60 protein-coding genes and 2 tRNA genes are annotated in these 57,108 nt (G+C 46.3%); 58 read left to right on the forward strand and 4 right to left on the reverse strand.

All coding sequences use genetic code 11. The features are described from left to right. Window positions 1-326: 326 nt before the first annotated feature. The 15 genes from E2491_RS02940 (at window position 327) to rsmI (ending at window position 9,847) form a co-directional block, all read left to right on the forward strand. On the forward strand, window positions 327-566 hold the full coding sequence (locus E2491_RS02940; RefSeq protein WP_134372427.1) for a hypothetical protein: 240 nt from the start codon (window positions 327-329) through the stop codon (window positions 564-566). A 304-nt stretch (window positions 567-870) separates the two neighbouring features. Further along, window positions 871-1,629 (forward strand): DUF2087 domain-containing protein, encoded by a 759-nt coding sequence (locus E2491_RS02945; RefSeq protein WP_371414448.1) that lies wholly within the window; start codon window positions 871-873, stop codon window positions 1,627-1,629. Next, window positions 1,626-1,970, forward strand: a complete 345-nt coding sequence (locus E2491_RS02950; protein WP_134372576.1) for a DUF6176 family protein — start codon at window positions 1,626-1,628, stop codon at window positions 1,968-1,970. Before E2491_RS02945 ends, E2491_RS02950 begins: the two co-directional genes overlap by 4 nt. A gap of 69 nt (window positions 1,971-2,039) precedes the next feature. Next, on the forward strand, window positions 2,040-2,219 hold the full coding sequence (locus E2491_RS02955; RefSeq protein WP_134372431.1) for a hypothetical protein: 180 nt from the start codon (window positions 2,040-2,042) through the stop codon (window positions 2,217-2,219). A gap of 123 nt (window positions 2,220-2,342) precedes the next feature. Further along, window positions 2,343-2,510 carry a sigma factor G inhibitor Gin gene (locus tag E2491_RS02960; RefSeq protein WP_166805773.1) on the forward strand — a complete coding sequence of 56 codons (168 nt, stop codon included), beginning with the start codon at window positions 2,343-2,345 and terminating at the stop codon, window positions 2,508-2,510. 135 nt (window positions 2,511-2,645) lie between these two features. After that, on the forward strand, window positions 2,646-4,067 hold the full coding sequence (locus tag E2491_RS02965) for an aminotransferase class I/II-fold pyridoxal phosphate-dependent enzyme (RefSeq protein WP_134372437.1): 1,422 nt from the start codon (window positions 2,646-2,648) through the stop codon (window positions 4,065-4,067). Beyond that, entirely contained in the window at window positions 4,060-4,692 is a 633-nt protein-coding gene (gene tmk, locus E2491_RS02970; RefSeq protein ID WP_134372440.1) for a dTMP kinase, read from the forward strand. Before E2491_RS02965 ends, tmk begins: the two co-directional genes overlap by 8 nt. Window positions 4,693-4,850: 158 nt before the next feature. Next, a complete protein-coding gene (locus E2491_RS02975) occupies window positions 4,851-5,180 on the forward strand; it encodes a cyclic-di-AMP receptor (protein WP_134372443.1) in 330 nt (109 codons plus the stop codon). Window positions 5,181-5,202: 22 nt separating this feature from the next. Next, a complete protein-coding gene (locus E2491_RS02980; protein ID WP_134372446.1) occupies window positions 5,203-5,643 on the forward strand; it encodes a YaaR family protein in 441 nt (146 codons plus the stop codon). A 15-nt stretch (window positions 5,644-5,658) separates the two neighbouring features. After that, window positions 5,659-6,663, forward strand: a complete 1,005-nt coding sequence (gene holB / locus E2491_RS02985; protein WP_134372449.1) for a DNA polymerase III subunit delta' — start codon at window positions 5,659-5,661, stop codon at window positions 6,661-6,663. Next, a complete protein-coding gene (locus tag E2491_RS02990; RefSeq protein WP_134372452.1) occupies window positions 6,656-7,483 on the forward strand; it encodes a PSP1 domain-containing protein in 828 nt (275 codons plus the stop codon). The genes holB and E2491_RS02990 overlap by 8 nt, the downstream gene beginning before the upstream one ends. A gap of 13 nt (window positions 7,484-7,496) precedes the next feature. Further along, on the forward strand, window positions 7,497-7,871 hold the full coding sequence (gene yabA, locus E2491_RS02995; RefSeq protein ID WP_134372455.1) for a DNA replication initiation control protein YabA: 375 nt from the start codon (window positions 7,497-7,499) through the stop codon (window positions 7,869-7,871). A gap of 99 nt (window positions 7,872-7,970) precedes the next feature. Next, the gene (locus E2491_RS03000; RefSeq protein ID WP_134372458.1) at window positions 7,971-8,714 is read left to right on the forward strand and encodes a tRNA1(Val) (adenine(37)-N6)-methyltransferase; all 744 of its coding nucleotides are present in this window, start codon (window positions 7,971-7,973) and stop codon (window positions 8,712-8,714) included. After that, window positions 8,698-8,997: a GIY-YIG nuclease family protein gene (locus E2491_RS03005; protein ID WP_134372461.1), complete on the forward strand. Its 300-nt coding sequence runs from the start codon at window positions 8,698-8,700 to the stop codon at window positions 8,995-8,997. The genes E2491_RS03000 and E2491_RS03005 overlap by 17 nt, the downstream gene beginning before the upstream one ends. Continuing rightward, the gene (gene rsmI / locus E2491_RS03010) at window positions 8,963-9,847 is read left to right on the forward strand and encodes a 16S rRNA (cytidine(1402)-2'-O)-methyltransferase (RefSeq protein WP_134372464.1); all 885 of its coding nucleotides are present in this window, start codon (window positions 8,963-8,965) and stop codon (window positions 9,845-9,847) included. The genes E2491_RS03005 and rsmI overlap by 35 nt, the downstream gene beginning before the upstream one ends. Window positions 9,848-10,200: 353 nt before the next feature. On the opposite strand, the gene E2491_RS03015 is transcribed toward rsmI, so the two are convergent. Beyond that, a complete protein-coding gene (locus E2491_RS03015; protein WP_134372467.1) occupies window positions 10,201-10,482 on the reverse strand; it encodes a transition state genes transcriptional regulator AbrB in 282 nt (93 codons plus the stop codon). A 458-nt stretch (window positions 10,483-10,940) separates the two neighbouring features. Here E2491_RS03015 and metG point away from each other — a divergent pair, with 458 nt between their 5' ends. The 28 genes from metG to E2491_RS03155 all read left to right on the forward strand — a co-directional run bounded on the left by metG (window position 10,941) and on the right by E2491_RS03155 (window position 38,229). After that, entirely contained in the window at window positions 10,941-12,929 is a 1,989-nt protein-coding gene (gene metG, locus E2491_RS03020) for a methionine--tRNA ligase (RefSeq protein ID WP_244093862.1), read from the forward strand. A gap of 426 nt (window positions 12,930-13,355) precedes the next feature. Beyond that, window positions 13,356-14,120 (forward strand): TatD family hydrolase, encoded by a 765-nt coding sequence (locus tag E2491_RS03025; protein ID WP_134372473.1) that lies wholly within the window; start codon window positions 13,356-13,358, stop codon window positions 14,118-14,120. Window positions 14,121-14,363: 243 nt separating this feature from the next. Next, entirely contained in the window at window positions 14,364-15,629 is a 1,266-nt protein-coding gene (locus tag E2491_RS03030) for a resuscitation-promoting factor (protein ID WP_244093863.1), read from the forward strand. Between the two features lie 510 nt (window positions 15,630-16,139). Next, a complete protein-coding gene (gene rnmV, locus E2491_RS03035) occupies window positions 16,140-16,700 on the forward strand; it encodes a ribonuclease M5 (RefSeq protein ID WP_134372476.1) in 561 nt (186 codons plus the stop codon). Next, entirely contained in the window at window positions 16,693-17,571 is an 879-nt protein-coding gene (gene rsmA / locus E2491_RS03040; protein ID WP_134372479.1) for a 16S rRNA (adenine(1518)-N(6)/adenine(1519)-N(6))-dimethyltransferase RsmA, read from the forward strand. The genes rnmV and rsmA overlap by 8 nt, the downstream gene beginning before the upstream one ends. A 134-nt stretch (window positions 17,572-17,705) precedes the next feature. Then, window positions 17,706-18,560: a sporulation peptidase YabG gene (yabG, locus tag E2491_RS03045; RefSeq protein ID WP_134372582.1), complete on the forward strand. Its 855-nt coding sequence runs from the start codon at window positions 17,706-17,708 to the stop codon at window positions 18,558-18,560. 119 nt (window positions 18,561-18,679) lie between these two features. Continuing rightward, window positions 18,680-18,943 carry a biofilm formation stimulator Veg gene (gene veg, locus E2491_RS03050; RefSeq protein WP_134372482.1) on the forward strand — a complete coding sequence of 88 codons (264 nt, stop codon included), beginning with the start codon at window positions 18,680-18,682 and terminating at the stop codon, window positions 18,941-18,943. Window positions 18,944-19,111: 168 nt separating this feature from the next. Beyond that, complete coding sequence (locus tag E2491_RS03055; RefSeq protein ID WP_134372485.1) at window positions 19,112-19,300, forward strand: small, acid-soluble spore protein, alpha/beta type; 189 nt, start codon at window positions 19,112-19,114, stop codon at window positions 19,298-19,300. A gap of 685 nt (window positions 19,301-19,985) precedes the next feature. After that, window positions 19,986-20,852 (forward strand): 4-(cytidine 5'-diphospho)-2-C-methyl-D-erythritol kinase, encoded by an 867-nt coding sequence (gene ispE, locus E2491_RS03060; protein ID WP_244093864.1) that lies wholly within the window; start codon window positions 19,986-19,988, stop codon window positions 20,850-20,852. A gap of 61 nt (window positions 20,853-20,913) precedes the next feature. Continuing rightward, the gene (gene purR, locus E2491_RS03065) at window positions 20,914-21,750 is read left to right on the forward strand and encodes a pur operon repressor (protein ID WP_134372488.1); all 837 of its coding nucleotides are present in this window, start codon (window positions 20,914-20,916) and stop codon (window positions 21,748-21,750) included. A gap of 19 nt (window positions 21,751-21,769) precedes the next feature. Continuing rightward, complete coding sequence (locus E2491_RS03070) at window positions 21,770-22,144, forward strand: RidA family protein (RefSeq protein WP_134372491.1); 375 nt, start codon at window positions 21,770-21,772, stop codon at window positions 22,142-22,144. A gap of 195 nt (window positions 22,145-22,339) precedes the next feature. Beyond that, window positions 22,340-22,633 carry a septation regulator SpoVG gene (gene spoVG, locus E2491_RS03075; RefSeq protein WP_134372494.1) on the forward strand — a complete coding sequence of 98 codons (294 nt, stop codon included), beginning with the start codon at window positions 22,340-22,342 and terminating at the stop codon, window positions 22,631-22,633. A gap of 547 nt (window positions 22,634-23,180) precedes the next feature. Beyond that, on the forward strand, window positions 23,181-24,554 hold the full coding sequence (gene glmU / locus E2491_RS03080; protein WP_134372497.1) for a bifunctional UDP-N-acetylglucosamine diphosphorylase/glucosamine-1-phosphate N-acetyltransferase GlmU: 1,374 nt from the start codon (window positions 23,181-23,183) through the stop codon (window positions 24,552-24,554). 12 nt (window positions 24,555-24,566) lie between these two features. Beyond that, the gene (locus E2491_RS03085; RefSeq protein WP_134372500.1) at window positions 24,567-25,526 is read left to right on the forward strand and encodes a ribose-phosphate diphosphokinase; all 960 of its coding nucleotides are present in this window, start codon (window positions 24,567-24,569) and stop codon (window positions 25,524-25,526) included. 206 nt (window positions 25,527-25,732) lie between these two features. After that, window positions 25,733-26,410, forward strand: a complete 678-nt coding sequence (locus tag E2491_RS03090) for a 50S ribosomal protein L25/general stress protein Ctc (protein ID WP_134372503.1) — start codon at window positions 25,733-25,735, stop codon at window positions 26,408-26,410. Window positions 26,411-26,501: 91 nt separating this feature from the next. Then, on the forward strand, window positions 26,502-27,065 hold the full coding sequence (pth, locus tag E2491_RS03095; protein ID WP_134372506.1) for an aminoacyl-tRNA hydrolase: 564 nt from the start codon (window positions 26,502-26,504) through the stop codon (window positions 27,063-27,065). A 61-nt stretch (window positions 27,066-27,126) separates the two neighbouring features. Further along, a complete protein-coding gene (gene fin, locus E2491_RS03100) occupies window positions 27,127-27,357 on the forward strand; it encodes an anti-sigma-F factor Fin (protein ID WP_134372509.1) in 231 nt (76 codons plus the stop codon). Between the two features lie 55 nt (window positions 27,358-27,412). Beyond that, window positions 27,413-30,961, forward strand: coding sequence for a transcription-repair coupling factor (gene mfd, locus E2491_RS03105; RefSeq protein ID WP_371414449.1), 3,549 nt, complete (start codon window positions 27,413-27,415; stop codon window positions 30,959-30,961). 107 nt (window positions 30,962-31,068) lie between these two features. After that, window positions 31,069-31,605 carry a stage V sporulation protein T gene (spoVT, locus tag E2491_RS03110; RefSeq protein WP_134372590.1) on the forward strand — a complete coding sequence of 179 codons (537 nt, stop codon included), beginning with the start codon at window positions 31,069-31,071 and terminating at the stop codon, window positions 31,603-31,605. A gap of 437 nt (window positions 31,606-32,042) precedes the next feature. Further along, the gene (locus E2491_RS03115) at window positions 32,043-33,602 is read left to right on the forward strand and encodes a putative polysaccharide biosynthesis protein (RefSeq protein WP_134372512.1); all 1,560 of its coding nucleotides are present in this window, start codon (window positions 32,043-32,045) and stop codon (window positions 33,600-33,602) included. 12 nt (window positions 33,603-33,614) lie between these two features. Beyond that, window positions 33,615-35,075, forward strand: coding sequence for a bifunctional methyltransferase/pyrophosphohydrolase YabN (yabN, locus tag E2491_RS03120; protein ID WP_134372593.1), 1,461 nt, complete (start codon window positions 33,615-33,617; stop codon window positions 35,073-35,075). Between the two features lie 17 nt (window positions 35,076-35,092). After that, on the forward strand, window positions 35,093-35,356 hold the full coding sequence (locus E2491_RS03125) for an RNA-binding S4 domain-containing protein (protein WP_134372515.1): 264 nt from the start codon (window positions 35,093-35,095) through the stop codon (window positions 35,354-35,356). Between the two features lie 73 nt (window positions 35,357-35,429). After that, window positions 35,430-35,726, forward strand: coding sequence for a sporulation protein YabP (gene yabP / locus E2491_RS03130; RefSeq protein WP_134372518.1), 297 nt, complete (start codon window positions 35,430-35,432; stop codon window positions 35,724-35,726). Continuing rightward, window positions 35,723-36,223, forward strand: a complete 501-nt coding sequence (gene yabQ / locus E2491_RS17815; RefSeq protein WP_134372521.1) for a spore cortex biosynthesis protein YabQ — start codon at window positions 35,723-35,725, stop codon at window positions 36,221-36,223. Before yabP ends, yabQ begins: the two co-directional genes overlap by 4 nt. A gap of 17 nt (window positions 36,224-36,240) precedes the next feature. After that, a complete protein-coding gene (locus E2491_RS03140) occupies window positions 36,241-36,690 on the forward strand; it encodes an FtsB family cell division protein (RefSeq protein ID WP_244093865.1) in 450 nt (149 codons plus the stop codon). A 177-nt stretch (window positions 36,691-36,867) separates the two neighbouring features. Next, window positions 36,868-37,320: a S1 domain-containing RNA-binding protein gene (locus tag E2491_RS03145; protein WP_134372523.1), complete on the forward strand. Its 453-nt coding sequence runs from the start codon at window positions 36,868-36,870 to the stop codon at window positions 37,318-37,320. Between the two features lie 174 nt (window positions 37,321-37,494). Next, window positions 37,495-37,956: a DinB family protein gene (locus E2491_RS03150; RefSeq protein WP_134372526.1), complete on the forward strand. Its 462-nt coding sequence runs from the start codon at window positions 37,495-37,497 to the stop codon at window positions 37,954-37,956. A gap of 45 nt (window positions 37,957-38,001) precedes the next feature. Further along, window positions 38,002-38,229 (forward strand): hypothetical protein, encoded by a 228-nt coding sequence (locus tag E2491_RS03155; protein WP_134372529.1) that lies wholly within the window; start codon window positions 38,002-38,004, stop codon window positions 38,227-38,229. Between the two features lie 449 nt (window positions 38,230-38,678). Here the strand turns inward: E2491_RS03155 and E2491_RS03160 are convergent. After that, window positions 38,679-38,750 (reverse strand) — tRNA-Glu (locus E2491_RS03160). 5 nt (window positions 38,751-38,755) lie between these two features. Continuing rightward, window positions 38,756-38,832 (reverse strand) — tRNA-Met (locus tag E2491_RS03165). A gap of 240 nt (window positions 38,833-39,072) precedes the next feature. Here E2491_RS03165 and spoIIE point away from each other — a divergent pair. From spoIIE to cysK, 8 genes are all read left to right on the forward strand, one after another. Further along, window positions 39,073-41,499, forward strand: coding sequence for a stage II sporulation protein E (gene spoIIE / locus E2491_RS03170; protein ID WP_134372532.1), 2,427 nt, complete (start codon window positions 39,073-39,075; stop codon window positions 41,497-41,499). Window positions 41,500-41,572: 73 nt separating this feature from the next. Next, entirely contained in the window at window positions 41,573-42,952 is a 1,380-nt protein-coding gene (gene tilS, locus E2491_RS03175) for a tRNA lysidine(34) synthetase TilS (RefSeq protein ID WP_134372535.1), read from the forward strand. 23 nt (window positions 42,953-42,975) lie between these two features. Beyond that, complete coding sequence (hpt, locus tag E2491_RS03180; protein WP_134372538.1) at window positions 42,976-43,527, forward strand: hypoxanthine phosphoribosyltransferase; 552 nt, start codon at window positions 42,976-42,978, stop codon at window positions 43,525-43,527. Between the two features lie 108 nt (window positions 43,528-43,635). After that, a complete protein-coding gene (gene ftsH, locus E2491_RS03185; protein WP_134372541.1) occupies window positions 43,636-45,660 on the forward strand; it encodes an ATP-dependent zinc metalloprotease FtsH in 2,025 nt (674 codons plus the stop codon). 219 nt (window positions 45,661-45,879) lie between these two features. Next, window positions 45,880-46,650, forward strand: coding sequence for a type III pantothenate kinase (locus E2491_RS03190; protein WP_134372544.1), 771 nt, complete (start codon window positions 45,880-45,882; stop codon window positions 46,648-46,650). Window positions 46,651-46,665: 15 nt separating this feature from the next. After that, window positions 46,666-47,544 carry an Hsp33 family molecular chaperone HslO gene (gene hslO / locus E2491_RS03195; protein ID WP_134372547.1) on the forward strand — a complete coding sequence of 293 codons (879 nt, stop codon included), beginning with the start codon at window positions 46,666-46,668 and terminating at the stop codon, window positions 47,542-47,544. 5 nt (window positions 47,545-47,549) lie between these two features. Continuing rightward, complete coding sequence (locus tag E2491_RS03200; protein WP_134372550.1) at window positions 47,550-48,458, forward strand: peptidyl-prolyl cis-trans isomerase; 909 nt, start codon at window positions 47,550-47,552, stop codon at window positions 48,456-48,458. An 85-nt stretch (window positions 48,459-48,543) separates the two neighbouring features. Then, window positions 48,544-49,467, forward strand: coding sequence for a cysteine synthase A (gene cysK, locus E2491_RS03205; protein WP_134372553.1), 924 nt, complete (start codon window positions 48,544-48,546; stop codon window positions 49,465-49,467). A gap of 95 nt (window positions 49,468-49,562) precedes the next feature. On the opposite strand, the gene murB is transcribed toward cysK, so the two are convergent. After that, on the reverse strand, window positions 49,563-50,423 hold the full coding sequence (gene murB, locus E2491_RS03210) for a UDP-N-acetylmuramate dehydrogenase (RefSeq protein ID WP_244093866.1): 861 nt from the start codon (window positions 50,421-50,423) through the stop codon (window positions 49,563-49,565). 253 nt (window positions 50,424-50,676) lie between these two features. Between murB and E2491_RS03215 the strand changes: the two genes are divergently transcribed. The 7 genes from E2491_RS03215 to lysS all read left to right on the forward strand — a co-directional run bounded on the left by E2491_RS03215 (window position 50,677) and on the right by lysS (window position 56,879). After that, on the forward strand, window positions 50,677-52,086 hold the full coding sequence (locus E2491_RS03215) for an anthranilate synthase component I family protein (RefSeq protein ID WP_134372559.1): 1,410 nt from the start codon (window positions 50,677-50,679) through the stop codon (window positions 52,084-52,086). Next, window positions 52,083-52,673, forward strand: a complete 591-nt coding sequence (pabA, locus tag E2491_RS03220; RefSeq protein WP_134372561.1) for an aminodeoxychorismate/anthranilate synthase component II — start codon at window positions 52,083-52,085, stop codon at window positions 52,671-52,673. The genes E2491_RS03215 and pabA overlap by 4 nt, the downstream gene beginning before the upstream one ends. Next, on the forward strand, window positions 52,670-53,524 hold the full coding sequence (gene pabC, locus E2491_RS03225) for an aminodeoxychorismate lyase (protein WP_134372564.1): 855 nt from the start codon (window positions 52,670-52,672) through the stop codon (window positions 53,522-53,524). The genes pabA and pabC overlap by 4 nt, the downstream gene beginning before the upstream one ends. 2 nt (window positions 53,525-53,526) lie before the next feature. After that, window positions 53,527-54,348, forward strand: a complete 822-nt coding sequence (gene folP / locus E2491_RS03230) for a dihydropteroate synthase (protein ID WP_134372599.1) — start codon at window positions 53,527-53,529, stop codon at window positions 54,346-54,348. Beyond that, complete coding sequence (gene folB / locus E2491_RS03235; protein ID WP_134372567.1) at window positions 54,341-54,703, forward strand: dihydroneopterin aldolase; 363 nt, start codon at window positions 54,341-54,343, stop codon at window positions 54,701-54,703. The genes folP and folB overlap by 8 nt, the downstream gene beginning before the upstream one ends. Window position 54,704: 1 nt before the next feature. Beyond that, window positions 54,705-55,223, forward strand: a complete 519-nt coding sequence (gene folK, locus E2491_RS03240; protein WP_134372570.1) for a 2-amino-4-hydroxy-6-hydroxymethyldihydropteridine diphosphokinase — start codon at window positions 54,705-54,707, stop codon at window positions 55,221-55,223. Between the two features lie 168 nt (window positions 55,224-55,391). Next, window positions 55,392-56,879, forward strand: coding sequence for a lysine--tRNA ligase (gene lysS, locus E2491_RS03245; protein WP_134372573.1), 1,488 nt, complete (start codon window positions 55,392-55,394; stop codon window positions 56,877-56,879). The last annotated feature ends 229 nt before the right edge of the window (window positions 56,880-57,108 follow it).

Below are 57,108 nucleotides of genomic sequence, written 5' to 3' on the forward strand. Positions count from 1 at the left end.
GATAAGACCTGTCGCTCAGGAGAGACGGCAGGTTTTTTTGTGCGTTTTTTTAGGTGGAAACCGGGTTTGAAAGTGCATGAAGAGCGCCAGGTCGTGGCCGGGATGTTTCTTGAGGTGTGCAGAATGAAGAGTAAAGTGTATCGAATAAACAGGAAAGTATACTGAATAAGAGCAAAAGTATGATGAATGAAGAGGAATGACTTCCAGTTACCCAACTGCATTCAGTGCCCCCGAGCTTTGCCGTTACTGAAGTAAATCCTGTTGAATGTTAAAAACACCATAAACTAAGTTAAATCTGGTATTTTAATAGCAGGGGGTGTTTTTAAGTGAAATCTAAAGGTTTTATAGTGGGTGTTGCATCGTTTGCAGTGATCACTTTGCTGCTTTATTTAGCAGGAGACGTTTTTCAAGTGCCGTTATTAATGTTCCATAACGAATATATGAACAGTACAAATGGACAGATTGTTTCATCAGGGTCATTGATTCCTGTTGTGATCGGCTTATCTTTAAGTGTTCTTATCCAAAGAATTTACATAAACAGATATGCACAAAACCTGGCTGAGTGATAGCCGGGTTTTTCTTTTTGTATTTAAAGATTTTATGTTGTTGCCTAAAGGCATGCAGTGCGCCTTGGAGGTTTGCTGAATGAGGTATAAGTGCACTAAATAATTGGAGATGTATACCGAATGAGAACAAAAGTGTGCTAAATGAACTAGAAAGTGTATCTAATAAGAGCCAGGAGTTGTTAAATACGACAGGATAGTGTTCAAAAATCAACTTAATTTAATTTTAAATAAACGAAATGAAAATTTGTTTGCTTTTATATAAACTATAATATAATATGTTTATTAAATAACAGACAAAAGAAGGATGTGTTTGGTTTTGAGTGAGGAGTTGTTTTGGGCGTCTTCTGTGGAGGAGCTTTCTCTTGGTATGAAGGAATTGGAGGATCGCCATGTTTGTTTAGTATGCGGGGCGTCTTTTGAAAAGGGTGAAGTGTTTCAGATTGAGGGGCGTTTTTATGAGGCGTATCGGGCGGCTGAGAGGCATGTGGAGGATGAGCATGGTTCGATGTTTGATTATTTGATTCAGATGAATAAGAAATTTACCGGGTTGTCTGATCATCAGCGGGAGCTTTTGATGTTTTTCAGGCAGGGACTGAGTGATAAGGAGGCTGCGAAGAGGATTGATGGAAGTCCTTCGACGATTCGGAATCACCGGTTTAAGTTTAAGGAGAAGGAGAAGCAGGCGAAGGTGTTTTTGGCGCTGATGGACTTGTTGAAAAAGGATGATGGGCCTGAGGGGCTTGTGCAGGTACATAGGGGGGCGACGATGGTGGATGAGCGTTATGCGACGACGGAGATTGAGCAGGAGAAAGTGTTGAAGACTTATTTTAAGGATGGGCTTGAGGGTCCGCTTCATCTGTTTCCGAGTAAAGAGAAGAAGAAAATTGTGGTGCTGAAGCATTTGCTGAAAAGATTTGAGGCTGGAAGGTCTTATACGGAGCGTGAGGTGAATGAAGTGTTGAAGGAGGCTTATGCTGACTTTGTAACGCTTCGCCGTTATTTTATTGAGTATGGTTTTATGGACCGGAATCAGGATGGATCGGCTTATTGGGTGAAGCAATGAAGGTAGAGTTGACGAGGTTTCGGGTGAAAAAAGGAAAAACGGCTTTGGTGGATGAGTGGCTTGCGTTTTTAAATGAACAGATGGACGCAGTGCTTGAGACATTGGAGCCGGAGAAGATGTATGTAGAGACGATTTTCCGGGAGACACTGGACGGGGTCGAGTATTTGTACTGGTATTCTGTTCAGGGTGAAGGGGGTCAGGATGTGTCTTCATCAGAGCACTGGCTGGACCGCAAACATCTTGATTATTGGAAGCAGTGTATTGATCCTTTATATAAGCCTGTGGACTTGCAAACCGGGGTGGTAATGATTCCTGAACGTATCCGTCAAAAAATGGTTTAATCCATCCACCTATGGTTCTAAATGGAAAAGGTTGATATAATGGTCAGAACAACAGGAGGAGGGATATCAATGTGGATTTATATTGTGGCCGTACTCGCTGGGCTGGTCGGATTTGGACTTGTGGTAGATAAGAAAAGGGGAACGAAAAAGCGTAAGGACCTGGAGCAGTTTGGGGAGAGTCACCATACTGACGAAAAGGCCGCGCCGTATACGATGGAGAATGATCAGAAGACGTCAGGCTGGGGGTAAGAAGTTTGTAGAAGACTTTCCTTCACGATTCCGAAATGGGCGAATAGGATAAAAAGAATGTGATTATTTTTTATCCGGGGTGTCGATACTGTTCGTATGATACCGCGAAGTGGAGGAAAGCGAATGAGAGTATGTCGTGCTTGTGGCAGAAAGTATAAACGGGGTATACGTCTGTCGTCAAAGTTTGTCTGTGTCTGGTGTGAGCAGTCGCTGATTCAATTAAAGGCGGACGATCAGGATTATGACCGCTGGATGTATTTACTGAAGCCGGAAAGCGGTTCTTATAAGTAGATGACAGGGAACTGATCCTTAAATGGGTCAGTTCTTTTTTTGTGTGAAAAAACAAGTACTTTTCTCAGGGAGGCATCACGCATTTAACGGAACAGGTGATACAATGGAGAAATGAACATGAAAAGGTGAACAGAGATGAATCATTCTAATCAGCCGCTTGTAGAAGCTCTGGCGGCTCATCAAAATAGACATCCGGTGTCGTTTCACGTGCCGGGTCATAAAAATGGATCTGTCGCCGACCAAGCGTTTGGCCAGCTGCTTGGTTGGGATCAGACGGAGCTGACCGGACTGGATGATTTGCATGCACCGGAAGAAGTTATTCGTGATGCGCAGGCACTGTTGTGCGATTATTATCAGTCGAAGCAGAGTTATTTTCTTGTAAATGGCTCGACGGTGGGGAATCTCGCGATGATTCTGGCTTCCTGTCGTGCGGGTGATCGGGTGTTTGTAGCGCGCAATGCTCATAAATCGGTGATGAATGCGTGCAGTCTGGCTCAGGTAAAGCCTGTTTATCTGATGCCTGATGTACATGCTGAGTCTCAGACACCGTCAGGCATTTCGCCGGACCGGTTAAGGCAGGCTGTACAAACGTATCCTGATGTGAAGGTGATCGTGCTGACGTATCCATCTTATTACGGGCATACCGGGCAGATGGCAGAGCTGGTCAAGGTGGCAAAAGAAGCCGGGCTTACCGTACTGGTTGATGAGGCGCACGGTGCTCATTTTTCTCTGCCAGGTTTCCCAGAATCGTCCCTGGCGTTTGGAGCGGATGTGGTTGTGCAGTCGGCTCATAAAACACTGCCTGCAATGACGATGGGTTCGTTTCTTCATGTGAATTCAGAAGTCGTTTCTGTGGCGAAGGTGGAGCGTTATCTCGGGATGCTGCAGTCGAGCAGCCCGTCTTATCCAATTATGGCATCACTGGATATGGCGAGAAGCTATGTAGCAACTTATTCAGAGAAGGATGCGGCGCATTTTCACGAGGTGAGGTCTGCTTTTATTGAAAGGCTGAGGCAAATCACGGATGTGAGTGTGATTGAAGCGGAGGATCCGTTAAAGCTGATGATCCGGGTGGCGGGTCTGGATGGTTATAGGCTTCAGAAAAGATATGAGGCACACGGCATTTTTTCAGAGCTGGCGGATCCGCTGCAGGTGTTATGGATGCTGCCTTTATTAAAGGAAGGACAGCTTTATGAGGCGGAGCTTGATCGAGCTGTTGAAGCGCTGAAAAATATCACGGCTGAAAAAATGGATGGGCCTGCGGTTAAGCAGCTGGTTCTGGAGGAAGAGCCTTTTTTCGAGCCGGCGTTTACGATAGATGAAGCGGTGGATCTTGCTGTAGAAATGGTGGATCTTGATCACGTTACGGGAAGGCTTGCTGCAGAGTCTGTTATTCCGTATCCGCCAGGCATTCCGTTTATATTGCCGGGGGAGCGGATGACTGGGCGAAAAGTGCAGCAGCTGCGTGATATCGTTCAATCAGAGATGAGGTTCCAGGGTGGTGCCTTTTTAATAGAAGGAAAACTGAAGGTTGTACAGGAGGATAACGATGAGTAAAGGACGTTTTATTACGGTGGAAGGACCGGAGGGGGCAGGAAAAACCACGGTCGTTGCCGAAATGAAAAAGCAGCTGGAGTCAGAAGGCTTTGATGTGTTATTAACACGGGAGCCTGGCGGCATTGACATTGCGGAGAAAATCAGGGGGATTATTTTAAATCCTGATCACACCACGATGGATGGTCGCACGGAAGCATTGCTTTATGCAGCAGCGAGACGACAGCATTTAGTGGAGCGTGTGAAGCCTGCGCTTGAGGCGGGGAAAGTCGTGTTATGCGACCGGTTTATTGACAGCTCGCTTGCTTATCAAGGGCATGCGAGAGGGCTTGGCATTGATGAGGTGTGGAAGATCAATGAGTTTGCGATTGAGTCGATGATGCCGGATGCGACGCTTTATTTTGATTTGAGCCCGGAAGAAGGGATGAAGAGGATCGCGGCTAATAAGGGGCGTGAGGTGAATCGTCTTGATCTTGAAGGAATGGCGTTTCATGAGAAGGTGTATGAGGGCTATCAACTGATAAAAGCACGTTTTCCTGAGAGAATCAAAACGGTTGATGCATCGGGGACGGTTGAGACTGTGACGTCTGATGCGCTTCACATCGTTCATGCGTTACTTAAGGACTGATGATTATTTTCTTCTTTTTGGAATGCTTTCGTAATCATTTCGTATTATTGGTATAATAAAGACAGAACTATTTTTAGATAGACCAAATGTCCGTTGACCAGGTGTAAATCTGCCGCGGTAAGATAAAAATATGATTAAAAAGGAAGAGGGTGGAATGGATGAAACTAGTTGTCGCTGTCGTACAGGATCAGGACAGTAATCGTTTATCAACTGCATTAATGAAGAATAATTTCCGCGCTACAAAGCTTGCGAGTACGGGAGGCTTTTTGAAGTCAGGGAATACAACATTTATGATTGGTACAGAGGATGCGAGAGTGGATAAGGCGCTTGAGGTGATTAATGAGAGCTGCCGTTCACGGGAGCAGATGGTTGCACCTGTATCGCCGATGGGCGGAAATGCGGATTCTTACATTCCTTATCCGGTTGAAGTTGAAGTTGGCGGAGCCACGGTTTTCGTGCTGCCGATTGAACAGTTTCACCAATTCTAATCAGACGGAGTGAGTCGATCACATGAAAATTAATCAGGATCTGCGTGTGGGAGCGAACCGTCTTCAAAATGGCCCCCAGGCCCAGCCGAACAGCCAGCTGAAGTTTGGTGACCTGGTTCAGAAACAGGACCAGAAGCTCCAGACAGATCAGCTTGCGAGGCTGATGGGGGATGTGACAGCAGCCGGTGATCGCCTGGCACGCTCACGTAATTTTAAAGATCTCGCCAAATTTAAAATGCTCGTAAAGCGTTTTGTAAAGGAAACCGTTGAATATGGCATGAATTTAAAGCAGTCCCATTCATGGAATGAATTCGGTGAGGGCCGTAAGCTGCGTCTCGTGGAAACGATTGATGAAAAACTGGCAACCCTGACTGAGAGTGTCATGAAAAGTGAAAAGGATTCGATCGATGTACTTGATCAGATCGGCGAAATCAAGGGTCTGCTGATTAACTTATATACGTAAAAATGAGGGATTTACATGGCTGAATCGTGGGATGATTTACAAAAACGGCAGCCGCTTGCTGCAAAAATGCTGATGAACAGCCTGCAGAAAAACCGTGTGGCGCATGCCTATCTTTTTGAAGGCGTGCGCGGCACGGGAAAGAAGGAAATGGCATTATTTTTAGCGAAGGGATTGTTTTGCCGGCAGCCGGTTGAAGGCGTTCCGTGTATGGAATGTGATCAGTGTCACCGGATTGCCCAGGGGAATCACCCGGATGTTCATGTCATTGAGCCGGATGGCTTATCGATTAAAAAGGAACAGATCCGGCTGCTTCAGGAGGAGTTCAGTAAAACAGGGATGGAATCCAGACGGAAAACGTATATCGTGAACAGTGCGGATAAGATGACGGTTCAGGCCGCCAATTCCCTGCTGAAATTTCTTGAGGAGCCGCATCCGTCCACGACTGCGATTTTACTGACAGAGCAGATGCATCAGATGCTTCCGACGATTTTGTCCAGGTGTCAGCACGTTGGATTTAAACCGCTGACTCCTGTTTTCTTTAAGGAAAAGCTGGTGGAAGAAGGCGTTCATCCGACTCTGGCCTCCGTCTTGTCCAAACTGACGAATCAGGTGGAGGAAGCGGTTGAGCTGAGTACGGATGAGTGGTTTGTACAAGCCCGAAAAATCATGTTAAAATTATACGAAGTGCAAAAGACGGATCCCTTTGAAGCCATGACACGGGTTCAAAGTGATTATCTGCCGCATTTTAAAGAGAAATCACAAATTGATCAGTCGCTCGATTTGTTTCTTCTTATATATAAAGACCTCCTCTATATCCAGACGGAAAAGCTTGACCACCTTTCTTATCCGGACTGGCTTGATACGTTTCGTACAGATGCACTCCAAACGTCAGCGCGTCAATTATCCGACCAGCTGGCTGTCCTGTTAGAGGCCAAACGACAATTGCAACAGAATATGAATACACAGCTGCTTATGGAGCAGCTGATGCTTAAATTGCAGGGGGGATCTGCACTTGTATGAGGTAGTTGGTGTCCGCTTTAACAAAGCGGGTAAAATATATTATTTCGACCCGAATCAGCTGAACGTCACGGTTGATGATTACGTGATCGTCGAGACGGTCCGCGGGGTCGAATACGGTAAAATTGTTACTGATGTCAAGGAAGTGGACAAGAATGATGTGGTCCTGCCGCTGAAAAAGATTGTCCGTCTTGCTGATCAGAAGGATCGCCTCTCTGTTCAGGAGAATAAAGAAGAAGCCATGCATGCTTATGAGGTTTGCTCAAGCAAAATCAGTGAGCATGATTTAGATATGAAGCTGGTGGATGTGGAATACACATTTGACCGCAATAAAGTGATTTTCTATTTTACCGCGGATGGACGGGTGGATTTCCGGAACCTTGTTAAGGATCTGGCATCTGTGTTCAGAACACGGATTGAGCTTCGGCAGATTGGTGTGCGCGATGAGGCGAAAATGCTTGGCGGGATTGGTCCATGTGGCCGTATGCTTTGCTGTTCAACGTTTCTCGGTGATTTTGAGCCGGTATCGATCAAGATGGCCAAGGACCAGAATCTGTCGCTGAATCCTGCGAAGATTTCCGGACTGTGCGGCCGTCTGATGTGCTGTCTGAAATATGAGAATGACGAATATGAAGCAGCAAAAGAGGAAATGCCGGACCTTGGTTCCTTTGTTCAGACACCTGAGGGACGAGGAAAAGTCGTGGGGCTGAACATGCTTGAACGCGTTCTTCAGGTTGAAATGAAGGAGCAGGACCGTACGCTTGAGTACACGCTTGAAGAAATTATGAATCAGGATGTTGCATCAATTCAAGCCACAGAGTAATGAGGTGGAGTTCGTGGATAAGAAGGAGTTCTTTGATTCAGTCGCCAATATGGAACAGCAGATTGGTCAATTGTATCAGCAGCTTGGCGAATTAAAGCACAATCTTGCTGATATGATGGAAGAGAATCATTCACTGCAGATTGAAAATGAGCATCTGCGCAGAAGGCTGGAACAGCTGGGGAACTCACAGGAGCCTGCCGCCGGCAACAAACGTGGCGGCAAAGGAAAAGCGGCGGAAGCTGACAGCCAGAGCACAGACATAGGAGAAGGATACGACAACCTTGCCCGTCTTTATCACGAAGGCTTTCACATATGTAATATTCATTTTGGAAGCCCGCGTAAAGATGAAGATTGCCTGTTTTGCCTGTCCTTTTTAACGAAAAAATAACGAACATAAAAAGGCTGGCGTTGCGCAGTCCGGATGGTGATGCCGTCCGGCTTGTGTCATGTCAGGCTTTTTTTCATGATTGTGAGAGGAGAAAAAAGCATGAACTTAATAGGTGATGAGCGGCTGGACTATCTGCTGGCAGAAAACTTAAGAATTATTCAAAGTCCAACCGTTTTCTCCTTTTCATTAGATGCGGTGCTGCTTGCACGGTTCGTCGCTGTCCCGATTCAAAAAGGGAGCCTGATTGACCTTTGCTCAGGCAACGGTGTGATCCCGCTTTTACTGAGCCGCCGGACAAAAGGGACGATTACCGGGGTTGAAATACAGGAGCGGCTTGCTGATATGGCTCAGCGCAGCTTTGACTACAATGAATTATCAGATCGTCTGCGGATGATTCAGGAGGATCTGAATGTGGTAACGCCACAGCTCGGTCATGCGAGACATGATGTGGTGACCTGTAACCCCCCGTATTTTTTAACGCCTGGAAAAGAAGAGCTGAATGAAAATGATCATCTGACGATTGCCCGTCATGAAATCATGTGTACCCTTGAAGATACCGTGCGTGTCAGCAGTGAATTGCTGAAGCAGGGAGGGAAGGCTGCGTTTGTTCACCGTCCAGGCCGCTTGTTAGATCTGATTACATTGATGCGTCAGTACCGTCTGGAGCCGAAGCGGATTCAATTCGTCTACCCGAAAGAGGGAAGGGAAGCGAATACGATTTTAGTGGAGGCAGCAAAGGATGGAAAAGCAGACGTGAAAATTTTGCCTCCATTATATGTGTATGATGAAAATAATGAATACACACCTGACATGAAGGAGATTTTATATGGAAAGAGAGACTGACCATTATTTTTATGTCCTTTATTGCCGGGATGGTTCTTACTACGGCGGTTATACGATTGATCTTGACCGGCGGCTTGAGCAGCATAATGCAGGGACCGCCTCAAAATATACGAGAACGAGAAGGCCGGTTGAAATGATTCATCATGAAGTGTTTTCGACAAAACGGGAAGCAATGCAGGCTGAATATGCGTTTAAAAAACAGACGCGGCGCCAAAAAGACCGTTATTTAGAAGAGAGGAGGGAATGTCATGCTTCAAACTCAGCAAAGCTTTCATCAACCTGACGCAGGAAGGTTATATCTCGTTCCGACTCCAATTGGAAATCTCGAGGATATGACATTCAGAGCGGTCAGAATCTTACAGGAAGCTGACATCATTGCGGCAGAGGATACCCGCAATACAATGAAGCTGTGTAATCACTTTGAGATTTCGACAAAGCTTGTCAGTTACCATGAACATAATAAAGAAGAAAGTGGGCGCAAGCTGATCCAGCAGCTGCTTGAAGGGAAGCAGGTCGCACTTGTCAGCGATGCCGGAACACCCTGTATTTCAGATCCGGGGTATGAGCTTGTAAAGCTTTGTCTCGCTGAAGGGATTAACGTGGTGCCCTTGCCGGGAGCTAATGCGGCCGTCACTGCACTGATCGCCTCGGGACTCGTTCCGCAGCCGTTTTACTATTACGGGTTTCTCCCAAGACAGAAAAAAGAGAAGCGGGAAGAGCTCGTATTCTTATCAACGATGCCGGCTTCCTTCATTATATATGAATCACCGCACCGTCTGAAGGATACGCTGAAAGAACTAAAAGAAGCGGTAGGGCCGGAGAGGCAAATGGTGATCTCACGTGAGCTGACAAAAAGGTTCGAGGAATTTATCCGCGGTTCGGTGGAAGAGTGCCTGACGTGGGCAGGTGAAACGGAGCTTCGCGGAGAATTTTGTCTCGTCATTGAAGGCGGTTCAAAAGAGGAATGGCAGCAGGAAGAAGGCGTCTGGTGGTCAGAGCTTTCATTGAGCGAGCATGTGGAGCATTATATGCAGGAAAAATCAATGACATCAAAAGCGGCCATTAAAGAAACAGCCAAGGATCGCGGATTGCCAAAGCGCGATGTGTATCAGGATTATCATGTTGATCATTAAAGAAAACAGCTCTTTCGGGGGCTGTTTTTATTTTCGTGTGGCTGGTTGTTGTGCGGGAGGCGATGGGAATTGTTATGTTACCAGCCATTTTTGAATCGATTCACTATTTAATTGTATTGTTCAAAAAATGTAATGTACTGTTTCACATATTTATTGTTCTGTAATGCTATTGAAGCACTGGAATTGTTATACTCATCAGGTAGATTGTACGGATTCAACAGTCAGTTTGTATCGTTCTAACAATCTTTTGTATTGTTCCGCGTGGTTTGACTTAATGCATGTACCTGCAACCCGCATCGAGGCCGCAAAAAAAAGCTGCTCCTCACCGGAACAGCTCAAATGTTACTTATTGATTAAGCACCTTGAAGGTTGCTTTGGATTTCCTTGATTAGCATCTCAGCGCCTTCTTTGCTGAGTACCAGCTTACCGCCAGCAAGCTTCAGGTTGTCATCAGACACCTCACCAGTGATTTGGCAAGTCATGCTTGGCTTGTATTTCTTAAGGATGATTTTTTCGTCATCCACATAAATTTCAAGAGCATCCTTTTCAGCGATGCCCAGTGTGCGGCGAAGCTCGATTGGAATAACCACACGGCCTAATTCGTCTACCTTACGTACAATCCCAGTTGATTTCATATTAAAAATCCCCTCTCAAAATGTTTTTTTATTTTTTTCGTCATTATTCGACAAATTTCTCTCTGTTTTTATATCATACCAACTCTTCCCATATCAGTCAATACATATTTCTTTCCAATAACACATTTTTTTATACATTGAAAAACACTGTTCTGATAGGGTTTTAGAAGACTTGAAAACATTTCCTTCTACATTTATCACTATATCATGTAATTAATGGGAGTGTAAATAAAAAAGATTTGATTTCGAACTATTGGCTGATTCGACAAATTCTTTCGACATACGTATTCGATTCGACAAAAATGGGGATGACTTCCTAGAGAAGACATGTCTAAATGTCGAAAATCACAGAGCAGACCAGCGCTGGTTGCATTGCCCCCCCTTTTTACGGTATATTTTTTAGCAGGTAAATACGCGCCGGATGTGACTTTTCGGCGATGTACGAGGAGGATTTTACAGTGAGTCAGTCAAACGATACGTTCTATATTACAACGCCGATTTACTACCCGAGTGGAAAGCTTCATATCGGGCATGCCTATACGACAGTGGCAGGAGACGCGATGGCACGATATAAGCGTCTGCGTGGTTTTGATGTCATGTATTTAACAGGTACGGATGAGCACGGCCAGAAAATTCAGGAGAAGGCATTGGAAAAAGGGGTTTCTCCGCAGGAATACGTAGATGAAATTGTAGAAGGAATCCAGGATCTGTGGAAGACGATGGAGATTTCCTATGATGATTTTATCCGGACAACAGAAGAGCGCCATAAAAGCGTTGTCGAAAAGATCTTTAAGCAGCTTTATGATCAGGGAGATATCTACCTGGGAGAATATGAAGGCTGGTATTCGATTCCGGATGAAACGTTCTATACAGAAACGCAGCTTGAAGATAAAGAATTCGATCAGGATGGAAAAGTCATTGGCGGTAAAAGTCCGGACAGTGGACATCCGGTTCAAAAGGTACGGGAAGAATCATATTTCTTCCGTATGAGCAAATATGCAGACCGTCTGGTGAAGTATTATGAAGAAAATCCGGCATTTATTCAGCCGGAATCCCGCAAAAATGAAATGCTGAACAACTTTATTAAGCCGGGACTTGAGGATTTGGCGGTTTCCCGTACGACATTTGATTGGGGCGTTAAGGTTCCTGGTGATCCGAAGCACGTTGTCTACGTATGGATTGATGCGTTGTCGAATTACATTACTGCTCTTGGCTACGGAACAGATCAGGATGAGCGCTTCCGTCAGTTCTGGCCGGCTAATGTGCATTTGATGAGTAAGGAGATTGTCCGTTTCCATACGATTTACTGGCCGATCATGCTGATGGCGCTTGATCTTCCGCTGCCAAAGCAGGTCTTTGCGCACGGCTGGCTATTAATGAAGGACGGCAAGATGTCCAAGTCTAAAGGGAACGTAGTGGATCCGGTGACGCTGATCGATCGTTACGGACTTGATTCACTCCGTTATTACCTGCTGCGTGAAGTTCCGTTCGGTTCAGACGGTATTTTCACGCCTGAGGGCTTCGTTGAGCGCGTGAACTTTGATCTGGCAAATGATCTTGGAAATCTGTTAAACCGTACAGTGGCGATGATTAATAAATACTTCGACGGTGAGATTCCGGTTTATAACGGGTCTGAAGGTGAATTCGACCAGCAGCTGCTCGCTTTAAATGAAGAAACCGTTAAAAAGTTTGAAGAGTCGATGGAAAACATGGAGTTCTCTATCGCCCTTTCTACTGTATGGCAGCTGATCAGCCGTGCAAACAAATATATCGATGAAACACAGCCGTGGGTACTCGCGAAGGATGAGGCGCAAAAAGGTGAGCTTGGCAATGTGATGAGCCATCTGGCTGAAACGCTTCGCCGTATCGCCGTGCTGCTGCAGCCATTTATGACGCAGACACCTGGATGTATTCTTGATCAGCTTCAGGTTGACCGCGAGGCATTCCTAAAGTGGGAAAGCCTGAGTGACTTTGGTGTTATTCCTGCCGGCACAAAGGTTGTATCAAAAGGGGAGCCGATCTTCCCTCGTCTGGATGTGGAAGAAGAAGTTGCTTACATTAAAGAAAAGATGGCTGGTTCAGCCCCGGCACCTGAAAAAGAGCCGGAGGTTGTTGAGCTTGAAGAAGAGATCACCATTGACGATTTTATGAAGGTAGATCTCCGTGTTGCGACAGTTACAGGCTGTGAACCGGTTAAGAAAACAGACAAACTTTTAAAGCTTCAGCTTGATTTAGGCTTCGAAAAGCGTCAAGTTGTCTCCGGAATTGCGAAATTTTACACGCCGGATGAGCTAATTGGAAAAAAAGTAGTGTGTGTCACAAACTTAAAGCCGGTTAAATTGCGCGGTGAATTGTCTGAAGGCATGATATTGGCTGGAGAGAAGGATGGAGTACTTGCATTAGCTGAAGTCGCACAAACATTGGAAAATGGAGCGCGAGTGAAGTAATTGCAGGCTTTTATAATAGAAGGAGAGGGGACTGAATAGGTCTTCTCTTCTTTTATTATGTGGGAATAAATGTTTGTTTCAATTGTGTAACAAAAAGATAACACGTTTTACTTTGTGAAAAATGACTGGAAAATAATTTGAATTTGAGAGAACATCGCATCGATTTACCTAAAAATGACGTCCTATTCATTTGGTTATATTAAAATAGTTTTATTTAAAGGGTTTTTATTGGTTTAATAAGGATTTAAAAGGAAAACTACTTGAATCTCAATATTATTTCTTATATTAAAAATAAAACATTCATAATACATTATGTAACGATTTAACACAGTAAAGATTAATTTGTTAAACGATTGTTACATTTCTGTGATGTATGTCATCTGTTTTTTTAATACACTAATCTTGCTGTAAAAGGAGAGGAAACGAATGTTATTCGATACACATGTTCATTTAAACGCAGATCAGTTTGAGGAAGACCTTGATGAGGTGATCGAACGCGCAAAAGAAAATGACGTGGAATGGATGACGGTCGTTGGCTTCGACCGGAAAACAATCAAGAAGGCAATGGAGCTTGCTGAAGCGCATGAATTCATTTATGCAGCGGTTGGCTGGCATCCGGTGGACGCCATTGATATGACAGATGAAGACCTGAAATGGATCGAAGAGCTCGCTGCTCATCCAAAGGTCGTGGCAATCGGTGAAATGGGCCTTGATTATCACTGGGATAAATCCCCGCACGATATTCAAAAAGAGGTCTTCCGAAAGCAGATTCGTCTGGCGAAAAAAGTAAAGCTTCCAATTGTCATTCATAACCGGGACGCTACACAGGATGTAGTGGATATTCTCCGGGAAGAGCATGCAGAGGAAGTAGGAGGGATCATGCACTGCTACAGCGGCAGCGTTGAAATTGCCAAACAGTGTGTGGATCTGAACTTTATGATTTCTCTTGGAGGTCCTGTCACCTTTAAGAATGCAAAAAAACCGAAGGAAGTAGCGGCAGAAATTGATCTCGACCACCTGTTAATTGAGACAGATGCTCCGTTTCTTGCACCACATCCTTACCGGGGAAAACGCAACGAACCTGCCTACGTCAAACTCGTAGCAGAACAAATTGCGGAAATAAAAGGATTATCGTACGAAGAAGTTGGAAAACGTACGACAGAAAACGCGAAAAAATTATTTCAGCTGTAAGCCACGGAACTTAAAAATACACGGGTGATCCGGAAGAATTAGCAAAAAGACATGCGACACCATCTTAGCTCTTTCACCAGGATAAAGCGGTCTGATTGTCGATTAAAAAACCTTTTCACGAACGAACTGCCTGTGCATAATGGGACATATCTCACCTGCGCAGAGAGGAAATTCATAGTTTCAAAGGTTGACAATCTATCTCTAAAGTCTTTATAATCACTCAACGTAAAGGAGGAGTTTTTCATGCAATCAGAAAAGAACATGAAAAACCTGTTTCCAAAGTCTATGAGTAAGAGGAATTGGGTCTATAGTTTACTTAGCCTGACAGTATTTGTCCTGGTTATTGGATTTCTGTTTCAGGAAGGTATGAAGAAAACTGTAACCCTGTCTCTAAATGGCGAAGAGCAATTGGTGCGCACGAATGCGGACACCGTCAAAGATATATTTACAGAACTAGGTATTGAACTAAACTCAGAGGACTATGTACACCCCTCGGAAGATGCATCCATTTATCACGATATGAATGTAGCCTACCGGGCGGCGAAACAGGTGTCATTTGATTTAGGTGGGGAAACCCAGCAAATCATGACAAGCGCAGAAACAGTTGGAGAATTTCTGCGAAGAGAAAAAGTGGAGATCAGTGACCTGGATGAGCTGTCACATGACTTAAGCCAGCAGATTGAGGAAGATATGACAATCTCATTAGACAAAGCTTTCGCATGGACACTTGTCGACGGAACGACACAAGAAGAGGCATGGTCCACTTCGATCACCGTCGCTGACTTTTTAAGCCAGAATAATATTAAGCTGGATCAAGATGATCGGGTTGAGCCTTCAACAGACACTATGCTGACGGAGGGCGCTACTGTTAAGATCGTCCGTGTTGATAAGGTCACCGATGTGGTGGAAGAACCAAAAGACTTTACCGTTGAAACCAAAGAAGATGCAGATCTGGCTGAAGGAACGGAAGAAGTTGTGCAGGAAGGCGAAAAAGGCCTGATTGCCAAGACCTATGAAGTCGTGATGGAGAACGGAAAAGAAATCTCCCGCAAATTAAAAGAAGAAAAAACCGTCAAAGAGAGCATTAACGAAATCGTCTCAGTCGGTACGAAAAAGCCCGTAGTCGCAAGCGTTCCACGTGAAACACCTGTACATACGGCAAGTGCAGCATCTTCAACTCCTGTGCAAACGACAGCTGTTTCAACAAGCGCGCCATCAGGACGCGAGATCATGATGTCGTCAACAGCCTATACCGCTTCTTGCGCAGGCTGCTCAGGAATCACAGCAACAGGCATTAACTTAAAAGCGAATCCAGGTATGAAGGTCATTGCAGTAGACCCTTCTGTTATTCCTTTAGGTTCAAAAGTATACGTTGAAGGCTACGGCTATGCTGTTGCCGGCGATACTGGCGGTGCCATCCATGGCAATAAGATCGACGTCTTTATTCCAACGAAATCCGCTGCCTACGCATGGGGAAATCGCACGGTTAAAGTAACCGTATTGCCATAATTGAACTCTCAGGGGAGGTGTATAGCCTCCTCTTTTTTGTGTTTAGTTGTAAAACCGGGCATGGGCCATCCTTCGCTTTCCATTGTCTAGCTGCGGCGACTAGCCCCTCGAAGTTATAAGTCAAAGATGTTTGACGCGGATCATACTTAATTAACCTTGTTAGCTGCTCCTCGTCATCTTGTCGTCATTTCAAAAATGTAGTTTATAAACAATATCATAGGGCTGGGGGACATCCGTAGACTCCTATGGCGGAAAGGGACAGGTGAAACCGATGTGCGAAGCACAGCGGGTTCACCGCCCGGCCATGGAAAGCGGAGGATGTCCCCCAGCCCGGTTTCTAGATTGAAGGGTAAAGATAAAAAAGTGGCCCATGCCTGGCTTTAATACACCATCAAACGCATAAACAAAACCGGAGGACCGATCACAAAAGATACTCCTGTCAAAAGAATTATGCGCTCGCATACAATTTCCGCTATAATAGGGCAAAGATACAGTTATACGGAGGAATCAATGAAATTAAAAGAAGTCATTGTTGTTGAAGGCAGAGACGATACAACGGCTGTTAAAAGGGCTGTTGACGCTGATACGATCGAAACAAACGGGTCAGCTGTCTCTAAAAGTACTCTTGAAAAAATACGTCATGCGCAGGAAAAACGGGGCGTTATTATTTTAACGGATCCGGATTATCCGGGTCAGCGAATCCGCCAGATTGTTCAGGACGCGGTTCCCGGTTGCCGGCATGCGTTTATAGAAAAGCAGGATGCGTTGCGTAAAAAGGGAAGAGGTCTCGGCGTGGAGCATGCTGCACCTGAAGTAATCCGTCAGGCATTGAAGGATGCTCATGTGATGACGGAAACCCCTGTGGAGGTCATCACAAAAGAGGATCTTGTCACAGCGGGTCTGATTGGCGGCCCTAAAGCCAAAGCGCGCAGGGAAAAGCTTGGTGCTGCTTTAAAAATCGGTTATGTAAATGGTAAACAGCTTTATAACCGTCTGATGATCTTTCAAATTTCAAAAGAGGAATTTGCCACTGCACTGACGTGTATTTTACAGGAGGAAGAACATGAATAAAGATATTGCAACACCGATACGTACAAAAGAAATTATGAATAAATACGGCTTTTCATTTAAAAAGAGTCTTGGTCAGAATTTTTTAATCGACCCTAATATCCTCCATAATATTGTCAGCCATGCGGAGTTGACAAAGGAAGATGGCGCGATTGAAATTGGACCGGGAATTGGTGCGCTGACAGAGCATCTGGCCCGCGCGGCTAAAAAGGTGACGGCTTTTGAAATTGATCAGCGTCTGTTACCGATTCTCGCTGATACCCTTTCTCCATACGACAACGTGAATATCCTTCATTCAGATGTGTTGAAGGCAGATGTGAATCAGGTGATTGAAGAGCAGTTTCAGGATGTTAAGAACCTCATGGTGGTAGCGAATCTTCCTTATTATGTGACGACTCCTATCATTTTAAAGCTTCTAACGGAACGCCTGCCAATCAAGGGGATGGTCGTGATGCTTCAAAAAGAGGTGGCTGACCGGATTGCGGCGAAACCAGGAACGAAAAATTACGGTTCGCTTTCGATTGCGATACAGTACTATACAGAAGCATCGACTGTGATGATTGTGCCAAAAACGGTCTTTATCCCGCAGCCAAATGTGGATTCTGCTGTGATCAAGTTAGTGAAGCGTGATAAGCCGCCGGTCGATGTAATCAGTGAAGATTTCTTTTTCACGATCACGCGAGCTTCATTTGCCCAGCGCCGTAAGACGATTATCAATAATTTGACGAGTCAGCTGCCTGAAGGCAAGGCGAAAAAAGAAGCGATCATCGCAGCGCTCGAGCGTGCCGAGATTGATCCCGGGCGACGTGGAGAAAGCTTGTCGATCCCTGATTTTGCGCGTCTAGCCAATGAGCTGTATCAAGTCTTTCACTAATCATTATAAGCGTAACCATGGTTCTTTTTGAGCCATGGTTTTTTTATATCGATGCACGGAATCAAAACAATCGGCACAGTCACCCATGTCGTTGCATATGATACAGAATGACTGGTGAGGAGAGGGGCTGGGTGATGGACTGGGTCAGTCAGGCGGTCGGACGGCGTTCATATGGATGCGATATTGTATTTGAGGTCATGTCAACAGAAGATCGTGATGGTGTTACATTTGCCTGGTTAGTTGGAAGAGATGTCCGCCTCATAGCTGACGCCCCTTTAGACGATCTGGAATTAATGTCTGAAAGGCAGCTTGAAGAAGTGGATGAACAGCTGCGTCTAAAGAAGAAATCCTTACAGCCTGCAGAATCGTCCGGTAAAAGAGAGGATGAAGATGCCCGAACCTTTCATCTCCCCGGACGTGTCCTGCACTTGGATGGGGATGAACGATACTTAAAGAAGTGTATGAAGGCGTATACGGAGCTTCAGGTGCCTCATATCGGCATTCATTGTGCCGAAAAAGAGATGGCTGAATGTGTGAAGGAGCTTTTAAATCAATACCAGCCTCAAATTCTGGTGCTGACCGGGCACGACGCTTATTTAAGCGGACAGGGGGATAAAAATGATCTTTCAGCCTATCGTCATTCCACTGCTTTTGTAAAAGCGGTTCAGGAAGCAAGAAGAAAAATGCCCAACCTGGATCAGCTTGTTATTTTTGCAGGAGCCTGTCAGTCTCATTTTGAGTCACTCATTCATGCAGGAGCAAATTTTGCCAGCTCACCTCTCAGGGTGAACATTCATGCGCTGGATCCTGCTTATGCAGCGGGAAGAATCAGTTATACGCCGTTTAAGGACTCCTTTTCCATCCGGGATCTGCTGCCCTACACGCTGGCCAGTGATGAAGGAATTGGAGGAATTGAGACACGCGGGGTGCTGAGAACGGGGATGCCATATCGAGCAGAAATCTATACAAAAACAGGAAACGACACATAAAAGAGCATTTTGGCGAAATAAAAATATTGACATGGTCATAAAATACTTGTTATTATATATATTTTGTTTGACTAAATCACTAAGATTTGGTACAATAATGTCAGTGAGGTGGAAGCGGAATGCCAAAAACGTTAGCTGATATTAAGAAGTCACTTGATTTAAATCTTGGAAAACGTCTATTGTTAAAAGCCAATGGTGGAAGACGCAAGACAATTGAGCGTTCAGGAGTCTTAACTGAAACGTATCCTTCTATTTTCATTATTGAACTGGATCAGGATGAGAACTCTTTTGAGCGGGTATCGTACAGCTACACCGATGTACTGACAGAAGCAGTTGAATTAACCTTCATCGAAGAGGGAACAGAAACAATCAGCGTAAGCTAATCAGCATCATCGATTAGCGCGCATTATCGTAAACGGGCGGTCTGCCTGAATCATTGTTAGTCAGTGATTCAGGCAGACCGCCTTATTTGTATGCCTCGATCTTCCATACATATCATCAGTCATTTGCCGCAGACTAAACAGGCATACCTTAAAAGGAGGATGACTGAAATGGGCAGAAGAAGAAGCGTCATGTCTGATCAGCTCAAAGAAGAAATCGCCAAGGAACTCGGCATTTATGACACGGTCCAGCAGGAAGGCTGGGGCGGTATTAAATCACGGGATGCAGGAAACATGGTGAAGCAGGCCATCCAAATGGCAGAACGCCAGCTTGAACAAAATCAACACGGCAGAAGCTAAACCAACTTTTTCAGGCTATGCAGCGCCCGGCTCTTTTTGAGCCGGGCGTTACTTTTTAGGGGTGTTCGCAGGATATGGATAATTTTTCATGGAGATCACAAGCGCAGCGTCTATCCAAATGCCTTTAGGTACCTAAGGGCATTAAGAGCCCCCGTGCTTCGCCGGGATTTTTTGTGAGAGTGGTTAAATAAAGGCTGAGAGTGGTCAAATAACGGTCGAAAAAGTGGTCAAATCAGTGCAAAGTTGCTAAATGCGGTGTTTCCCTCATTGATCTTCGTCGAGTCCGGTCCAGTTTGTGCGTCCCTAAACGCCTGCTTCCACTTTTCTTGATGTCCAGTTGCAGCTCACAGAGGCTAGTGCGCTTCCCTCAGCTCATTTCGATAAGTCAACATCGGATCGCTGCGCTCTCCGTGTTTCCTTTATCTTAATCGCTTCAGTCCACCGCATACGCCTCTAAACGTTCGCTTCCACTTTTCTTGATGTCCAGTTCCAGCAGGCAGGGACTAGCAAACTTCCCGTCCTCTCGTTCGATAAGTCAACATCAGCTCACTGCGTTCGCTGTGTTTCCTTTATCTTCGTCAAGACCGGTCCAGTTTGTACGTCCCTAAACGCCTGCTTCCACTTTTCTTCTTTTATGCTACAATAATTTCAATGACTTGAGGGAAGATTGAGGTGTGGGTTATTTATGATGATGGTGAAAGCACCGGCGAAGATTAATTTGTCGCTTGATGTGCTGCATAAGAGGCCGGATGGGTTTCATGAGGTGGAGATGGTGATGACCACTGTGGATCTGGCTGATCGGATTGAGTTGCATGAAGTCAAGGGGACCAGAATTCAGATTGTTTCGCATGACCGTTTCGTGCCGAGTGATCAGCGGAATCTGGCGTATAAGGCGGCTGAAAAGCTGCAGAAGAAGTATCAGGTGAATAAAGGTGTCGAGATTACGATCCATAAGCAGATTCCCGTTGCGGCTGGTCTTGCGGGTGGCAGCAGTGATGCAGCCGCTACGTTAAAAGGATTAAATAAGCTGTGGGATCTTGGACTGTCGGCTGATGAGCTGGCTGAGGTTGGCACGGAGATCGGTTCTGACGTTGCGTTTTGTATTTATGGAGGAACAGCGCTTGCGACGGGGCGTGGTGAGAAGATTGAAGAGCTTCCGGCACCGCCGAAATGTTGGGTGGTTTTAGCGAAGCCGTCTATTGGTGTTTCGACAGCGGATATTTATCAGAATCTGAAGCTTGATAAGGCCGATCATCCGGATACGAAGGCGATGGTTCAGGCGATTCATGACCAGGATTATGATGGTATTTGCCAAAACCTCGGCAATGCACTCGAATCAGTGACGTTAAATCTGTATCCGGAGGTCCGGCAGATTAAGGAGCAGATGCATCGTTTTGGTGCGGATGCGGTGTTGATGAGCGGGAGCGGTCCAACAGTGTTTGGACTCGTTCAGTATGAGTCGAAGGTGCCCCGTGTTGTAAATGGCCTGCGTGGATTTTGTGACCAGGTGTTTGCCGTCCGCATTTTAGGTGCGCGGGATCCCCTTGCTTAAAGACGGATAATGATGATATAGTTACAATACATTATTCGGGTTTAGGAGGCTACGCACCGGCATGAAGGTAAAACGCAGTGAACGCTTGATCGATATGACACATTATTTAACAGAACATCCACGTGAGCTCGTATCTCTGACTTTTTTTGCAGATCGCTATTCATCTGCGAAGTCATCTATCAGTGAAGATTTGGTCATTGTAAAGGAAACGTTTGAAGCAAGAGGAATTGGTTCGTTACAGACTGTTCCTGGTGCAGCGGGAGGAGTCCGTTTTGTTCCGGGTATACGCCGGGATCAGGCTGAAAAAGCTATCAGCATTCTTGCATCCAACGTCTCTGCCTCTGACCGTCTGTTGCCTGGGGGATACTTGTTCATGACAGATATTCTCGGTGATATTCATTTAATGAATCATGTCGGCAAGCTGTTTGCCGGTGCATTTGCCAACGAAAAAATTGATCTGGTTATGACGGTTGCGACCAAAGGAATCGGCATTGCGCACGCAGTAGCCCGATACCTTGGTGTACCTGTTGTAGTAGCCAGGCGCGACAGCAAAGTAACGGAAGGGTCAACAGTCAGTATCAACTATGTATCCGGTTCATCTAAACGAATCCAGACGATGGTTTTATCTAAACGCAGTGTGAAACAGGGAGCCCGGGTGCTGATTGTCGATGATTTCATGAAAGCCGGCGGTACTGCAGCAGGAATGAAGAATCTGCTGGAGGAGTTTTCTGCCACGGTGGCCGGAATCGGTATTTTTGTTGAATCAGAACATAATGAAGAAAAACTGGTGGACGACTATATTTCGTTACTCCGTCTGACGGAAGTGGATGAAAAGGGTAAGTCCATCAAAATCGAGCCGGGCAATTATTTTGACCGCGTTAAAACATTTTTAAAGTAGCCTTAAGGAGGAGATCTTTTTGAGAACGATACAAACAAATGAAGCACCACAGGCGATTGGACCTTACTCACAGGGAGTGATCGTCAATAATATGTTTTACAGTTCAGGTCAGATTCCGCTTACACCAGAAGGCGTTTTAGTAGAAGGCAGTATCGAAGAGCAGACGCATCAGGTATTTAAAAATCTTCAGGCTGTACTGAAAGAAGCCGGTGCATCACTTGATACGGTCGTAAAAGTCATGGTATTCCTTGATGATCTAAATGATTTTGAAGCGGTTAACGCGATTTACGGTGATTATTTTGGAGATCACCGCCCGGCACGTTCATGTGTAGAAGTATCGAAGCTTCCAAAAGGTGCAGGCGTAGAGATTGAGGTTATTGCACTCGTAAAATAAATGATGATAAAAGCTTTTTCTTTAAAAGGATGACCCTGTTTTGGCAGCGTTATTCCTTTAAAAAGAAAAAGCTTTTCTTTTTTGGAAAAAAACCTGAAATTTTTTATGACTATTTTCACTTTTATGTAGGAATTCAGGTCCCCCGTGAAGAAAGTATAAGTTGGGAAAATTGAAATGGGGAAGGTGGTGAAAGAAATGGAAGTAACAGATGTGAGATTAAGGCGTGTGAGCACAGATGGCAGGATGCGTGCAATCGCTTCCATTACATTAAATGGAGTCTTCGTCGTTCACGATATCCGTGTCATTGACGGCAATAATGGATTGTTTGTTGCGATGCCAAGTAAACGGACACCGGATGGGGAGTTTCGCGATATCGCGCATCCGATTAATTCAGAAATGCGGGAAATGATCCAAGGATCGGTGCTGGCTGAATACCATCGTGCAGACGAAGCAACTGAATCACAACAATATGAAGAAGCAGGTGCGTAATCATACATAACCTGCACCCACCGAACCTGGCTGCCGCATTATCAGCCGGGTTTTTTGTTATGCGCATTAGGGCGGGACTCAGTTGGCTAAAGGCATGAAGAGCCCCCGGTCTGCGCCGGGATTTTTCACGAAAGTGACCAGGCTGAGACCAAATGTGACCAAGTTGAGCGGGAAAGTGACCAAGCTGTATTAAAAAGTGTCCAAGTTCAGCCAAAATGTGACCAAGTTTGATCAGAAAGTGACCAAATGCCTCACCGCATACGCCGCTAAACGCGAACTTCCGCTTTTCTTTATGTCCAGCTCCGGCGGGCAGGGACTAGCAAACTTCCCGTCCCCTCGTCCGATAAGTCAACATCGGTTCACTTCGTTCACCGTGTTTCCTTTATCTCCGTCGGGGCCAGTCCAGTTTGTACGTCCCTAAACACCCGCCTCCACCTTTCTTTGTTACAATAGAATGACAGATTACTCTGAAATCGGGAGTTTCCTTGAAATGCAAGTGTTTTTGTAATATATTCGAGAGTGAAAAATGTTGACTGGAGGACCGGGAATGTCGAATCGATATGCGGTTATATTAGCTGCGGGTCAGGGGACGCGCATGAAATCTAAATTATATAAAGTACTTCATCCTGTTTGTGGCAAGCCGATGGTTGAGCATGTGCTTGATCAGGTGAAAGCTGCGGATATGAATGAGGTGATTACGGTTGTTGGTCATGGTGCTGAACTTGTTCAGTCAAAGCTAGAAGGCCGTTCACAGTTTGTTCTTCAGGAAGAGCAGCTTGGAACTGCGCATGCTGTGATGCAGGCAAAGGATCGTCTTCACGGTAAAGATGGCATTACGCTTGTGGTTTGTGGTGATACACCGCTGATTACGACGGAAACGATGTCGTCACTTATTCAGCATCATGAGGAACAACAGGCAAAGGCAACGATTCTGACAGCGCACGAAGAAGATCCAACGGGTTATGGCCGGATTATTCGTGATGAGGCTGGTCTTGTGAAGCGGATTGTGGAACATAAAGATGCGAGCGAGGATGAGCGGGCTGTTCAGGAAGTCAATACAGGTACATACTGTTTTGATAACCGGGCTCTGTTTGAAGCGCTTGAAAAAGTGAATAACGATAACGTCCAGGGCGAATATTATCTGCCTGATGTGATCGAAATCCTTCAGACTGAAGGGGAGACAGTGGCGGCTTACCAGACTGCTTCTTCAGATGAAACCCTCGGTGTAAATGATCGCGTTGCTTTAGCACGTGCTGAAAAGCTCATGCAGGCAAGAATCAATGAAAAGCATATGAGAAACGGGGTCACATTTATCGATCCTGCCTCTACTTATATCGGCAGTGAAGCTGTAATCGGCCGCGATACGATTGTTTATCCGGGAACGGTGATTGAAGGCCCAACGGTCATTGGAGAGGATTGCACAATCGGTCCAAACACTGAAATTAAAAACAGTACGATTGCAGATCAGACCGTGATCAAGCAGTCGGTTGTGCATGACAGTGAAGTTGGATCACATGTTGCGATTGGGCCATTTGCTCACATCCGTCCGCAGTCTGCGATTTCAGATGAAGTGAAGATTGGAAACTTCGTTGAAATTAAAAAGACGCAGTTTGGCAAAGGAAGCAAGGCGTCTCACCTCAGCTATATCGGCGATGCTGAAGTGGGTGCAGGCGTGAATCTCGGCTGTGGTTCGATCACGGTTAACTACGACGGTAAAAACAAGCATCTGACTAAAATTGAAGATGATGCTTTTATCGGCTGTAATTCAAACCTGATTGCACCTGTCACGATTGGAAAAGGCGCTTATGTTGCTGCCGGTTCTACGATTAATAAGGATGTGCCGGGAGAGGCGTTATCCATTGCCCGGGCACGTCAGGAAAATAAAGAAGGCTACGCACGCAAGATTCACACTAAAAATTAATTGGAGGCTACCATGTCTACAGAATATGCCAATTCGAAATTAAAAATCTTTTCCCTGAACTCAAATCACGAACTAGCAAAGGATATTGCTGAAGCAGTAGGACTGAAGCTTGGGAAATGTTCAGTTACACGATTCAGTGACGGTGAGATTCAAATTAACATCGAAGAAAGTATCCGTGGTTGTGATGTATTCGTTGTCCAGTCAACTTCAAGTCCGGTGAATGAAAACTTAATGGAACTTCTGATCATGGTTGATGCACTTAAGCGTGCATCTGCAAAAACAATTAACATTGTGATGCCTTATTACGGATATGCACGTCAGGACCGCAAAGCACGTGCCCGTGAACCAATTACAGCAAAACTGATTGCGAACCTTCTTGAAACAGCGGGTGCAACACGCGTGATCACGCTTGATCTTCATGCACCGCAAATTCAGGGATTCTTTGATATCCTGATTGACCACCTTCGTGGTGTGCCGATTATCGCTGAGTACTTCCTTGAGAAAAATTTCAATCCGGAAGAAATCGTTATTGTATCCCCAGATCACGGTGGCGTAACGCGTACGAGAAAGCTTGCGGAACGCTTAAAAGCACCGATTGCGATTATTGATAAGCGTCGTCCAAAGCCGAACGTAGCAGAAGTGATGAACATTGTTGGTAATGTTGAAGGGAAAACGGCGATTCTGATTGATGACATTATTGATACAGCCGGTACGATTACTCTTGCGGCTAATGCCCTGATCGAAAGCGGCGCGAAGGAAGTATACGCAAGCTGTACGCACCCTGTTCTGTCAGGCCCTGCCATGGAGCGTATTAACGAATCAGCGATTAAAGAGCTTGTTGTGACAAACTCGATTGCTTTAACACCAGATAAAAAAGGCGGAAAAATTGTCGAGCTTTCTGTAGCAAGTCTTCTTGCAGAAGCGATTATCCGTGTGTACGAAGAACAGTCTGTTAGCATGCTGTTTGATTAAGTATATGATACCCGGTACCGAGGATGGTGCCGGGTTTTTTAATGCTCTGAAAGAGTGATTAAGTCCTCGTTAAATGCTTAGTAAATGAGTCTTATTTTCAATTTGCAAATAAAAAATCTTATAAAAAACGTTTAATCCGGACAGCCAGGGGTAAAACAGTTGTATGGAAAAATCCATCGAATATTACTTTTGGAAGGTGATTAGACATGAGTGCAGTACTAAAAGCAACAAAACGTGAAGGATTCAAAAAATCAGATACAACAGCTCTTCGCAACGAAGGTAAACTACCTGCAGTTGTCTACGGCTATAAAGTTGATAATACACCGATTTCCGTAAGTGAAATCGATCTCGTAAAGACAATCCGTGAGGTAGGTCGTAACGGAATCATCGAACTTGATATTGAAGGCAAAAAGCAGAAAGTCGTACTAAGTGATTATCAGAGCGACTTCCTGAAAGATGAAATTATTCACGCTGACTTCCTGGCTGTTAACATGGCTGCGGAAATTGATGTAAATGTAACGGTGAATCTTGTAGGTGAAGCTGAAGGCGCGAAAGAAGGAGGCGTTGTGCAGACAATTCTGCATGAGCTTTCAATCTCAGCAAAACCAAACGATATTCCTGAATCATTCGAGGTTGACGTAACTGAATTGAACATTGGAGATTCCTACACTGTAGAAGATCTTCGCAGCAAATATTCAGTAACGATTAACCACGAAGATGATGAGACAATCGTATCTGTTCTGGCTCCTCGAACTGAAGAAGAACTTGAAGAGATGGAAGCTGAAGCGGGTGCTGGTGAATCAGGATCAGAGGGTGCTGAAGAATCAGAAGAGCCTGCAGCTGAATCAGATGAGAACACTGAAGAAGAAGCTGAAAAAGCATAAGTTAGATGATCATGGTGCAACCTTTCTTTTGGAGGTTGCGCCTTTTTCGTTTAATATAGAGAAAGGAATGTGAAAACAGAGGTGTTAAGTGATGAAATTAATAGTCGGACTCGGAAATCCGGGAAAGCCTTACGATAAAACGAAGCATAACATTGGATTTGAAGTCATTGATGCATTGGCTGACAGATGGAATGCACCGCTTTTACAGGCGAAGTTTAAAGGTGTGTTCAGTAAGACGGTCATTAACGGGCAAAAGGTGATTTTGCTGAAGCCGCTGACTTATATGAATTTATCAGGAGAAAGTATTCGCCCGCTCATGGACTATTTTCAGATTGAGCCGGAGGATGTTGTAGTCATTTATGATGATCTTGATCTGCCGACAGGTGCGCTGCGTCTTCGCCAAAAGGGGAGTGCAGGTGGCCATAACGGCATTAAAAGTACGATTGCTCATCTTGGCACGCAGGAATTTAACCGGATTCGGATTGGGATCAGCCGTCCACCGCGCGGGATGAAAGTGCCGGATTACGTATTAAGCCGTTTTTCTGATGAAGAATGGGGTATCATGAAAGAAACGGTTGAAAAAAGTGCTGATGCGTGTGAGCGCTGGCTTGAAAAACCGTTTTTAGAAGTAATGAACGAATTTAATGGATCCTGATTGAATATTCAGCCCTCTTTCCGCCTATACTACAATACAAGCAAGGTGAAGGAGGATAACGATGGCTGTCTATTATCACTGTCGCCACTGCGGAAACGAGGTTGGCGCAATCGATACTCAATTAGTGGATGCCAAGCGGCTTGGAATTCATTCCTTATCAGCCGAAGAACGCCAGAACATGATATCGTATACAAACGAAGGTCACGTGAACATACAGACGATCTGCGAGGACTGTCAGGAGTCGCTCGAACGCAATCCTGACTTTCATGAGCTGGATCAATTTATACAGTAAACGCTTTGGATGAAGGTCCAAGGCATTTTTCTGTTTAGATTCGGAGGAGAACGAGTTGAAAACGCTAGTTAATGGTTTAATAAATGATGCTCAGATTAAAGCGGTCATCAACGATCTAACAGCCGAGCGCGGAGAACAGCTGTTATCCGGGCTTTCCGGTTCTGCAAGAAGTACATTCATGGCGGCGGTTTATCAGGATCACCAGCGACCGCTGATGGTTGTTACACCAAACCTGCTGAGTGCACAGAAGCTATATGATGATCTCGCTCAATTAGTCAGTGAGGATGAACTGTTTTTATATCCGGCTAATGAATTGATTGCCGCGGAGATGAGTATTGCGAGCCCGGAGCTGTTAGCACAGCGTCTGGAAGCGATGAATCATCTCGCGATAAACGGACGGGGGTTTTATATCGTACCAATGGCGGGGCTGCGAAAGGTAGTGCCGCCTAAAGAGCAATGGGAAATTCACCAGTTCGAGCTTTCGATTGGAAAAGATCTCAACCTGGAGGAAACCCTTTCTTCGCTTCTTAAAATGGGTTATCATCGCGCGGATATGGTTAGCAGTCCGGGCGAATTCAGTATGCGTGGAGGGATTCTGGACATTTACCCGCTGACCTCAGACCCGGTGCGAATTGAGCTGTTTGATACAGAAGTGGATTCGATCCGGACGTTTTCAGCGGATGATCAGCGTTCGATTGATTCGCTGGATCAGGTGTCGATCGGGCCGGCGAGTGAGCTCATTATGGAGCCGGATCAGCTATTTCGTATTGCAGAAGAACTGAAAGAGCGCCTTCCTAAAAGTCTGAAGAAAGTAAAGCGGGCCGCTGTTAAAGAAGCAATGGCAGAGCAGATTGAATATGAAATCGGGCTGCTTGAAAACGGTCAGAAGCCCGACCAGCTTTTTAAATACCAATCTCTTGCCTATTCTAAAGCTGCCAGTCTGCTAGATTACCTGCCTCAGGATGCGCTTGTCTTTTTCGATGAAATCAGCCGCATTTACGAAATGGATGACACGCTTGAGAAAGAGGAGATGGAGTGGGCGGTTTCGCTGATTGAGGAAGGAAAGCTGCTGCATGATCTTCACGTTTCACACAAGCTGACGGACCTCATCGTCAAAAGTCCGCAGCAGAAAGCGTACTTCTCCCTTTTCACAAGAAAGATTGCCCATATTAACCCAAAGAAAATCCACTCATTTTCCTGTAAGCCGATGCAAAGCTTTCACGGGCAGATGCATTTGCTGAAAGCCGAGCTTGAACGCTGGAAAAAAGGAAAGTTCACGGTTGTGATGCTTGCACCGGACGGTCAGCGACTGCAGAAGTTTGAGCGTGTACTCGCAGACTATGATATAGATGCGGCCATCGTCAAAGAAGGTGATCCGCTTATTCCGAATACGGTTCAAATCGTCAGCGGCTCTCTGCAGGCGGGATTTGAGCTCCCGATGAACAAGCTTGCCGTCATGACCGAAGAGGAATTATTCCGTCAGAAAACACGAAAAACCAAACGTCGTCAAAAGCTTTCCAATGCAGAGCGCATTAAGAGTTATTCAGAGCTGAAGGTTGGCGATTACGTTGTTCACGTGAATCACGGAATCGGGAAATACCTCGGAATTGAAACCCTTGAAATCAACGGTCTTCATAAAGACTATTTAAATATTCATTATAAAGGAAATGACCAGCTGTACGTGCCGGTTGATCAGATTGAGCTCGTCCAGAAATATGTCGGCTCTGAAGGCAAGGAACCGAAGCTGTATAAGCTTGGCGGTACGGAATGGAAGCGTGTGAAGACGAAGGTCCAATCCTCCGTTGCAGATATTGCAGACGATCTGATCAAGCTGTATTCGGAGCGTGAAGCGGCAAAGGGCTTTGCATTCAGTACTGATACGGCAGAACAGCAGGATTTTGAAGCAGCCTTTCCTTATTCAGAAACAGAGGATCAGCTGCGTTCAATTGAGGAAATCAAAAAAGACATGGAACGCGACCGCCCGATGGACCGCCTTTTATGTGGTGATGTTGGGTACGGAAAAACCGAAGTGGCGATCCGTGCAGCATTTAAAGCCGTGATGGATGGTAAGCAGGTGGCGATTCTTGTGCCTACGACGATCCTTGCCCAGCAGCATTATGAAACGATGATGGAACGGATGCAGGACTTCCCTGTCAACGTTGGTCTTTTAAGCCGTTTCCGCTCTAAAAAGCAGCAGGATGAGACGATCAAGGGGTTAGCGCAGGGCTCGGTTGATATCGTTGTCGGGACGCACCGTTTACTTTCTAAAACGATCAAATACCGCGATATCGGTTTATTGATCATTGATGAAGAGCAGCGTTTTGGTGTGACACATAAAGAAAAAATTAAGCAGTTGAAAACAAATATTGATGTCCTGACTTTAACGGCAACGCCAATTCCCCGTACGCTGCATATGTCAATGCTTGGCGTACGTGATCTGTCTGTTATTGAAACACCGCCTGAAAACCGCTTCCCGGTCCAGACGTATGTGATGGAGTATAACGGTGCATTGATCCGTGAAGCGATCGAGCGTGAAATGGCGCGTGACGGACAAGTGTACTTCCTTTATAACCGGGTTGAGGACATTACGAAAAAAGCCGATGAAATTGCCTCGCTTGTGCCGGACGCAAGAGTTGCCATTGCCCACGGCCAAATGTCTGAAAACGAGCTGGAGTCTGTTATCCTGCAGTTTTTAGAGGGAGAATATGATGTGCTCGTTACGACGACCATCATTGAAACGGGCGTGGATATTCCAAACGTGAACACGCTGATTGTCCATGATGCCGATCGTATGGGGCTGTCCCAGCTGTATCAGCTCCGTGGTCGTGTCGGACGGTCAAACCGCGTTGCTTATGCGTATTTCACTTACCGGAAAGATAAAGTGCTCACAGAGGTTGCCGAACAGCGTCTGCAGTCGATTAAAGAATTCACCGAACTCGGATCCGGCTTTAAAATCGCGATGCGTGATTTAACGATCCGCGGAGCTGGAAATCTGTTAGGTGCCCAGCAGCACGGATTTATCGATTCAGTCGGATTTGACCTTTACTCCCAAATGCTGAAAGATGCGATTGAGGAGCGTAAGGATCTGCTTCCTGAAACGCAGGGCAAGGAGAAGAAAGAAAAGCAGAAAGCGGTTGAAATTGACCTCGATGTTAAGCAGGATGCTTATATTCCGGAAAGCTACATTCCTGATGGACACCAGAAGATCGAAATGTATAAAAAATTCCGCGGCCTGCAAACGATCCAGGAGGTCATGGAGCTGAAGGATGAAATGATTGACCGCTTCGGTGACTATCCGGATGAAGTCCATACGCTGTTCCAGATTGCCGAAATCAAGGCCTATGGCTATGAAGTGGGGCTTGAAGCCATCCATCAGACTAAGGATGAAATCAAACTGGAGCTGAGCCAGGACGGCACAAGCCGCATTGACGGGGCCAAAGCATTTGAAATCACCAATGAGTTTAAGCGCCACGTCGGACTCGGTCTGGATAACAACCGTCTGAAGATCACGGTTAAAACAAAAGGTCAGAAGCCGGAAAGCTGGTTCATGATGGTTCACCAGGTGCTTTCCCGTCTTCCTGAAACACTAAAAGAGTCAGCTTAACCTCTTTTTTTACAGGTTTATTTGAGAATCGTTAGAAAAAAAGTATAAATCGGCGAATTAACCCGATACTATTCTCATACAGCCAGTAAACGAAGGAGAGAGCCATGATGAAAGCTACAGGAATTGTAAGACGAATCGATGACCTCGGTCGTGTGGTCATTCCAAAAGAAATCAGGCGCACACTGCGCATTCGGGAAGGAGACCCGCTGGAGATTTTCGTTGATCGCGACGGGGAAATCGTCCTGAAAAAATATTCACCGATCAGCGAACTCGGCACCTTTGCCAAGGAATACGCTGAATCACTATATGACAGCTTAAAGCAGCCGGTTCTGATCTGTGACCGTGACCACTTTATTGCAGTGGCCGGTGCATCCAAAAAGGATTTCCTGAACCGTCGCATCAGTCCGAGAGTAGAGGAAATGATGGACGCACGAAAAACGGTTTTAAACGATGAACAGGGAAGCGTTGAGCTGGTCGAGCACCAGGAAGAGGAACTCGCCTCCTACACCGTATCCCCGATCATTGCATCAGGTGATCCGATCGGAGCTGTCTTTGTGATGTCAAAGGATCAGACTGTGGAAGAAGTCGAGCTGAAAGTATGCGAAACCGCCGCCCGCTTCCTTGGCAGACAAATGGAAAGCTGATCAAAAGCCCTATCCGGTTGAGGATAGGGCTTTTTTATGTATGACGCGGAGTGGGATGGCTGAGGTCAAGATGGGCTGCTTCGCGGCAAATGGAGGGGTTTGGATGAGTGATGGAAAAAAGGTTGGGAGTGAAGGGATCAGGGGGCTGGAAAGAATGAATAGTGGTAGTGAATGAGGGAATTCCTTTGCATCGGAGCCGCTTTGAAGGAAATATTTTTTCAAACGAAGGAAATAAATTCTCAAAAGAGGGGATAAAATTCCAGAAAGATGGAATAAGTCCAGCTTGTGATGGAATCCATCGAACCAACCACAATCATCTGTGCCGTGTCTCCGTTTCTGTCCGCCCTCAGCCTGCTCTGCCCTGTCCTGTCCAAAAGACAAATCCCGCCGCGCTTTGCTATAATAAGACATCAATATTAGAAAGAGAGGGCGGCCGGATGACCGATGCTTCTCAGACAATGGTAAAGGGAGCGGCGGTGCTGACGCTTGCAGCCGTCATTTCGAAAATACTGAGTGCACTTTACCGTGTACCGTTTCAAAATATGACCGGTGATATCGGTTTTTATATTTATCAGCAGGTGTATCCGTTTTACGGCTTGTTGATTGCTTTATGTACGTATGCTTTTCCGGTGATGGTGTCGAGAATTTTAATTGAGCACGAGGAGGACCGGGAGCGTATTTTTAAGCTGTTGGGGCTTGTTTTGGCTGGTACGGGTCTGGCGTGGTTTTTGGCTTTGTTTTTCGGTGCACCGCTGATTGCTGAGTGGATGGGTGATCCGATGCTTGAACCGCTGATCAGTCTGTCTGCATGGCCTTTTTTGTTGCTGCCGTTTCTTGCGGGGGGCAAGGGCTGGTTCCAGGCGCAGAATAATATGGTCCCGTCCGCTGTGTCGCAGGTGACAGAGCAGCTCGTGCGTGTCAGCGTGATCTTAGTGGCAGCTTTTGTGTTAACCGCACAGGGTGCTTCTCTTTACACGATTGGAGAAGGTGCTGTGATCGGTTCAACTGCTGGACTGGCAGTGGGTGTTTTACTGCTGCTGTATTTGGGACGCGTTCAGTTGAATGGGCGGTCATTTGCACTCTCTATTAAAAAAGGGGATCGCGCCATCTTCCGTGCGCTGATTGTTCGGGGAACCGCGATGGGCATGGTGAGTATGCTGCTGATTTTGTATCAGCTGATGGATGCGCTGAATGTCTATGCGCTGTTGACCGGCTTTACCGGTGATGCCGAGGAGGCGAAGGTGATCAAAGGGATTTATGACCGCGGACAGCCGCTGATTCAGATCGGAGTGGTGGCTGCGACGTCACTTTCACTGGCAGTCGTGCCGATGATTGCAGCGGATATGGAGCGCAATCGCATGGCTGACGTGAAAAAGAAGTCAGCGCTCGCACTGAAAACGGGTATTGTTTTTGGGGCAGCCGCTTCAATCGGGTTAATGAATATTATCAAACCGCTGAATACTTTTCTTTTTCAAACAGATGAGGGCTCAGGGGTGCTCGCTCTTTATGTGCTGGCCGTGCTGTTTGCATCCATTGCGCTGACGGTTAATTCGGTGCTGCAGGGAATGGGCAGCTATCATATCATTGCCTGGCTTGCTGCTTTCAGTGTGGCTATCAAATACGGTTTGAATGAATGGCTCGTTCCGCTTTTTGGTACAGCTGGTGCAGCGCTTGCGACTGTGACAGCCATATTCATCGTGACAGTGGCGGCTGTATTGAGATTAAGAGCGAAGATCGGCTTTCTGCTGACAGGAAGGTTTTATAGGAGACTGCTGCTGGGGCTTGTCGTAATGACCGTTGTTGTGCAGGGGCTTTTATGGCTCTGGCCGGATGGTTCGCGTCTGTCTTCGGCAATGGTATCAATTTTAGCAGCGGCAGTTGGCGCATGGAGCTTTTTTGCAGCCAGCTGGTCACGTGATTTATTTACAAAAGAAGAAGCAGCCCAGATTCCGTTTGGACGTAAGCTGGATCGGCTGTTTCATCGTTCAGGGAAATAGGAGGGTACAATGATGACACATGAGATTACGGTCATTGGTCTTGGTGCAGGTGATTTGGATCAGCTGCCCCTTGGCATTTATAAAAAATTGAAAGCAGCCAATCATCTGCTTGTGCGCACAGAGGATCACCCTGTTCTAACGCAGCTGAAGGAGGAGGGGCTGACCTTCGAATCCTTCGATCATGTGTATGAGGCGCATGACCAGTTTGAGGCAGTCTATGAGGCGATCACAGAAGAGCTCGTCAGTCGTGCCGGGGCGGGTCCAGTGCTTTATGCGGTGCCTGGTCATCCGCTGGTAGCTGAGCAGACGGTACAAAATCTGCTTGCTCTTCATCGAAAAGGTGAGGTTTCGGTCGTCATTGAAGGTGGGCAAAGTTTTCTTGATCCGCTCTTCACGGCTGCCGGGTTCGATCCTGTTGAAGGCTTTCAGCTGCTTGATGGGACAGCGTTAAAGCGTGACGAGCCAAAGCTCACACAGCATGTCATCATTGGACAGGTCTATGATGCATTTATCGCTTCGGAGGTAAAATTGACGCTGATGGAGCGTTATCCGGATGATCATCCCGTGAAAGTCATTACAGCTGCCGGATCAAAAGGGGAGTCCATCGTTGAAACACCCCTTTATGAGCTGGATCACGGGATGACGCTCAGTAATCTGACAAGTGTGTACGTGCCTCCCGTTGAAAAAGAGGATGATCTTTACGGTGAGTTTGAAAAATTCCGTGACATCATTGCGATCCTTCGCAGTCCTGAAGGCTGTCCGTGGGATCGTGAGCAGACACATGAATCGCTAAAACGGTATCTGATTGAAGAAACGTATGAGTTTCTTGAGGCCGTTGACAGCGGCGACATTGATCACATGATCGAAGAGCTTGGTGATGTACTTCTTCAGATTATGCTTCATGCGCAGATCGGGGAGGACGACGGATACTTTTCCATCCGCGATGTCATTGCTGTTGTAGCTGAAAAAATGGTTCGCCGTCATCCGCACGTATTTGCTGATACAGAGGCAGATACAGCAGATGAAGTGACGAAAAACTGGCAGGTTATTAAGGCAGAAGAAAAAGGTTCGAAGCCTGCTTCTCTTTTAGAAGGAGCGGGGATGGGGCAGCCTGCATTGATTCATGCATTCGAGGTTCAGAAAAAGGCAGCCAAGGCCGGATTTGACTGGGATGATCATGCAGACGCCTGGGATAAATTTGAGGAAGAATGGCAGGAATTTCAGGAAGAAGTTGCGAATGGTAATAAGGAAGCGGCATTAAAGGAATTTGGCGATGTGTTATTTGCACTTGTGAATGTATCGCGCTTTCACGATATATTCCCGGAGGAAGCGCTCATGATGGCGAACCAGAAATTCATCAGCCGGTTTTCTTTTGTAGAAAAGAAGGTAAAGGAATCGGGTAAGCCGTTTCAGGCGTTTACGCTTGGCGAGCTGGATGAATTCTGGAATGAAGCGAAAAAACAAGGCTTATAAAAGGATGGAGATTACGCATGCGTTTAGATAAATTTTTAAAGGTATCAAGATTAATTAAACGTCGTACACTGGCAAAGGAAGTGGCGGATCAAGGCCGGATTTCAATTAACGGAAACCCTGGAAAAGCGAGCGCCACAGTAAAAGCTGGTGACGAACTCGTGATCCGTTTTGGCCAGCGCGTTGTGACGCTGACGGTTGATCGTCTCGTTGAAACAACAAAAAAAGAAGAAGCGGCGACGATGTATACCATTACTAAAGAAGAGCGCGTCAACGAAGAATAAAATCATAACCGGCTGCCCCGCTGCATACAATGAGCTAAGTGATGGTTTTAATCCTATAGCGGGGTGACAGTCGATGCCATATACAACAACTGAAGGTAAAGCGCAGAAGAAAGAGCATGAAGTCCGTATGAGTGGCCGGGAGGTTCTGGTGATTTCCGGCGTGCTTCAGCTCGACAGCTTTGATAACGAAGAGTTTTTATTGGAAACCGTCATGGGATTTTTATCGATTAAGGGGAGCGGCCTTCAAATGATTAACCTGGATCTTGATGAAGGACAGGTATCCCTGAAGGGTAAAATTGATGATCTGTTGTATCTTGATCAGACTGGCCGTGAGCCCTCGAAAGGACTGCTGGGAAAGCTGTTTAGATGATTGTCGAAGAGCAGCTTCGCACAGTGGCTTATTTAGCCGGCTCCGGTTTTGTCATCGGTTTTTTCCTGACGCTGTATCACCGGTATATCATTCGTTCAAAACGATTGCCGGTTCACTTTGTCACGGATCTGATATTCTGGTGTTTCCAGGCGCTTTTTGTCTTTCTCGTCCTGTATTTCCTCAACGGCGTTTCTCTCAGGCTTTATATGGTGATGTCCATTGTTTTTGGTTTCCTGATCTATCGAAAAACGGCTCAGGGAACGGTGCTCTGGCTACTGGTTTTGATTGAGAAAATAGGGCATCTCATCTTCCGGATCCTCTTTGCACCGGTACGATGGTTATGGTTCCTTTTTAAGATGATTTGTCGATTTTTGCTTGCTGTTATCCTCCTTTTACTCACGCCCTTTCAACCTTTTTTCCAATTTTCAAGTAAAAAAAGTACATTTTTTGCGAAAAAGATAAAATTGTGGCTGAATCTGTTATATAATAGGGAATAACAAAGAGTCCAGTCAATGTGGTTCGTAAAAAAGGAGGAAAGCAGCTGTTTATGGGGAAACCGCGCAGAAATGTCACATCACTCGAAAACCAGTATACTGCTGAACAGGCAAAGATTGAGCATCACAGGCAATCGCACAAAAAGAGACTGATTCGACGATTATCCGTTTTTGCTGTATTTGCGGTAATCGTAAGCGGATTGCTTATTTCTTCAATGGTCTCGCAAGCTAGCGCGCTCGAAGAAAAAAATGCTCAGAAGACCCAGCTCGAAGAAAAGATGGCAGAGCTTAAGGTGCAGGAAGAAAACCTGAGAAATGAAATTATTAAACTCAATGATGATGAATACATAGCGAAGCTCGCGCGAAGAGATTACTTCCTGTCTGACAGCGGAGAGATCATCTTCACGATTCCGGAGGATCAGCCTGCAGGTGAACAGGCAGCCGAAGCGGAAGAAGAGGACGCTGAATAATGGGATAGCATGTTTTCTTCACCGGTGAATAACATAGAAAAATACGCCGGCGCTGTTGAATAGCAAAAAATAAAACAGCGCGATCGAGTGTCACGATGTTGACACTCTTTTTTTATGTTGGCTATAATGGTAAGTAAGGTCTATTTTTTATCTATTCTAAGGAGGATCATTTTTTTTATGTCAATCGAAGTAGGCAGCAAAGTAAAGGGTAAAGTGACAGGGATCACTAATTTTGGGGCGTTCGTTGAATTGCCAGGCGGTTCAACAGGGCTTGTCCACATCAGTGAGGTTGCGGATAATTACGTCAAGGACATCAACGATCACTTAACAGTAGGTGACGAAGTAGAAGTGAAGGTCTTGAACGTGGAAAGCGATGGCAAAATCGGCTTATCCATCCGTAAAGCGAAAGATCAGCCACAGCAGTCCCAGCAACAGCACCGTCCACGTCCGAACCGCAGCAACGATCGCGGAGATCGCGGCGGCCGCGGAGGCAATGCAGGTGGACCGCCACGCGGTGAGTCTTTCGAGCAAAAAATGGCTCGTTTCCTAAAAGATAGTGAAGACCGTCTGACTTCTCTGAAACGCCACACAGAATCAAAACGCGGTGGTCGTGGAGCGAAAAAAGGTTAATAGCTGCCGAAAACGGATTTTACAGGCATTCAACATATTGATCTGAGATAAATGAAAGACTGCTGATGCCAGCAGTCTTTTTTCTTTTGTCCGGCATGAAATAGTTCCAGGCAAAGGAATTCTCCTGCTTTCTGTCGTAATACAAGAGGAGGAATCATAAGGGGGATTGTATTCATGAACAAAAAAGAATGGTTTGTGCACAATGAAACGTACCTGCACTGGCTGAATCAGCTGAACACAATGGACAAAGACACCTTTTTCGCTCCGCTTGCTGAAGGCAAATGGTCTGTTGCGGCAATCGTATCCCATCTTGGTGCCTGGGACCGTTACAGCCTGGAAGAAAGAGTTCCTTTCGTAAAAGAAGGTGCATCGCTATCACGATATCCGGACTTTCAGGCATTCAATCAAAAAGCCTGGGATGATGCACATAGTGGAAAGAGCCGGGAAGATATCATACGGGAAGCTGTGACCCAGCGTGAGAAGCTGATCGAAAAGGCAAAGACCTTCAATGAGGAGCAGTGGAATATCCGTTTTACGATCGGAAAGCAAGAAATGACGTTTGAGGAATATATTACAGGTTTCGCAGAGCATGATGAACATCATATGAAACAGCTATCGGAAAAAAGTCATAATTGAGGGTCTGCTGTGTGGTAGAATGAGGAAAAGAAAGGGTGAAGCACATTGACGGGTCTGGTTGCAGTTATTATGATTTTTTCGATTCCGCTGGCCGCTGTGATCACCGATCATTTTCAAAAACTTGCAAAGTTGAAAAATGCATCGATTGACAAGCAGCTCAAGCTTGAGCAACTGAAGCATGAGAATTTTCTCCTCGAAACAGAAAAGCTCCGCCTTGAACTCGAAAAAAGGCACCTGCTGGATTCACCTTCCGATCAGAAGCGGCTCAGCTGACACATGAGCGCGCGGCACAAAAGCCGGGTGCTTTTTTTGTGGAAAAAAACAGATACTTTCAGGTGGAATTGTCCAGACAGAGCCACATTTCTCTTCGCCAAAGTGATCCCGAAACTCAAAACCCTTTATTTGACGCGATACTTTCCCGCCTGACCAACCTTTCTATTTCGCGTCATACCCTATGTAATTAAACAGAAGAACAGCGACTGGCTCTTATAAAAAACAAATATAATCAACCAAGGCCGTCCTCTTTTAACAAAATAATCATAAATGTATACTAAAGGGCCGTACTCATCCGAAGACTCCTGCGGCAGAGAAGCGACAGGTGAAACAGCGTAGTGCGAAGCGCTAGCTGGTTCACCGCGCGGCCGCGGAAAGCGTAGGGTGAGTACGGCCCGGTTTTTTATACAAAAAAACACGATCCTCAACAGAGAATCGTGTTTCCATTATGACCCGTACGGGATTCGAACCCGTGTTACCGCCGTGAAAGGGCGGTGTCTTAACCGCTTGACCAACGGGCCTCTTATGGTGGCGGCAGAGGGGATCGAACCCCCGACCTCACGGGTATGAACCGTACGCTCTAGCCAGCTGAGCTACGCCGCCGTATGTTAGAAAATGCTGTGCGTTCAAATGAGGCACAAGATATATAATACATAGCCTCTGAAGAAGTGTCAATGATTTTTTTGAACTTTGTCGGATTGTTTCAGGTGCCGTCTGATACACACATGAACGTAAAGAATCCGTCGAACACTTTTTAGGTTCTCCTCTGTCATTATGACAAACTCTCCCTGCATGTTCCTTCTATAATAATCGGCAAAGATCATGTGAGGAGTGGACAAATTAATGACCAATGTACATGAAGCAAATTTCGAACTGACCACCGCCCTGTCACTCACCCGTTCCCGTAAACAATCAAAATGGCAGCCTGAGCTTGCGATACGCAAATTAGCTGTCTGGTTTTATGAGAAAGGAGCCGTCCATATTCTCATCAGTCTGATGCTCGGACGGGCCGTGGTGATGTCACAGTTCACTCCTTTTGCGCTTCCTTTTTTCGCAGTGGTGCTGCTTTTTCAAAAAAGTCGTACGGCTGCCGTGTTCCTTGGTCTGATTTTAGGTGCTTCTACATTAAGTCCGCAAATGGGCTTGTATACGGCAGGCGCACTCGTGTTGTTCAGGATGACAGCTGCTGTTTTGAAAAACAGACTTCGTCAGCGTTTTGTGCTGGCAGGGGCGGCAGCAGGGGTGTTAGCTGTTGCAAAATCCATTTATCTCCTCACGACCGGTCCGCTCACCTGGGTGGACGGTGTGATGATTTCCCTTGAGGCTTTGGCTGCGGGGATTCTTGCACTCATATTTATGCAGAGCTTTACCATTATAAAAAAAGGCAGAAAGGCGGCCTATACGCATGAGGAGCTTGTGGCACTGGCTGTATTTGCCGCCTCGATCGCTGTTGGTTTAACCGGCTGGATGGTAGGGGAGTTTGCCGTCAGCCATATGATGACCCGTTATTTAGTGGTCGTTGCGGCATTGGCTGCGGGTGCGCTCGTTGGCTCCACTGCAGGTGTGGTGACGGGATTGATCTTCTGTTTGTCTTCGTTTGCGCATATGCCTGAAGTGGCGCTGCTGGCTGTGGCCGGTTTACTCGGGGGGCTGCTGAAATCAGGAAAAGTGATGGGCGTATCGCTCGGGCTGATGCTTGCCACCCTTTTAACCGGGTTAATGATTGGGGACACACTGCGTCTTGAGGCGTCGTTGTATGAGTCTGCCGTTACGGCTTTATTGCTATTTGTCACGCCTAAAAAGTGGATCACGGCGATCGCCCGGCACGTCCCGGGATCCGATGAATACATAGAAGAACAGCAGAGGTATGCCCTGAATGTCCGTGATGCGACCGCTGAAAAGGTGGAGCGCTTTTCGGATATGTTTGCCGAGCTGTCAAAAAGCTTTTCGTGTAAAGAGACATTGCCTGAGGATCCGCAGACGGAAGCAGATTATATGATCAGTAAAGTGACCGCCCGGACGTGCCAGCAGTGTTTTAAAAAAGAATTCTGCTGGACGTCCCAGTTTGACCGGACGTATGAATGGATGACCGATCTCGTCTACAGGGACAATGATAATAAAACCTGGGAGTCACTTTGTGTGAAATCTGAACAGGTGAAAAAGGAATTCGAAGATGAACAGATGAATCTCCATTTACAGGATCAAATGAAAGAACAGCTGAAAGAGGGCAGTCAGTTTGTGGCCAGACAGCTGTCCGGGCTGTCAGATGTGATGAGAGACTTTGCTTCAGAGCTTCAGCGTGAAATACAAAAGCATGACGGACAGGAGGAATCCATTAAGAAGGAATTACAGGGCTATGGCATTCAGGCGGAGCATGTGGAGATTCATTGTCTGGAATACGGTAAGGTGGACCTGGATATTATGCTGCCGTTTAAAGAAGAGCACGGAGAGTGTGAAAAGCTGATTGCACCGATGCTTTCTTCTATTTTAAAAGAAACGATCATTGTTTATAAGAAAACAGATCTGCCATCGCCGTACGAAGGAACCGTTGCAACGTACCGTTCTGCAAAGGCGTTTCACGTCAGTGTAGGTGTTGCACATGCTGCTTTCAGGGGAGGACTGGTGTCAGGAGACAGTTACACGGCCGTTCCGTTAAATGAAGGGAAGTATGCCGTGGCGATCAGTGACGGGATGGGTAATGGTGAGAAGGCGAAAAGGGAAAGTGAAGAGACGATCGGGCTTTTACAGCAGATGCTGAAGGCGGGTATTGATGAGGAGCTGGCGATTAAATCGGTTAATTCAATTCTCACCGTCAAGCGGACGAATGATGCTTATTCCACCGTGGATCTCGTGATGATTGATCTGCAAAACGCGAAAGCCAAGTTTTTAAAGGTTGGTTCTGTTCCGAGTTATATTAAGCGCGGGAAACAAATAAAGATGATTGAAGCGGGCAATTTACCGCTAGGCTTTTTCAGGGAGATGGAAATGGATGTGCTTGAGGATCAGCTGAAGGCTGGCGATTTATTGTTTATGGTCAGTGATGGTGTCATGGACGGTTTACGGACGATCGAAAATCCTGAAAGGTGGCTGCGCCGTCAAATTTCAGAGCTGACGGTGGACGATCCGCAGACGGCAGCGGATCTCATTATGGAGGCGGCGGTCCGGTCATCGGGCGGTTCGATTGAAGATGATATGACCGTTGCTGCCATTAAGATTGATCACCAGGTGCCGAAATGGGCGGCCATTCCGCTGAAGCGAAACGCCGGATAGAGGTATGGTTCTACATGTCTGATCACATCCTGTATACTGATAGGTAACTGTAAAGGATAGGAAGGATCAGGACATGAGCGATTTTACCGCGAAAATTAATCGTTATTGCCGGGATCAGCGTTTCCCGATAGAACAAGAGCGTCTGCTGATTGCCGTATCGGGTGGACCGGATTCGCTTGCGCTGCTGCATTTTTTTCAGCACAGCCCATGGCCGGAAAAAGTGGAGGTTGCCCATGTGCATCACGGCCTGCGGGACGGTGCGGATGCAGACCTGGCATTTGTTCAAGCCTATTGCCGTACGCACCAGATTCCCTTTCATTCCCTGAGAGCCGATGTCAAAAAGCGCATGGCAGATACGGGGGAAGGGACTCAGGAAGCAGCCCGGCATGTGCGTTATGAATTTTTTAAAGACATCATGAAAAAAAGAAATCTGACTGTACTCTTACTTGGTCATCATGCAGATGATCAGATTGAAACGGTGCTGTTCCGTCTGACCAGGGGCACAACATTAAAAGGCGTGGCAGGTATACCGCCAAGCCGTCCGTTTGGCTCGGGTGTGATGATCCGCCCATTTCTTGCTGTCACCAAATCAGAGATCGAACAATATTGTGAACAACATCACCTGACACCAAAAATCGATCCAACCAACGCGACGGATTCATACGCGAGAAACCGGATCCGAAACCATCTTCTGCCTTTGTTAAAAAAAGAAAATCCATCTGTCCATGATGCTTTTCGCCGCTTTACTGAAGAGGTTTCTGAGGATGAGGCGTTTCTTTTAAAGCAGGCAACAGAGGCGTTTGATCAAGTTGTCACCAGGCAAAATGAAGAGATGATGTTGCTTCATTTAACTGCTTTTGCCGATTTGGCTCCTCCTTTACAAAGAAGGGTGATTCATCTAATATTAAATTATCTGTATGCAAAAGTACCTACAGCCTTATCTTCTGCGCATGTTCGCGCGGTTCTTCAGCTGATTGAACAGTCTCATCCATCCGGACAGATTCATCTGCCGGAAAAGCTCACGGTCACGCGGTCTTATGCTGATGTGACGTTTCAGTTTTCTTTACATAGGGAACTGGAAGAGGGTGGATACGAGGCATTGATCAGGCCTGGAGAACGGGTGGAGCTTCAGGATGGCACGATTGAATGCCTGGAAGGAGCGGTTCATCCTGCCATTTCGGTTCGTGATGTTTATCACATATATGAACCGGTACACTGGCCGCTGACGATTCGGACCCGAAAAACGGGAGACAGAATTCAACTGCCGGACGGGAATGGATCGAAGAAGATAACGCGTGTATTTATTGACTGTAAAGTACCGCTTCCCCTTCGTGAGGTGTGGCCGATCGTCACAGATTCACAGGGAACCATACTTTGGGTCCCGGCCCTGCGCAAGCGTACTCTGTCGAAAGAGAACGGTGAGCCGGCTGCATATACGTTAATCTATTATTAGGATCTTTTAGGAGGACATTGGTCGTGTTAAATAAAGATATCGAGAAAGTATTGTACACAGAAGAGCAGCTTCAGGACAAGATTAAAGAACTTGGTGCGGAGCTGACAGAAGCATATCAGGATAAATATCCATTGGCCATTGGCGTATTAAAAGGTGCAATGCCATTTATGGCTGACCTGATCAAGCGTATGGACGTGTATCTTGAGATGGATTTTATGGATGTTTCAAGCTACGGGAACTCTACTGTTTCTTCAGGTGAAGTAAAAATCATTAAAGACCTGAACACTAAAGTTGAGGGACGCGATATTTTAATCCTGGAAGATATTATTGACAGTGGTCTGACACTTCACTATCTGGTGGATCTGTTCAAATACCGTAAAGCAAAATCAATCAAAATTGTGACACTGCTTGATAAGCCATCAGGCCGTAAAGCAGATATTAAAGCTGATTATGTTGGATTTATTGTCCCGGATGAATTTGTTGTCGGATACGGACTGGATTATGCGGAACGTTACCGGAACCTCCCATATATCGGTGTGTTAAAGCCTGAGATTTACACGAATTCGGAAGAATAATCGAAACGCGCAACAGAGCGCGTTTGAAGCAGGCTTATTGGTTGTCACGTTTTCTTTTACTATGATAATATTGTTATTAGTTTCTTTGACCGTGGGAGGAGGTAAGGGATGAACCGGATATTTCGTAATACGATCTTTTATTTAATCATTTTCCTGGTAATTATCGGGATTATTGGGTTTTTTAATAACGGAAACCAGCCAAACCAGGAACTCACATATGGTGAATTTATCAACGCTCTCGAAGGCGGAGATGTAACTGAAATTGAAATTCAGCCTGACCGTAACGTATACAATGTTCGCGGACAGCTTGACGGATATGCAGAGGAAGAATATTTCCTTACAAACATCCCGTTTGAAAGCACGACACTTGAAACCATTGATGAGGTAGCACAGCAGAACAGCACAGAAGTGAATGTTCTTCCTGCACCTGAAACAAGCGGATGGGTAACGTTTCTGACAACGATTATTCCGTTCGTCATTATCTTTATTTTATTCTTCTTCCTTCTGAACCAGGCTCAGGGTGGCGGCGGTGGCCGTGTCATGAACTTTGGTAAGAGTAAGGCGAAGCTTTACACAGAAGAGAAGAAAAAGGTTCGTTTCAAAGACGTGGCAGGAGCCGACGAAGAGAAGCAGGAGCTTGTCGAAGTCGTAGATTTCCTGAAAGATCCACGCAAATTTACAGACGTTGGCGCACGTATTCCAAAAGGAATTCTTCTTGTCGGACCGCCTGGAACCGGTAAAACGCTTCTTGCGCGTGCTGCGGCAGGTGAAGCCGGCGTACCGTTCTTCTCGATCTCCGGATCAGACTTCGTTGAGATGTTTGTAGGGGTTGGGGCGTCACGTGTACGTGATTTGTTTGAAAATGCAAAGAAAAACGCACCATGTATCATCTTTATCGATGAGATTGACGCAGTCGGACGTCAGCGTGGAGCCGGACTTGGCGGAGGTCACGATGAGCGTGAACAGACGCTGAACCAGCTTCTTGTTGAAATGGACGGATTTGGTGGTAATGAAGGAATCATCATGATTGCCGCAACAAACAGACCGGATATTCTTGACCCGGCACTGCTTCGTCCAGGACGTTTTGACCGTCAGATTACCGTGGATCGCCCGGATGTTACGGGTCGTGAAGCTGTACTTAAAGTACACGCAAGAAACAAACCGCTTTCTGACAATATCGATCTGAAAGCGATCGCTCAGCGTACACCTGGATTCTCAGGTGCTGATCTTGAAAATCTTCTGAACGAGGCTGCACTTGTTGCTGCCCGTCATGACAAGAAGCTGATTGATATGGGTGATATCGATGAAGCAACAGACCGCGTTATTGCGGGTCCTGCCAAGAAGAGCCGCGTCATCTCTCAAAAAGAGAGAAAGATTGTGGCGTTCCACGAAGCAGGACACACAGTCATCGGGGTTGTACTTGATGAAGCCGATATGGTTCACAAAGTAACGATTGTTCCTCGAGGTCAGGCAGGCGGTTACGCCGTTATGCTTCCGAAAGAGGACCGTTACTTTATGACAAAACCTGAGCTTCTTGATAAGATTACAGGTCTGCTTGGCGGACGTGTAGCCGAAGATATTATCTTTGGTGAAGTATCAACAGGTGCTCACAATGACTTCCAGCGTGCGACGGGAATTGCCCGACGTATGGTAACGGAATTCGGTATGAGTGATAAGCTTGGACCGCTTCAGTTCGGTCAGTCACAGGGACAGGTATTCCTTGGACGCGACTTTAACAGCGAGCAGAACTATTCTGATCAAATTGCGTATGAAATCGATACCGAGATTCAGCGCATTATTAAAGAATGTTATGAGCGTGCAAAAACGATTCTTACAGAGAACCGTGACAAGCTTGAGCTGATTGCTGAAACACTCCTTGATATAGAAACGCTTGATGCTGAACAGATCAAGAGTCTCGTAGATCATGGAAAACTTCCTGAGCGTGACTACGGCTCCGGCGCCACAAATGGCGACAATGAGTCTAAAGACGTAACAGCAGAATCAAAAGAGGCTGATTCAGCAGACGCTTCTTCAGAGAAGCCTGTTGAAGAAAAGTCATCTGAAGAGCTGCTGAAGGAAACGAAGTCCACTGATGAAGAATCTCTATCTTCTGATGAAGAGCGTAAATCTTAATTAATGTGGTATTGATACCAATAAATCCGCGGTTCCCGTTTTGGGGCCGCGGATTTTGTTGTTTCATTCTCTATATCCAAAGCGGTTCTTTCCCGGGAAATAAAATAAAGACGGCCGATTGACATCATTTTTATCGTCTGAAACTTCTACCCCTGTCTTATCCATAAAATATGGTATGATGTGGTCAGTGTGTAGAATACTTTAGGTGTGGTGAAAAAGATGTTATTTGTATTGGATGTTGGGAACACAAACACCGTTCTTGGGGTGTATCAGGAGGATGAATTACTTCATCACTGGCGTGTTGAAACAAACCGGAATAAAACAGAAGATGAATATGGGATGCTTGTGAAGAACCTGTTTGAGCATGTCGGCCTTACTTTCTCTGATTTTGATGGGATCATTATTTCATCTGTTGTTCCGCCTGTTATGTTTCCACTTGAACGCATGTGTAAAAAGTATTTCAATTTAAAACCGCTTGTCGTTGGACCGGGAATGAAGACCGGTTTAAATATAAAGTATGACAATCCGAAAGAAGTAGGGGCTGACCGGATCGTGAATGCAGTTGCTGCCATTAAAGAACATGGCGGCTCCCTGATTATTGTTGATTTTGGCACAGCAACAACCTACTGTTATGTCAATGAAAACCGTCAATACATGGGTGGTGTCATTGCACCTGGTATTGGCATTTCAACAGAAGCGCTGTATTCAAAGGCAGCTAAGCTTCCACGTATTGAAATCGCCCGCCCGGATACGGTGATTGGTAAAAGCACCGTTTCTGCGATGCAGGCCGGAATTGTCTACGGTTATGTAGGTCAGGTGGAAGGAATCGTTTCCCGTATGATGAAGGAAGCGAACGGACCGGTTCAGGTTATTGCCACAGGAGGTCTTGCTTCCTTAATTGCCAAGGAATCGGATATTATTGATATTGTTGATCCGTTTTTAACACTGAAGGGACTTCAGCTGATCTATAAACGCAACAAGGAAGACTGAAAGGAGATTTTTTAAATGAAAGACTATATGGTTCGTGCATTAGCATATAATGATCAGATTCGTGCATATGCTGTCAATACAACGGCTACGGTTCAGGAAGCGCAGGACCGTCATTATACATGGCCGACGGCGTCCGCTGCTTTAGGCCGCGCGATGACAGCGGGTGTCATGATGGGTGCCATGCTGAAGGGGGACAATCACCTCACCGTCAAAATTGAAGGGAACGGTCCTCTTGGTGTCATTCTTGTCGATAGTAATGCCAAAGGGGAAGTGCGTGGTTATGTGACAAATCCCCAGACCCACGTGGAATTGAATGAGCACGGTAAGCTGGATGTCAGAGGTATTGTTGGAACAGAAGGTACGCTGACTGTCGTGAAAGATCTCGGTATGCGTGAAAACTTTACCGGCCAGGTACCGATTGTATCCGGTGAACTTGGTGAAGACTTCACTTACTATTTCGCTTCATCAGAGCAGGTACCATCCTCTGTAGGAGTCGGTGTTCTTGTGAATCCTGACAATACGATTTTAGCGGCAGGTGGATTTATCATTCAACTGATGCCAGGTGCAGAAGAGTCGACGGTCGACGCGCTTGAAAAGCGTCTAGGGATGATTCCGCCTGTATCCAAAATGATTCAGGAAGGCTTGTCACCGGAGCAGATTCTCGAAACGGTTCTTGGTGAAGGGAACGTACGCGTGCTGGATTCACTGCCGGTTTCATTCAGCTGTAACTGCTCGAAAGAACGCTTTGGTAACGCTATTGTCGGTTTAGGAAAACATGAAATTGAAGCCATGATTGAAGAGGACGGCAAAGCGGAAGCGCAGTGTCACTTCTGTCATGAAAAATATGAGTATTCTAAAGGGGAGCTTGAAGAGTTCCTGGAAGAGGCAAAGTAAAAGCGATGACTGAAATCCGTAAAAGACGTCTAAAGGCAAAACCTCTTTTATATATCATCGGATTTTTACTTGTCACAAACCTGATTGCCCTGATTGGCTGGATCACAAAAGGTGGAGATACACCGGCTGCGGATGCAGAGGTTGTTGCCACAGTCGGTGATGAAGAGATCACTAGGCAGGAATGGCTGCATGCGATTGAGCTTCGTTACGGAAAAGAAGTGCTGCAGCAGCTAGTGAATCAGTCTGTCATGGAGCAATCAGCAGAAAAATATAATGTAGTGGTTTCAGAAGAAGAGCTTGAGCAGGAAATGTCCCTGCTCCGCTCTGTTCTGAACGTCTATGATCAGGCTTCTCTGCCGGATGAAGCTGTACTTAGAAATCAGGTTGAAACGGAACTGATTTTAGAAAAACTGATTACAACAGAAGTCGATTTATCAGAAGAAGAGCTCCTCGCTTATTATGAAGAAAATCAGGACCTCTATAACATTCCGGACATGTATCGCCTGTCTCAGATTGTTTTGCCGACGGAAGGGGAAGCGATTCAGACGATTGAAGAGCTTGAGGATGATTCTTCCTTTGAAGCACTGGCGCGTGAACGGTCAATTGATCCTGTGACAGCGAGTCAGGGAGGGTTGCTCGGTTATGTGCCGGTCGACTCTGAATCCGTTGACCCGTCTATTTTAGAGGTGGCCTCAAATCTTTCACCGGGAGAATGGTCAGATCCGGTTCCGGTTGAAAGCGGTTCAGCAATTATTTATCTGCATGAAAATGTTGCAGGTCTATCATTTGAGTTTGAAGAGGTGAAATCCCGCATTGAGCGGCAGCTTGCTATGGAACAGCTGAGCGTTCCCGTCACGGCTGAATCGTTTTGGGATGAGTTTTCAATTACCTGGTTTTACGGCCAGGCTGAATAATCAAAATAGTTGAAAATTTTGTGTTAAATTGATACATTTGCATTATGTAAAACCGATCACATTACTAGGGATTAGGAGTGAGAGAATGGTACGTGTTGCAAATAATATTTCTGAATTAGTCGGGCAAACCCCGATTGTAAAGCTAAACCGTCTCGTTGATGATCAGTCAGCGGACGTTTACCTGAAACTTGAATACATGAATCCGGGCAGCAGTGTAAAGGATCGTATCGCCCTTGCGATGATCGAGGCTGCTGAAGAAAAGGGCGACCTGAAGCCTGGAGATACATTAATTGAACCAACGAGTGGGAATACAGGAATTGGACTTGCGATGATCGCAGCGGCCAAAGGCTACCGTTCCGTTCTTGTCATGCCTGAGACCATGAGTATGGAGCGCCGCAACCTGCTTCGTGCCTACGGGGCAGAGCTTGTGCTGACGCCGGGTCCTGACGGAATGAAAGGTGCGATCAAAAAAGCGGAAGAGCTGGCTGCTGAAAAAGGCTATTTTATGCCCCAGCAGTTCAAAAATGAAGCAAACCCGGAGATCCACCGACGCACGACGGGAAAAGAAATCGTCGAACAAATGGATCAGCTGGATGCTTTTGTTGCCGGAATCGGAACGGGTGGAACGATCACCGGAGCCGGTCAGGTGCTGAAAGAGCATTTTGACGGCGTAAAGATTTATGCGGTGGAGCCTGCAGATTCACCGATTTTATCAGGGGGAACGCCTGGACCGCATAAAATTCAGGGGATCGGAGCCGGTTTTGTGCCGGATATTCTGGATACAAAGGTTTACGATGGCGTCATCCAGGTAACCAACGATCAATCCTTTGAAACGGCCCGCAGAGCGGCAAAGGAGGAAGGCATTCTTGGTGGAATTTCATCAGGTGCAGCGATTTTTGCTGCGTTGAAGGTGGCAAGGGAACTTGGCAAAGGAAAGAAAGTACTAGCTGTGATTCCGAGTAACGGAGAGCGCTACCTGAGCACACCGCTTTATCAATTTGAAGATTAATAAAAAAGCAGTCCTTCTTAGAGGGACTGCTTTTGCTTTGGTTTCATTGAATAAAAAACTGCCCAAACGCCAAAAGGCATTCAGACAGTCATTGATTACGCTCTTCCGATTACGCGGACTTCCTTCTCAAGCTCTACACCAAACTTATCTTTTACCGTTTTCTGAACATGATGAACAAGATCAAGGTAATCCTTTGCAGTGGCATCGCCTTTATTAATAATAAAGCCTGCATGCTTCAGTGAAACCTGTGCCCCGCCGATCTGCACACCCTGCAGGTCGGAATCCTGAATTAATTTACCGGCAAAATGTCCGGGCGGACGCTTGAAAACACTGCCGCATGAAGGATATTCGAGCGGCTGCTTGGATTCACGTAAATACGTCAGCTCATCCATTTTTGCCTGAATAACAGTCTGATCTCCGGGCTCAAGCTCGAACTCAACTTCTAGAACGATCCAGTTTTTATCCGGGACAAGGCTTGTGCGATAATCAAAGCCAAGCTGATCTGCGCTTAGCCTCTCAATTCTCCCTTCCGGCGTCAGGACTGTCACGTACGTGCATACATCCTTAATCTCTCCACCGTACGCGCCGGCATTCATATAGATCGCGCCGCCTACACTTCCGGGAATTCCGCAGGCAAATTCAAGTCCACTTAATGAAAAATCGCGTGCAGCCTGAGACACCTCAATAATCGGAGCCCCTGCCTGAACCGTGATCGTATAATTTTCTATTGTCATATTCGTCAGGGATGTCGTTAAGATGACAAGCCCTTCAATACCGCCGTCCTGAATCAGTACGTTGGAGCCATTTCCAAGCACCATCCATGGCAGATTATTTTTCTGTGCGAACTCTACTGCTTTTGCCAGCTCTTCTACTGATTTTGGAATCGCCAGGTAATCAGCATTCCCGCCTATCTTTGTATACGTATAGTCTTTTAACGGAACGTTTTTTTGAATCATGTTGTGCCTCCTGTGATCAAATGCCATAGTACTCGAGGGACGTACATTTTCACATATAAACGCCCCTTCTGCAGAGACTTCCCGCTAAAAGGAGCGTTAATAGGTAAAGTATAGGGAATCAAGCGGGATACGTCAATTTTTTATCTGAAAAGAGGAGAAAGGACCGCTTTTTATGAAGCGGGTCTCCTCTACCAATTTCAACTGCATTTCGTGTATGATGAAGAGTGAGTAAATGGCCTGGGAGTGAACATTCATGAGTCAATATACAATCACGTATCAGACGGTTCAAACAGATCGTGATACGTTTTTTCATACGTACCAGCAGATGGCTGATCAGGAAGAACGCCATCTGTTTTTTGAAAGTGGCCGGGGTGGCCGATACAGCATAGCGGGACTGCGTCCTTTTGCCTTTGCAAAAGGGAAAGATGAAGATCTGACAATTCATCATAACGGAACGCAGCAGACCATGCAGGGAGACCTCGTTAAAAATCTGATCCACTGGATGGAGCCTTACCGGACAGAGCCAATTCCCGAGCTCCCGGATTTTCAGGGAGGGGCGGCAGGCTATATCAGCTATGACTACGTCCGTTCGATTGAAAAACTGCCTGAGCAGGCGAAGGATGATCTGGACCTGCCGGAAGTATATATGCTGTTTTTTGATGAATTTCTTGTCTTTGATCATCATACGGATACCCTTTATTTTATGCTGATGCACAGTGTCTTAGAACCCGCGGATGATCGCCTCGAAGCGCTCCTTTCTAAATGGAAGTCGTGTGAGACGAACCAATCTATCACTGCATTTACAGGCGGGGATCCTGAAGATGAGATGACCGTTTCAATGGATGAAGAAGCTTTCGCTGAAGCGGCGGAAGCAATTCGCACTTATATTTCTCAAGGCGACGTGTTTCAGGTCAACCTGTCCGTGCGTCAGGCAAAACCACTGAAGGTCAAGGCGGATGCTGTGTATCGTGAGCTGAGGGAATTCAACCCGTCTCCTTATATGTCCTACATTCACTTACCTGAATTTCAGATCGCATCTGCCTCACCTGAGCTTTTAGTGAAAAAAGCAGGGACAGAACTGAGCACCCGTCCGATTGCTGGAACACGCTCACGCGGACAGGATGCAAAAGAGGATCAGAGACTGGCGGATGAGCTCATTCAAAATGAAAAAGAGCGCGCTGAACACGTCATGCTCGTAGACCTCGAGCGTAATGATCTCGGGCGCGTCAGCCAGTACGGTTCCGTTGAAGTGAATGAGTTCATGGTGATCGAGAAATATTCACATGTGATGCATATCGTGTCCAATGTCCGCGGGACGCTGGATGAACAGTACGATGAGGCGGATGTGATCCGCGCGGTGTTCCCGGGCGGCACGATCACAGGTGCGCCAAAGGTTCGCACTATGGAGATTATTGAAGAGCTTGAGCCGGTGCGCCGTGGACTTTATACAGGATCAATCGGCTGGGTCGGCTTTAACGGTGATATGGAATTAAATATCGTCATCCGGACGATGCTGGTAAAAGACGAAACGGCTTATGTGCAGGCAGGGGCAGGTGTTGTCATCGACTCGCATCCGAAGCGGGAGTATAAGGAGTCGCTGAAAAAAGCGCGTGCACTCTGGCAGGCAAAAGATCAGGCGGAAAGCAGAGGGATGAATTCATGATTTTAATGATCGATAACTATGATTCGTTTACGTATAATCTCGTGCAGTTTCTCGGAGAACTCGGTCAGGAGCTGATCGTCCGCCGAAATGATCAGATCACGATTGAAGAAATCCGGGAGATGAATCCTGACTACCTGATGATCTCTCCGGGGCCATGCAGCCCGGATGAAGCGGGTATCAGCCTTGAAGCGATCAAAGCTTTCGCCGGCGAGATCCCGATTTTCGGTGTCTGTCTCGGTCACCAGTCGATTGCACAGGTATTTGGAGGCAACGTCGTGCGCTCCCTTCGTCTCATGCATGGTAAAACGTCACTCGTTTACCATGATGGTGAAACCGTTTATAAGGGAATGCCGATGCCGTTTACCGCAACGCGTTATCACTCACTAATCGTTGAAAAGCATACATTGCCGGATGAACTGCTGATTACGTCATGGACTGATCAGGGGGAAATTATGGGGATCCGTCACCGCGAGCTTGCGGTAGAAGGTGTGCAGTTCCACCCTGAATCCATCATGACGGAAAACGGGAAGCAGCTGCTGAAAAACTTCCTTGAAACGTATCAGTCTCATAAGGTTGAAACGCCATGAAGCTGTACTTAAATGGCCAGATCGTAGAGGAAAAGGACGCCGTTATTTCTCCTTTTGATCACGGGTTTTTATATGGAATGGGTGTATTCGAAACGTTCCGCACGTATGATGGTCACCCTTTTTTACTCGGGGATCATCTGGAGAGGCTCAATACTTCGTTAAAGGACATGAATATCGATTACGAGATGAGATTTGAGCAGACGTGTGAGATCATTCGCCGTCTGCTTGAGGCAAACGGCGGGGAGGATGGCTATTTCAGGCTGAATATTTCTGCGGGGGAACGGGGAATCGGGCTCGATCCAAGCCCGTATGCGGAACCTACTGTAATGCTCCTTCAAAAGCCGGTGCCGCCTGTGCTGGCATCAAAAACAGGACAATGGCTCAAACTAAGACGCAACACACCGGAAACCGCTACCCGTTTAAAATCTCATCACTATTTAAACAACCTGGCAGCGCGCCGCGAAATTTCATCTCCTTCTATTGAAGGGCTCTTTTTGACAGAGGGCGGATTTGCAGCGGAAGGGATTACGTCCAACTTGTTCTGGGTGAAAAAGGACACACTCTTTACCCCTGCGGTTGAAACGGGAATTCTACCGGGTGTGACAAGGAAACTTGTGATGAGACTTGCTTTACTCAAGGGTCTCCGGGTAGAAGAAGGTTTCTTTAAGGCTGAAGAAGTGGAGCAGGCCGATGAAGTCTTTGTGACAAACTCCATTCAGGAGCTGATCCCGCTGACTAAACTCGGAGCTGCAACGTTTAACGGGCAGCACATCTCCCGGTCGTTAAAAAGCTTATATGAACAGGCTGTTAAAGATCGGCTGAATGCAGTAAATGAGGTGAAAATATCATGAAGATGCAATGTGGCGGGTACACACTCGACTTTGCAAAAAAAACGCTTATTATGGGCATTTTAAATACAACGCCGGATTCCTTTTCAGATGGAGGGCAATATATCGATCGGGAGCAGGCAGTGAAGCGCGCCAGACAAATGGCTGAAGAAGGCGCAGACATCATTGATATCGGAGGGGAATCCACCCGCCCGGGGCACACACCTGTTTCAGTTGAAGAGGAGATTGCCCGAGTGGTTCCAGTCATTGAGGCCGTCAAAAAAGAAGTGAACCTGCCCATCTCAATCGATACATACAAATCCGTCACAGCAGAGGCTGCGATTAAAGCGGGTGCAGATATCATTAACGATGTCTGGGGGGCAAAAAAGGACCCGCAGATTGCCAATGTGTCGGCTGCTTACCAAAAACCGATTATTTTAATGCATAATCGGGAAGACCGTAACTATGAAGATTTTATTGCAGATGCCATTGATGATTTAAAGGAAAGTATACGGATTGCAGAAAAAGCCGGTGTGCCGTCTCATCAGATGATTCTTGATCCTGGCATCGGCTTTGCCAAAACCTTTGAACAAAACGTGGAGATGATGCGCCACCTTGATCGAATCGTGGCAATGGGCTATCCTGTTCTGCTCGGTACTTCGAGGAAATCTATGATCGGCAACATTTTAGACCTGCCGGCAGATGAGCGTATGGAAGGAACAGGCGCGACAGTCTGCTACGGCATTCAAAAGGGCTGCCATATCATGCGCGTGCACGATGTAAAACAAATATCCCGGATGGCAAAGGTGATGGATGCGCTCAACGGAAAGGGTGGAGAGAATGGATAAAATCAAAGTAAGTGAAATGGAGTTTTACGGCTATCACGGTGTATTTGAAGCGGAGAATAAGCTGGGCCAGCGGTTTCGTGTGAATGCAGTGCTTGAGCTGGACTTAACAACATCAGCTAAAAGTGATGATGTAGAGGATTCCATTAACTATGCGGATGTCTACAAAACATGTAAGAGCGTAGTGGAGGGCGAAACCTTTAACCTCGTCGAAACGATTGCTGAAACGATTGCTGATAAAATGCTACAGCAATTCGATAAGCTGCAGAGGGTAACAATCGAAGTCATCAAACCGGATCCGCCTATTCCGGGCCATTATAAATCCGTCGCTATTGAAATCACGCGGAGCCGGTCTTAATATGCCGGCTCTTGCTTATGTCTCACTTGGATCAAACATAGGTGACTCCTTATCCAATCTCCAGCAGGCAATCCGGCTGTTGGATGAAACGGCTGGTGTGAAAGTTAAATCCGTTTCTTCTGTGTATGAAACCGATCCGGTCGGCTATGAGGATCAGCAGGTTTTTTTGAACATAGCTGCAGGTGTGGAAACAAACCTGTCTCCTGATGAACTGCTTGTGAGGTGTCTTGAGATCGAGCAGACACTCGGACGGGAGCGGGTCATCCGCTGGGGGCCGCGCGCGATTGATCTCGATGTGCTGCTTTATGACGATGAGCAGCTGGAGACCGAACGGCTGACGATCCCGCACCCGCGTATGCACGAGCGAAGCTTTGTACTGGTCCCGTTGCTTGAGTTAAATCCTTCACTGATTCATCCTGTGCTTCATCAGCCGTTTAGTGAACTGCTGACGGATACATCAGGTGTACGGTTATTCAAAGAAACAGAACGTCAGAAGCCAGAAGTCTTTTTGTCTCTATAGATAAAACCTGAACTGCCGGATCATCACCCGGCAGTTTTTTCTGTCTATTGACTTAAAAGACTTTAGGGGTGTACGTACAGTTTATATTGTGTAAAATAGACAAGTAATCAAAAGAACCCGGTATCGTACCTTGATTCATACATGAAAAATTGAGAAGGAGTGACAAACATGAGTCATGAAGAAGTAAATGACCAGGTCCGCGTACGCCGCGAGAAAATGGAAGCCATCCGTGCACAGGGAAATGATCCATTCGGCAAACGCTTCGACCGCACCCACGGTTCAGCCGACATTAAAAATGAATTCGGTGAACTGTCTAAAGAAGAATTAGAAGAAACGTCCCATGAAGTAACAGTAGCTGGACGGATCATGACAAAGCGCGGCAAAGGGAAAGCGGGCTTTACCCATATCCAGGATCTTCAGGGACAGATTCAGCTTTATGTCCGTAAAGATGCAGTAGGCGACGAAGCCTATGAGCTTTTCAATACAGCCGACCTGGGTGATATTATCGGGGTAAGCGGAACAATCTTCCGTACAAAAGTAGGAGAACTTTCTATTAAAGCATCCAGCTTTGAGCTCCTGTCAAAATCACTGCGTCCACTGCCTGAGAAATTCCACGGCCTAAAAGACGTTGAGCAGCGCTACCGTCAGCGCTACCTGGACTTGATTACAAGCGAAAACAGCAAAAACACGTTTATTACAAGAAGCCGCATCATCCAGTCGATGCGCCGTTACCTTGATAACAACGGCTATCTTGAAGTAGAAACGCCAATGCTGCACTCAATCGCGGGTGGAGCGGCTGCACGCCCATTCATCACGCATCACAATGCACTCGACATGGAACTCTACATGCGTATCGCGATTGAGCTTCACTTAAAGCGCCTGATCGTTGGTGGCCTTGAAAAGGTCTGCGAAATCGGACGCGTATTCCGTAATGAAGGGATCTCTACGCGACACAATCCGGAATTTACAATGATCGAGCTGTACGAAGCCTATGCTGATTACAATGACATCATGGACCTGACAGAAAACCTGGTCGCGCACATCGCGCAGGAAGTATTAGGCACAACGGTTGTTCCATACGGTGACTACGAAGTAGACCTTACGCCGAAATGGACCCGTCTGCATATGGTTGATGCCATCAAAAAGGAAACAGGCGTCGACTTCTGGAAGCAGATGAGCAACGAAGAAGCACATGCTCTTGCAAAAGAACACGGTATCGATGTAAAAGACTCTATGGAGTACGGTCACATCGTCAACGAATTCTTCGAGCAGAAAGTAGAAGAAACTTTAATTCAGCCTACATTCATTTACGGACACCCGGTGGAAATCTCTCCACTTGCGAAAAAGAACCCGGAAGACGAGCGCTTCACGGATCGTTTTGAACTATTCATCGTAGGCCGTGAGCACGCCAATGCCTTCACAGAGCTTAATGATCCGATCGACCAGCGCGAACGCTTCGAAGCACAGCTCAAAGAAAAAGAAGCCGGCAATGACGAAGCACACGAAATGGACGACGACTTCATCGAAGCACTTGAATACGGTATGCCACCAACAGGCGGACTCGGAATCGGTATCGACCGTCTAGTGATGCTGCTGACAAACTCACCATCTATCCGTGACGTACTATTATTCCCATTGATGCGTCACAGAGATTAATATAGAATCATTTTGCACCCGGCTGCTGATGCAGCCGGGTGTTTTTTGGGGGACGGAGCGGGCGTTCCTTTTGCCGGGCTCTGTCCCCTCTTTACACGTCTGTAACCTGGCTGAAAAAATAATTCATGTTTTTATAAAAAAGGTATTGTCACGATCCAAACCCCGTGTTATATTATTATTCGTTGCCACGACAGCAAACGGCAGCGAAAAATAAAAGCGAAAAAAGTTG

The sequence above is a fragment of the Jeotgalibacillus sp. R-1-5s-1 genome, from assembly GCF_004405105.1.
GTDB lineage: Bacteria > Bacillota > Bacilli > Bacillales > Jeotgalibacillaceae > Jeotgalibacillus.

Excerpts from the sequence above, each read along its gene's own strand:
- E2491_RS02945 (WP_371414448.1), top strand. The coding sequence starts at position 871 with ATGTGTTTGGTTTTGAGTGAGGAGTTGTTTTGGGCGTCTTCTGTGGAG.
- E2491_RS02950 (WP_134372576.1), top strand. The coding sequence starts at position 1,626 with ATGAAGGTAGAGTTGACGAGGTTTCGGGTGAAAAAAGGAAAAACGGCT.
- E2491_RS02955 (WP_134372431.1), top strand. The coding sequence starts at position 2,040 with ATGTGGATTTATATTGTGGCCGTACTCGCTGGGCTGGTCGGATTTGGA.
- E2491_RS02960 (WP_166805773.1), top strand. The coding sequence starts at position 2,343 with ATGAGAGTATGTCGTGCTTGTGGCAGAAAGTATAAACGGGGTATACGT.
- E2491_RS02965 (WP_134372437.1), top strand. The coding sequence starts at position 2,646 with ATGAATCATTCTAATCAGCCGCTTGTAGAAGCTCTGGCGGCTCATCAA.
- tmk (WP_134372440.1), top strand. The coding sequence starts at position 4,060 with ATGAGTAAAGGACGTTTTATTACGGTGGAAGGACCGGAGGGGGCAGGA.
- E2491_RS02975 (WP_134372443.1), top strand. The coding sequence starts at position 4,851 with ATGAAACTAGTTGTCGCTGTCGTACAGGATCAGGACAGTAATCGTTTA.
- E2491_RS02980 (WP_134372446.1), top strand. The coding sequence starts at position 5,203 with ATGAAAATTAATCAGGATCTGCGTGTGGGAGCGAACCGTCTTCAAAAT.
- holB (WP_134372449.1), top strand. The coding sequence starts at position 5,659 with ATGGCTGAATCGTGGGATGATTTACAAAAACGGCAGCCGCTTGCTGCA.
- E2491_RS03000 (WP_134372458.1), top strand. The coding sequence starts at position 7,971 with ATGAACTTAATAGGTGATGAGCGGCTGGACTATCTGCTGGCAGAAAAC.
- E2491_RS03005 (WP_134372461.1), top strand. The coding sequence starts at position 8,698 with ATGGAAAGAGAGACTGACCATTATTTTTATGTCCTTTATTGCCGGGAT.
- rsmI (WP_134372464.1), top strand. The coding sequence starts at position 8,963 with ATGCTTCAAACTCAGCAAAGCTTTCATCAACCTGACGCAGGAAGGTTA.
- E2491_RS03015 (WP_134372467.1), bottom strand. The coding sequence starts at position 10,482 with ATGAAATCAACTGGGATTGTACGTAAGGTAGACGAATTAGGCCGTGTG.
- E2491_RS03025 (WP_134372473.1), top strand. The coding sequence starts at position 13,356 with ATGTTATTCGATACACATGTTCATTTAAACGCAGATCAGTTTGAGGAA.
- E2491_RS03030 (WP_244093863.1), top strand. The coding sequence starts at position 14,364 with ATGCAATCAGAAAAGAACATGAAAAACCTGTTTCCAAAGTCTATGAGT.
- rnmV (WP_134372476.1), top strand. The coding sequence starts at position 16,140 with ATGAAATTAAAAGAAGTCATTGTTGTTGAAGGCAGAGACGATACAACG.
- rsmA (WP_134372479.1), top strand. The coding sequence starts at position 16,693 with ATGAATAAAGATATTGCAACACCGATACGTACAAAAGAAATTATGAAT.
- yabG (WP_134372582.1), top strand. The coding sequence starts at position 17,706 with ATGGACTGGGTCAGTCAGGCGGTCGGACGGCGTTCATATGGATGCGAT.
- veg (WP_134372482.1), top strand. The coding sequence starts at position 18,680 with ATGCCAAAAACGTTAGCTGATATTAAGAAGTCACTTGATTTAAATCTT.
- E2491_RS03055 (WP_134372485.1), top strand. The coding sequence starts at position 19,112 with ATGGGCAGAAGAAGAAGCGTCATGTCTGATCAGCTCAAAGAAGAAATC.
- ispE (WP_244093864.1), top strand. The coding sequence starts at position 19,986 with ATGATGATGGTGAAAGCACCGGCGAAGATTAATTTGTCGCTTGATGTG.
- purR (WP_134372488.1), top strand. The coding sequence starts at position 20,914 with ATGAAGGTAAAACGCAGTGAACGCTTGATCGATATGACACATTATTTA.
- spoVG (WP_134372494.1), top strand. The coding sequence starts at position 22,340 with ATGGAAGTAACAGATGTGAGATTAAGGCGTGTGAGCACAGATGGCAGG.
- glmU (WP_134372497.1), top strand. The coding sequence starts at position 23,181 with ATGTCGAATCGATATGCGGTTATATTAGCTGCGGGTCAGGGGACGCGC.
- E2491_RS03085 (WP_134372500.1), top strand. The coding sequence starts at position 24,567 with ATGTCTACAGAATATGCCAATTCGAAATTAAAAATCTTTTCCCTGAAC.
- E2491_RS03090 (WP_134372503.1), top strand. The coding sequence starts at position 25,733 with ATGAGTGCAGTACTAAAAGCAACAAAACGTGAAGGATTCAAAAAATCA.
- pth (WP_134372506.1), top strand. The coding sequence starts at position 26,502 with ATGAAATTAATAGTCGGACTCGGAAATCCGGGAAAGCCTTACGATAAA.
- fin (WP_134372509.1), top strand. The coding sequence starts at position 27,127 with ATGGCTGTCTATTATCACTGTCGCCACTGCGGAAACGAGGTTGGCGCA.
- spoVT (WP_134372590.1), top strand. The coding sequence starts at position 31,069 with ATGAAAGCTACAGGAATTGTAAGACGAATCGATGACCTCGGTCGTGTG.
- E2491_RS03115 (WP_134372512.1), top strand. The coding sequence starts at position 32,043 with ATGACCGATGCTTCTCAGACAATGGTAAAGGGAGCGGCGGTGCTGACG.
- yabN (WP_134372593.1), top strand. The coding sequence starts at position 33,615 with ATGACACATGAGATTACGGTCATTGGTCTTGGTGCAGGTGATTTGGAT.
- E2491_RS03125 (WP_134372515.1), top strand. The coding sequence starts at position 35,093 with ATGCGTTTAGATAAATTTTTAAAGGTATCAAGATTAATTAAACGTCGT.
- yabP (WP_134372518.1), top strand. The coding sequence starts at position 35,430 with ATGCCATATACAACAACTGAAGGTAAAGCGCAGAAGAAAGAGCATGAA.
- yabQ (WP_134372521.1), top strand. The coding sequence starts at position 35,723 with ATGATTGTCGAAGAGCAGCTTCGCACAGTGGCTTATTTAGCCGGCTCC.
- E2491_RS03145 (WP_134372523.1), top strand. The coding sequence starts at position 36,868 with ATGTCAATCGAAGTAGGCAGCAAAGTAAAGGGTAAAGTGACAGGGATC.
- E2491_RS03150 (WP_134372526.1), top strand. The coding sequence starts at position 37,495 with ATGAACAAAAAAGAATGGTTTGTGCACAATGAAACGTACCTGCACTGG.
- spoIIE (WP_134372532.1), top strand. The coding sequence starts at position 39,073 with ATGACCAATGTACATGAAGCAAATTTCGAACTGACCACCGCCCTGTCA.
- tilS (WP_134372535.1), top strand. The coding sequence starts at position 41,573 with ATGAGCGATTTTACCGCGAAAATTAATCGTTATTGCCGGGATCAGCGT.
- ftsH (WP_134372541.1), top strand. The coding sequence starts at position 43,636 with ATGAACCGGATATTTCGTAATACGATCTTTTATTTAATCATTTTCCTG.
- E2491_RS03190 (WP_134372544.1), top strand. The coding sequence starts at position 45,880 with ATGTTATTTGTATTGGATGTTGGGAACACAAACACCGTTCTTGGGGTG.
- hslO (WP_134372547.1), top strand. The coding sequence starts at position 46,666 with ATGAAAGACTATATGGTTCGTGCATTAGCATATAATGATCAGATTCGT.
- E2491_RS03200 (WP_134372550.1), top strand. The coding sequence starts at position 47,550 with ATGACTGAAATCCGTAAAAGACGTCTAAAGGCAAAACCTCTTTTATAT.
- cysK (WP_134372553.1), top strand. The coding sequence starts at position 48,544 with ATGGTACGTGTTGCAAATAATATTTCTGAATTAGTCGGGCAAACCCCG.
- murB (WP_244093866.1), bottom strand. The coding sequence starts at position 50,423 with ATGATTCAAAAAAACGTTCCGTTAAAAGACTATACGTATACAAAGATA.
- E2491_RS03215 (WP_134372559.1), top strand. The coding sequence starts at position 50,677 with ATGAGTCAATATACAATCACGTATCAGACGGTTCAAACAGATCGTGAT.
- pabA (WP_134372561.1), top strand. The coding sequence starts at position 52,083 with ATGATTTTAATGATCGATAACTATGATTCGTTTACGTATAATCTCGTG.
- pabC (WP_134372564.1), top strand. The coding sequence starts at position 52,670 with ATGAAGCTGTACTTAAATGGCCAGATCGTAGAGGAAAAGGACGCCGTT.
- folP (WP_134372599.1), top strand. The coding sequence starts at position 53,527 with ATGCAATGTGGCGGGTACACACTCGACTTTGCAAAAAAAACGCTTATT.
- folB (WP_134372567.1), top strand. The coding sequence starts at position 54,341 with ATGGATAAAATCAAAGTAAGTGAAATGGAGTTTTACGGCTATCACGGT.
- folK (WP_134372570.1), top strand. The coding sequence starts at position 54,705 with ATGCCGGCTCTTGCTTATGTCTCACTTGGATCAAACATAGGTGACTCC.
- lysS (WP_134372573.1), top strand. The coding sequence starts at position 55,392 with ATGAGTCATGAAGAAGTAAATGACCAGGTCCGCGTACGCCGCGAGAAA.